The following is a 57,671-nucleotide window of genomic DNA, read 5'->3' on the forward strand; positions in this document are numbered from 1 at the left end:
GTCGCAATGCTATCGCCTAACTTAACGTCTGACATATCAAGCGTACCCGTTTCAACCGTGACGGTGATGTCTTCGCCCTTCGGCGTAATCGCAGCTAACTTGCCAACTGCTTCTACTATTCCTGTAAACATACTATTTCTTATCTAATTTCATTACGTTTTATGGTGGCGGTGATGCGAATGTCTACCCCAACCATACGAACGTCTGTAATGTTTAAATCTATGACGTCAGCCATAGCGCTTAACCCTAAAGCACCGATAAGCCCCCGACCATCGCTGCCCATGAGTTTTGGCGCAAGGTAAACAATGAGCTCATCTACAAGATTAGCCTTCATCATCGCACTCGCTAGCGTAGCTCCAGCTTCAACCCATAAGTGATTGATGTGGTGCTCATCCGAGATACGTTTTAATGTCGTTGATAAGTCAATTTGGTCAGCGCTGTCCAATAGAGGGATACAGTCTCCATCAGAGCGAACAATAACTCGCTCTCCATCGGTATGGAACAGCTTGAGCGCATCAGTTAAATGGTTCTGACGATCTAAGATTACACGTACTGGTTGACGAAGCTCTTCTTGTAAGTACTGCGCTTGAACACTATCAGGTAAGTCATCCCAGCGCACGTTGAGTGATGCATTATCATCAATCACCGTTTTGCTAGTAGAAAGAATGCCACCACTCATTGCTCGATAACGCTGCACATCTTGGCGGGCCGCTGGGGAGGTGATCCATTGGCTCTGACCATTATTGAGTGCGCTTTGCCCATCCAAACTGGCTGCCATTTTTAATTGAACAAACGGCATGCCTGTACGCATGTACTTTATAAAACCAGGGTTAAGGGCAAGGGCATCTTGCTCTAACAAGCCGATTTGTACTTCAACTCCGGCATCACGCAACATCTGGATGCCGCGACCTGCAACTTTCGGGTTTGGGTCTACCATGGCGCAAACCACACGTGCCACTTTGGCTTTAATCAGCCCTTCGGCACATGGCGGTGTACGGCCGTAATGAGAGCAAGGTTCTAGCGTCACATAAGCGGTTGCACCAACTGCTTTTTCACCCGCCATGCGCATCGCGTGCACTTCGGCATGCGGCTCACCAGCACGATGGTGATAGCCTTCACCGACAATTTCTTCATCACGAACGATGACACACCCTACATTTGGATTAGGGGCGGTGGTATAAATGCCACGTTTCGCTAACTTAATAGCTCGTGACATCATGGCGAAATCTAAATCAGAAAACGCTCTTTCAGGAGAGTGTTGAGTCATGAGCTACTCAGTCTTCTAGGCGGGCAATCTCTTCGCCAAACTCGCGAATATCTTCAAAGCTGCGGTAAACGGAAGCGAAACGAATGTAAGCCACCTTATCGAGCTCTTTGAGCTGGTCCATGACTAAATTACCAATCATTTCACTCGGAACCTCTCGCTCACCCGTCGCACGCAGTTGTGATTTGATCATACTGATCGCTAACTCTATAGAATCGGCACTCACTGGGCGTTTCTCTAAAGCGCGTTGAATACCGCCAACCATTTTATCTTCATCAAATGGTTCACGGTTGCCATTCGATTTGATCACTTTAGGCATCACTAACTCTGCGCTTTCAAACGTAGTGAAACGCTCGCTACACGCCAAGCACTGACGGCGACGTCGAACTTGATGGCCATCAGCCACTAAGCGGGAATCAATAACTTTGGTATCGTTCTCGGAACAAAAAGGACAATGCATATCACCTCCATATCTATACCAAAATAACCTCATGAGCAATCACGGATAACCACGCGTTCATGGTTATACGGACTCTATTAAAGCTATTTGGGTATAACGCTTTCAAACCGAAATAAAAGCTCATGTAGTGTAGCGGAATTGGTATGTTAGACAAAACAAAAAGGGGCGCAAAGGCCCCTTTTTCACTCAAGATCTCGTCGAATGTGTTAACTGCGTGCTAAGTAGTTCGCTTTACCAACCCACTTGTAGCTAGTTAGCTCTTCTAAGCCCATCGGACCGCGTGCATGTAGCTTTTGTGTAGATACTGCGACTTCTGCGCCAAGGCCAAATTGCGCACCGTCTGTAAAGCGCGTTGAAGCATTCACATAAACCGCCGCCGAACCGACAGAATTGATGAACAGTTCTGAGTTTTCCAAACTATTGGTCATGATCGCATCTGAGTGGCTCGCGTTATGGACACGCATATGATCAATGGCATCTTTCACATCAGACACAACTTTTACACCAAGAGTGTAGCTCAACCATTCCGTATCAAAGTCACCTTCAACAGCATCGCGAATTTGTGTTGCTTGAGCCATCAGTGCTTTTGCCTTAGGCTCTGTCACGAAGGTCACTTTATCGTTCATGCGCTCTACGATCATTGGTAGGAGTTGCGCTGCAATTTTTTCATGCACGAGCAGCGTATCTAATGAGTTACACGCAGATGGACGTTGAACTTTAGAGTTCTCAACCACATTCAGGGATTTCTCTAGATCAGCGGATTCGTCGACAAAGATATGGCTGATACCAAAGCCACCAATAATCACCGGAATCGTGCTGTTTTCTTTACACATTTTGTGTAGGCCAGCACCACCGCGTGGAATGATCATGTCGACGTAATCGTCCAACTTAAGCAATTGAGAAACAAGCTCACGATCTGGTTTTTCAATGTACTGCACAGAAGCGGCAGGAAGGTTCGCCTTTGCGAGCGCAGACTGAATAACCTTCACTAATTCCATATTCGAGAAAAAGGTCTCTTTGCCACCACGTAAAATGCTTGCGTTGCCGGTTTTCAAGCACAACGCTGCGATATCAATGGTTACGTTTGGACGCGCTTCATAAATTACGCCCACGACACCAAGCGGCACGCGACGACGAGACAGTGACATCCCATTTTCCAGTACCTTACTGTCTATTTCGCTGCCTACAGGATCGTTCAGGCTAATGACGTTGCGAACATCATTCGCAATTGCAGTCAATCGTTCTTCGTTAAGCAAAAGGCGATCGAGCAGCGCATCGGTTAAACCCGCTTCACGGCCAAGTTCGATGTCTTTAGCGTTTGCCGCCAAAATAGCAGCAGAGTTTGCTTCTAGCTCATCAGCAATGATGGCTAATGCTTGGTTTTTTTGCGCAGTTGACGCTGTCGCTAATTCGAAAGCTGCATCTTTAGCAGCTTTACCCATATTCGTTAAATCCACTTTGCTTCCCTCTAATTCTATTCCTGAATGACGACCAAATCATCGCGGTGAATCACCTCAGAGCCATAATCATGACCCAAAATAGAGATGATATCTTTACTGTGCTTACCCGTAATTTTAGTTAGGTCATCACTTGAGTAGGCGCTGATGCCACGAGCCACCAACTTACCGTGAGCGTTTGTTACACGCGCTACTTCGCCTCGTGCGAAGTCACCACTAACTTTGATGACCCCTTTAGCAAGTAGGCTACTGCCCTTGCCGACCACAGCATTGACTGCACCATCATCAATAACGATGTCGCCCGATGCCGCAGGTCCCGCTAGAATCCAGCGTTTACGATTCTCTAAGGCTTCAGCGCAAGGTAGGAAGCGCGTGCCCTGAGGTTCAGCACTTAAAGAGTCAAAGATAACATTCGGCGCACTACCAGCAGCAATAATAACCTCTATACCTGCGCGGCGAGCGATGTCTGCGGCTTGCAGCTTCGTTGCCATACCACCAGTACCCAATGTTGTACCGCTTCCACCTGCGATTTTACGCAGCGTATCGTCGATGGTTTTTACTTCCTTGATAAGCTCTGCGTTCGGATCTTTACGAGGGTCAGCAGTAAACAGACCTTTTTGGTCAGTTAAAAGCAAGAGCTTATCTGCACCACATAAAATGCCTACCAAAGCGGAAAGGTTGTCGTTATCGCCAACTTTAATCTCGCTAGTCGCAACGGCATCATTTTCGTTTACGATAGGAACAATATCGTTCGCAACGAGCGCATTAATAGTGTCGCGCGCGTTAAGGAATCGCTCACGATCTTCTAAATCGGCACGGGTTAGTAGCATTTGGCCGATCTTGATACCATAAATACCAAACAAAGACTCCCATGTTTGAATCAAGCGACTCTGCCCCACCGCGGCAAGTAACTGCTTACTCGCCATCTCGTTGGGCAATGCGGGGTAACCAAGATGCTCACGGCCTGCTGCAATCGCACCAGACGAAACCATTACGATTGAATGGCCTTGTTTTTTAAGCTCAGCACACTGGCGTGCTAACTCAACCATGTGTGCACGGTCGAGTGCCAGAGTGCCGCCTGTCAGCACACTTGTACCCAGTTTCACAACGACAGTTTGTGGTTGTGAAACAACTGCATTTTGTTGATTCGTTGTCATGATGTCTTCTGAAGTGAAAAACAAATAAAGAGAGGATGTTTTAACAATCAAATAGGGAATTAACAAGAGAAAAGGTGCGTTTTCGCACCTTTTTGTTTGGTATTAAATGAAAACAACCAAATTAAGCGAAATCGAAAGACTCCGTGTGATATTCGACTTCTAATTTGAAGTGTTCTTCTAAAGTATCAACCAGCTTTTGATGGAATGTGCTCTGCGTGAGATACACTTCCTCTACTACTTTTTTGGGAAGGGCTTCAGATACCCATTGCCCTTCTTTGTTGTACTTGCCAATATGATATTTAGCAGTAAAGCCTCCCTCGATGGATTCCAAATCCATCCACCAGCCCCAAAATTCACGCTTCTCAGGCGATTTTTTGTCGTCTACACATACAGATAAACAATCAAAATAATAGCGCCCTTCTTGCGATTGTGGTTCGCGCAGGTAAGGCCCTATCGCCTTCAACTTTGACATCAAGCGAAAGTGAGTCGGGCCCTGAGTCGTCTCTGACATATGAATCTCCGTTTTCATAGTTAAAAGTAAACACCCAAGAATGATTATTATTTTTAATTATCATGAGCTTATTTTTTGCTCAGATATATCACTCTTAACTAATTTAGGAGAATTGTCACCCTAATAATTCATCTTCTAGCCACTTTATGGCTAAATCGAGGGATTGCTCATATCCTTTTGTAATTGTTTTGGAACTGATTTTTTTCGCTCTACCATACTGGCTAAATAGAGCAACAAGTTGATTATCACTGTGTGGCGACACTGGATCGCCCTCAAGACTCAAAGCCAAAATAGGCACTTTGGTTTTTCGACTGCTCAGGAAGCCCTGAACCTTCAATGACCACGCCATCATCTGACCAGCCATGCTATTAATATCAACCGCATTTTTCCCCAAACGGGAAGCCAAAAGGTCTAAATACATCTTCGGCATTTTTTGTAACTTCTGAGGGGAAGTAAAAATATCATGTACGGGTGCGCCTAGAGCGACACAAGCTTTGATCTTTTCCTGCTCGACAAAAGAGAGTCTGATCATTGCATTACCACCAAAACGAAACCCAACTAACCCCACTTTGTGATGATCAACCCAAGGTAGCGAGTAAAGCTCATTCAATACCGCTTGATGTAGGCAACTTGAATTCTCGGTCAAGGGCCAATGAGAGCTATGCCCTACCGAAGGCATGTCTACGGTTAACATCGCAATATCTCGCGGTGCAAGACGATTACGGAACAAACGCCACATGTCGGTTTGTAGAGTATCCAAACCAGCGCTCACCATGACCACAGGCAACTGTTTATCCGTTCTTGGTAAATGGAGGTTCGCGATGATTTTGCGATTTTGGTAAGGCACTTCAATTTGCTTTATGGTGTACTTAGTTTTTTCTGCGCCGTCAGAATACGCTTTGTTTGCCAGTACTTGAGCCTGCGATGCCAAGTTGTCATTTTTTAAATGTGGGTAGCCGGCAATACTAAAACACAAAGAAGCAGTGAAGAGTTCATCCGCTGCCTCTTCTCCTTGCATTTCATTTGCTCGCTTCTGATGATCCATACCAAGCTTGATCCACTCAAATGTCCAGTTACCACTGTGATAACCCATTACAGTGTCTAACCAATCATCATTGGTTCGCGAGTGAGATGATGAAGCAATTTTGGACAGTACGCCTTCCATTTCGATCGGAGACAATCCTTGCCAAGCCCATTGCAAGCGACGCAAATGACGATACCAAGCACGATCACCCTGCGCTTCTCGTTCATCAAGTATTTTTTTACTGGTCGGCATGTACTGGGTAAGCGCGGAGGTTTCTTTTGCTTGCTTATGTTTCACGAACAAAGTTTCGGAAAGATTTTTACTGACGTCTTCAGACATAGGAAGAACCCTAGGCTATTAGCATGATTTAATATCATAATAAAAAAAATGCCCCTATAAAGGGGCATTTCTCAATATTCTTTAACCGCGCTTATTTTTGCTTGCGGTTTACTGGCTCAGCATACTGGATTGACATATCCCAAGGCTGCTCGATCCAAGTGTCTTGAGCAATATCTACAACGTAATCATCCAGCAGCTCTTTGCCTGATGGTTTCGCACACACAGCGATCATTTTCGCTTTTGGATACATCTCACGTAGTTTGCGCGCTGTATCACCACTGTCTACTAGGTCTTCAACGATTAGGTAACCTTCGCCATCACCTTCAGGTGCTTTTAGTACCGTCATATCGCGCTGATGATCATGGTCGTAGCTTGAAATACAGATTGTATCAACGTAACGAATACCCAGTTCACGAGCCAAAATAGCGCCAGGAACCAAACCGCCGCGGCTTACCGCCCAAATTCCTTTCCATTGCTCAGCTGGCATTTGTTTCTCAGCCAGTTCACGGCAGTAAGTCTGCATTGCATCCCAAGTGATAATGAATTTTTTACTCATTGTAATAACCTAATAATTTGAAAATATGCATCCTCAAAATCTAGCGAAGTCACTCAAAAGCGGAATGCTCACTAACTTCTCCAAAATGTTTGGAGACGAGGATTTCAAGCTGCGCAAACGATTATTCTACCGAAACACACCGCTAATACCAACGGTGATATCAAAATTCTCTGCCTATTCCGCAGAAAAACCGTCTTCTGTGAACAACGTAAAAAAAGAAAAAGCCAGCGTGAATAAATCCACACTGGCTTTTTGCTCGAGAAATTAACCGACGAGGTATTTAACGATGAAGATGGCTGACATCACCCATACACTCATCGACACTTCACGGCCCTTACCGCTGAATAACTTGATCGCCGCGTATGCGATAAAGCCTAACGTGATACCTTCTGCAATCGAGAATGTTAGCGGCATAACTAAACAAGTCACAACAACTGGGGACGCTTCAGTTAGGTCACGCCAATCAATGCTTACTAGCCCAGACAGCATCAAGATCGCCACATAGAATAGCGCACCTGACGTTGCATAAGCAGGGATCATACCCGCAAGTGGTGAGAACAATAGAGCAAGTAGGAAGAGTACACCAACAACCACGGCTGTTAGACCAGTACGCCCACCCGCAGCTACACCAGAAACGCTTTCAATATAAGATGTCGTGTTGGAGGTACCAAGTAATGCACCTACTGACGTTGCTGTTGAGTCTGCAAGTAACGCTTTGTTTAAACGAGGGATGTTGCCATTCTCATCAGTTAGGCCTGCTTTTTGAGAAACGCCAACGAGCGTACCTGCGGTGTCAAATAAATCGACAAATAGGAAAGCAAATACGACGGAAATCATGCCTACTTCAAACAAACCAGAGAAATCCAGTTGCATGAAAGTTGGCGCAATGCTTGGTGGCGTTGACATAATACCGCCCCACTGCACATCACCAAATAGAAGACCAAGCGCTGTAACGCCAAGAATGGCGATCATCACCGCACCTTTCACACCACGGTGAACCAATGCAATCGTAAGAAAGAAACCAATCGCGGCCAATACAGATGGCAATGATGTGATCTCTCCCATAGAAACTAATGTCGCTGGGTTATCAACGACGATACCTGCATTTTTTAATGCGATAAACGCTAAGAAAAGACCAATACCAGCTGAAATACCTGTTCGTAGAGAATGCGGGATCGAGTTAATAATCCACTCACGGATCTTAAATACGCTTAAAAGAATGAACAGAAGGCCAGAAACAAATACAGCCGCTAACGCAACTTGCCACGTATAACCCATTCCCAATACAACAGAGTAAGTGAAAAATGCGTTCAGGCCCATTCCTGGTGCCTGTGCGATTGGGTAATTGGCAACAAATCCCATAATAAAACAGCCGATTGCGGCAGCAAGACAAGTCGCAACAAAAATGGCGCCACGGTCCATACCGGTATCCGACAGGATCGCTGGGTTTACAAAAATAATGTAAGCCATAGTTAGGAAGGTCGTAACACCTGCAATGATCTCAGTGCGCACATTTGTGCCATTTTCACTGAGTTTAAAAAGCCTCTCGAGCATGATCGAATCCTGTAAAGGTAAAAAGTAAACGGTTGCGTAATCGATTGGCGGGAATTATAAAGTTATCAAATAGCAAATTCTAGATAGAATCTTCACTCTAATGCGTTTTTTTTCTTTGGATATGAAACACATTCTCTAATCTATCAAAGCAAGCAAAGAAATATATTCTTATAAAACAATAGGTAACCCAGATAACACAGTTCTCTAAAAGAGAATAAAAACTGAGCAATGTACTAAACTTTCAGATGAAAAAGGCCCATTTTAAACATGGTATCTAACAGATTTGATGGAAAAGTCGATAAAACCGAAGAATGGGGAATAGAAGAAGGCTTTGATGGCAATAAGTGAGTCAGGAAGAGAAAATAGAGATAAAAAAACGCCACCCAATTTGGGTGGCGGTGAATCATGTCAGCACTATCACTGAAAAAAAATTCCAATTTATAGGGGTGAACAAACTGTTCGAGTCACATGCGTTGACTTCACTTAGTAGCCAAAGCTTGTTGGGTATACAAAGTTACCGGTGTAAACAGACTTGCTATTCCAGAACATTGTACTTGGTAAACCTTTCATAACTATCACCTTTTAAATCAATTAAACATTCGTTGATTTCTCGGTTCCTTGGAGGCGATAAAACGGACTCATCCTTTGAGCATTTCATTCTTCTCTCAGAAGCTGGTTACAAATATACCACCAAGAAATTTAATTACAAGCATTTTAGTGATTGAAATCACAAAAAATGCATAAATTGACCTTTATCAAAGTTTATGTGTAATTAAATTACAATTTTATGAATTAAAAAATAAAGCCACTTTCAGAATGTATGATAGAGAACACATAGTGCTTGTTATTGTATTCACAAACTGTGACAGTTCTGAGAGAAATCCTTGTGATCGCGACTACTCGTACTCCTTATCTGGTGGTATGCTAACGGCAATTTGAAGGCCAAATCGTCTAGCATTTAATGCTACCTTGACAATATTTTTACGGTATATATTTGGCAAAGCACATCAAAAGGAGTCCTCCGTGTCTGAGTTCCATTCTGAGATCAGTACCTTATCACCTGCTCCACTTTGGCAGTTTTTCGATAAGATTTGTTCAATCCCTCATCCATCGAAACATGAAGAAGCATTAGCACAGTACATTATCAACTGGGCAACAGAGCAAGGCTTTGACGTTCGCCGTGATCCAACCGGTAACGTGTTCATCAAAAAGCCCGCGACACCAGGAATGGAAAATAAGAAGGCTGTTGTACTTCAAGCACACATCGACATGGTGCCGCAGAAAAACGAAGACACTGAACACGACTTCACCAAAGATCCAATCCAACCTTACATCGATGGCGAATGGGTAACTGCGAAAGGCACGACGCTTGGTGCAGATAACGGTATTGGTATGGCTTCTTGCCTTGCTGTATTGGCATCTAAAGATATTAAGCACGGTCCACTCGAAGTTCTGCTGACGATTGATGAAGAAGCAGGCATGACTGGCGCATTTGGCCTTGAAGCTGGTTGGTTAGAGGGTGAGATTCTTCTAAATACAGACTCTGAGCAAGAAGGCGAAGTCTACATGGGTTGTGCAGGTGGCGTTGATGGCACCATGACTTTCGATATTTCTCGAGAATCAACGCCTGCAGGTTTTGTAACACGCCAACTGACGCTGAAAGGCCTAAAAGGTGGTCACTCAGGTTGTGACATTCACACAGGTCGCGGTAATGCCAACAAATTACTTGGTCGTTTCCTTGCCGGTCATGCTCAAGAGCTTGATTTACGTTTAGTCGAATTCCGTGGTGGTAGCTTACGTAATGCAATCCCTCGCGAAGCGTTTGTTACTGTCGCGCTTCCTGTCGAAAACCAAGACAAACTTGCTGAGCTGTTCAACCACTACACTGAGCTGCTTAAAACTGAATTGGGTAAAATCGAAACAGGTATCGTAACCTTTAATGAAGCGATCACGACTGACGCGCAAGTATTTTCAATCGCCGATCAGCAACGATTCATTGCGGCACTTAACGCTTGTCCAAACGGCGTAATCCGTATGAGTGATGAGGTGGAAGGCGTTGTTGAAACTTCTCTAAACGTTGGTGTGATCAGCACAGAAGAAAATAAAGTCACCGTGCTTTGCTTGATTCGTTCTCTCATTGACTCTGGCCGTAGCCAAGTGGAAAGCATGCTGCGCTCGATTACTGAGCTAGCAGGCGCACAAATTCAGTTCTCAGGCGCTTACCCTGGCTGGAAGCCAGATGCAGATTCCGAGATCATGGCAATTTTCCGTGATATGTATGAAGGCATTTACGGTCATAAGCCGAACATCATGGTCATCCATGCTGGTCTTGAGTGTGGCCTATTTAAAGAACCATACCCACACATGGATATGGTTTCTTTCGGTCCAACAATAAAATTCCCTCACTCTCCAGATGAGAAAGTGAAGATTGATACTGTTCAGTTGTACTGGGATCAGATGGTCGCGCTTTTAGAAGCGATTCCAGAGAAAGCATAATTCAATCACGAAAAACGACAAAGGGTGCCATACGGCACCCTTTTTTTGGTTTAGTTGAACCCAACTACACACGGTTTTGCGCCGCGTAAGCGGCTAATTCATCCATTGAGGTTTGTGCAACAACTTCACCATCAATGTAGTAAGTAACAAACTCACCATCGCGTACACCCAAGAGTGTCGCCTTTTCACCGTTACTGTAAGTAATATCCATTTGAACAGTGTTCTCATCGATTTGCTGCATTCGCCCCTGCTCAATGACACGGTTATCCGCTAATGGTGCAATTGGTGCCGTCGTTAACGATTTATCTAACTGGTGATTGACATCAATGTAAGTATCTACCTTTGTATCGAAGATATGTGGCTTACCATTTAACGGGTTCTTACCCGTCCAAAATTCTAGAGAGTTAAACACGATATAATCCGCTGCGATCGCGACACCATAAACAGGCGCTAAAAGCATATTCAGGCCACCTCGAGCGTAACGGTTGTCAACAGCTTTCAGGTTAAACCCCATGACATAACCTGTCACGGCATTACTACCTACGCAACCTGAAAGTGAAACTGCTACCGCAGTCAATGCACCAATTTTAGCAATTGCCTTTTTCATCAAAACCTCTAGTTAGAAAGTGTGAAACCTCAAATTCGGCGCGGATATTATCGGATAAAAAGTAGGGTTAAAAGTCCGTTTTTTTGTCCTCCATGAACAGTATTATTTTTAATACAGTCACATTTTTTAAGGCTATTATTGCGCTCTCTTCTCTATGGCTTGTTATGTATTAAACTGATAGAAAAGATCATATTGAAAACAAAAACTTCACACATACCAAAATTTCACGCATGACGATTAAAGTAATTTGTCGTGTCCTTAATGAGAATGATTAGTGCGATTTTGCAGCAATTGTTACATTGCTGATGACGCATTTGACAGAGATGGTTTATGGCCAGAAGTAAAAAAAGCAAAGTGTTTGAGCTCTTAGGACATCAAATACAACCAGGACAACGATTAGAGATCGAATTTGAAGCAGCGAAGCTATATACACATTCGCCTTTATCTATTCCTGTGGAAATCATCCATGGGAAACAAGAAGGACCAGTGTTAATGGTGAATGCCGCTATCCATGGTGATGAGCTTAATGGCGTAGAAATCGTTCGTCAGATCATTAACCAACTGGAACCACAAAAACTGAAAGGCACTGTCATTGCAGTACCTATCGTTAACGTTTTTGGTTTCATCCATAAATCTCGTTACTTGCCCGACCGACGAGATCTCAACCGTTGCTTTCCTGGCAGTGAAAAAGGCGCACTTGCATCTCGTATGGCACACGGGTTCTTTAACAACATTGCCAAGCGTTGTGACTACATTTTGGATCTACACACAGGGGCAATTCATCGCACGAACTTACCACAGATCCGCGCAAACTTAAGCAACCCAGAAACTCTGCGTATTGCTCAAGCATTTGCAACGCCAGTGATTGTTGATTCAGCATTGCGTGATGGCTCTTTACGCAGTGAAGCAGAAAAATGTGATATTCCAGTGCTCACCTACGAGGCTGGCGAAGCATTGCGCTTTGATCCACTTTCGATAAGCGCTGGTGTACTCGGGGTTCGGCGCGTAATGCAAGCCATTGGTATGTTGCGTGCGAGCAGGAAAAAGCTGCCTGAGCCTATCATAGCGAAGTCCACCAGCTGGGTTCGCGCGTCAGGTAACGGCATTTTGCGTACTGTCGTTAATCTGGGAGACAAAGTAGAACAGGGGGAAACGCTCGCTTATATTAGCTCTCCTCTTGGTCATGATGAGATAGAACTAAAAGCCCCGAAGCGTGGTTTGGTTATCGGTCAACAAACATTACCATTGGTGAACGAAGGCGATGCAATTTTCCACCTTGCCTATTTTAACCAAGGTGATAATGCTTTAGAGCAAGCAGTCGAAAGCTATATTGAAGGCCTCACTGAATTCGATGCCGAGCCGCTGACCACCGGACAGATACCGTTAGAAACTCAGTAATTCCTACCAAGTAGGCGCCTGATTAGCTCAAAAGGAGCAACAGTGCTCGCACTATCTTGTTTAAAAGCCAATAAGCTCAGCATCCATGATGCTGGGCTTTTTGTTTTATGTAAGCTAACGATACTTATCGTAGTTTCCACGAATGGATAAAAAACTTTACAATCCGTCGTAAAAACACATTTGATAATTAATCTCATTATCATTTATTAATCGTAATAATGTTCTTATAATCCCAGCTTCATAAAAACACTATAAATCATCAATATGAAACGATTAAAAAGTCATCCACTCAAAGTAAATCTCATTTCACTGGCTTTGCTCTTCCCTCTTTATTCATATGCCGAGACAGCGCCAAATGAAGAGCTTGAAGTCATAGGCGTTCGTTATGCCAAACCTATTACCATTGCTGAGCCTGCGCAAACCACCATTAATTGGTCAGAGATTGAAGAGCAACAGTACTCTAATTTTGCCTCAATGATCGATGCCGTTCCCGGTGCATCAATAGATGGTGGCGGTCGTTCTGGTGGCGAACGTATTAACATTCGTGGTTTTGATGATCCAAGCGATATCGCCGTCTTTGTCGATGGCGCTCCAATTGGCTTTCAACAATACCGCTACGGTACCTTCTTTTTTGATCCGTTCTTAATTGGCGAAGCAGAAATTATCAAGGGCGCGCACGACTATCGAGCACTCAACGGGAAGTTTGGTGGCTCCATTCGCATTAAAACCAAAAGTGTCGATGATCTCCTGTACGGCGAAAGAAACTTTGGTGCTCGCATCTCAAGTGCATACAACACCAACGGCGATGAGAACGCCTACACGCTAACACTCTATGGTAAAAACGATACTGGTTTTTATTTTCTAGCGAATGGCTCGGTAAAAGATTCTGATGACATTAAAGTCGGAGGTGGTGAAACGCTAGATTACTCAGGTTATGAGCAAGAAAACATGCTCGTAAAGGTCGGTTATGAAAATAACGATCACGAGTTTGAAATTAGCCATACTCGCTACAAAGATGAAGGTCGTAAACCTTGGGCTAACCGCCGCGGAAAAATGCCTAACATCACCGAATACAATATCAAGAAATACGGCTCATTAGAAAAAGCCCAATACGCTTACACCGTCGATAACAAATACACGGACAACACCACAACCATCTCTTACCACTACATGCCGACTAACCCGTATATTGATTTCAATATCAAAATGGCACGTTCCGAAAACGATCGTCATTGGGTTCGCCCTGACGTAGCATTCGAGAAAATGTTCGTTTCTGTTGGCAGTTACGGTCATGAGTCATGGCTGAGTTACGAGCGTGATTACGTTGATGTGTTTAACCAAGCGCAATTCGGAGACCACACTCTAGTCACTGGGCTTCAATATCAAAAAACCGATAGAGACTCGTTAGTATTCAACGCATCATACGACAGTAATGAAGCGAAAAACTACGGTTGGTACACCCCTTACTACGAACCATCTGGCACGCAGTCAATTTATGCCGCTTACATTGCTGATCACTATCAAGCAACAGACCGCCTAACAATCACACCTTCTCTGCGTTACGAATACATCAAGAGTGAAGGAAAAGGGAACGCAGCGCCGGATTATAATGATCCAGCTGCCGGACATAACTACGGTGAAACGACGCATAAAGGCTTTAGCCCACGTTTGGATATCGACTTTGATGCGAGCAATAATACGCGTTTAAACGCCTCCTACGCCTACGCTTTAAAAGCACCAACCGTTGATAACATCTACTCAGTGCAATATGCGCGAGCTACCGCTACGGCTACTGCTTTGAATCTGGACGTGTCTCGTATCCATGCTTATCAAGCAAGCGTTATCAACTTAACGGAAGGGCTGGTGAACTCTCGCGATAACCTCGCAACAGAGTTAACTATGTTCTATAACGATGTTAGCGACACAGTTGATATACGAACGGGCGAAAACCTCGACAAAAATACTACTGAGTTACAAAGCTGGAATACAAACCTAGATGGCTTTAAAAACTATGGCTTTGAGCTAATTTCACAATACCGGATTGAAGATTTCTACAGTAATTTCTCAGCAAGTTACATTCGCGGCAAAAACAAAGGTAGCCTATCTGACTCTACAGGTTCAGATGATGATCATCCTGATGTACCGCCATTAAACATTAATCTGGGTTTAGGTTACGAATGGATTCCTGGTTTACGTGCGGGCTGGGAAGTCCGTTGGTATGATGCGCAAACCAAAACCAAGGCAAGCGGTAACAATTTAAAAGTGAAATCGCCAAGTGAGCAATACACGCTACAAAACGCTTACGTGGTTTGGGAAATACAACAAGTCGAAGGCTTGAGCGTTGGCGCGGTTGTGAAAAACTTAACCGATCGTTACTACGAAGCATACCTATCTAATGGCGTGCCTTCGCCTGGTCGCGAAGTCAAACTGCACCTCACTTATCAATACTAACCATACCTAAAAGATGCAGGGCAGACATTAACTGCCCTGTTATATCGTATCCAATGGCCTTAATTGCACGCCGTTTTATTTATCAGTATTATCATTTCCTTTTGCTTGTATACACATTATGAACAATCTAAAAACACGGCTTCTTCTGATTTGCTTCTTCCCTGTAGGTAGCCTAGCGCAAGCTTCTGAGAACATTGCAGACTACTTACAAGAACAAAGCAAGCACCAAGTTTCAGAAGATTTTTACGCACAGCCAACAGCAAATAACCTGAATCTAGATGCAAAAACTAACTCTTTAACTTGGCACGAAGATGGTAAGCCGGATCACTGTCGTTACGCCAAGCAGCCCAAAGACGTCGCAACACATTTCGACTACGGTGAAGCAAACGATCTATCTGACGGCTTACAACACTTTGATTTACCGGAAAGACATTCTGCAAAGGTCAAATCGACACATCGCACTTATGCTAATAACCCTCACCTTCTTCCTGGCAATAAACAATTTGCAGCCCCTGAAGACGGCACGTTTAGCTTGTCCGTATCGTCGGATTGTTTTTAGCCGATATAAATAAAAAATGCCCTGAGACAAAACTCAGGGCATTTTCACTATTTGTTTGATGGGTAACGTCACCATCTCACCGATTTAAACTTATTCTTCGTCAGTGTCTACTTCGGTTTCACGTGCTTTGCGGGCTTCTTCTTTACGAACTTTTGCCGCTAGTTGTTCTGCTTCACGCTCTTGACGTTGCGCTGCTTTACGCTCGTTACGAACCACTTGGTTTTGGATAAACCCAGCCAGTTCTTGTTCAGCCCAAGCTTGTGCTTTCTCTTCGCTGTCAAAGCCTGTTTCACGCTTTGATACTACAGTCTTACGAGATGTTACTTGGCGAGTGATTTCTGCGCTCCAGCCGTTACGTTTTTCAGTGACGCGGATAGCAAATTTTGGATTCTTAGACATTTCTTTCATTTCCTAAGGGATTTAGGGATCAATCAGGGATTCGGTCAACTTGATAACTCCATCTAAGCTGAGCTGTTTAACACCATCCCTTGGTAAGCGCGGTATTAGAGCATAAAAGTAATCTAAACGCTGCAAGTTTTTTACGCTAGATAATAGATGACAAAGAAGAGGCAGAACAAAGCAACGTTTCGCCAAGTCACTAGAAAGAGCGACGAAGAAAAAAGAGTGATAAGAAAAAAGAAAGCGCTGGTCTCTCAACCAACGCTTTACTTAAGCTAGATTAACCTTTGGTTAATTAACCGATATTCTTACGGGCATTTTGGAACATACGCATCCAAGCGCCATTTTCACCCCAACCTTCCGGAGCCCAAGAATTTGCAACTGTGCGGAATACGCGCTCTGGGTGAGGCATCATGATAGTTACGCGACCGTCTGCTGTTGTTAAACCGGTAATCGCGTTTGGCGAACCATTCGGGTTGTTCGGGTATTGTTGTGTTGGGTTACCGAGGTTATCCACGTAACGAACCGCAACCGTACCTGATGCTTCAATCGCTGCTAGGTGCTCTGCATCACGTACTTCTACACGCCCTTCTCCGTGGGAAACCGCGATTGGCATACGCGAACCAGCCATGCCGTCGAAGAATACAGAATCAGATTTCTGAACTTCAACTAGACTAAAGCGCGCTTCAAAACGCTCAGATTCGTTGCGCACAAAACGTGGCCACAAGTCTGCACCTGGGATCAGCTCTTTCAGGTTTGATAGCATCTGACAACCGTTACATACACCTAAAGAGAACGTCTCTTCACGGTTGAAGAAGGCTTGGAACTGTTCACGAGCTTGTGCGTTAAACAGGATAGACTTAGCCCAACCTTCACCCGCACCTAGTACGTCGCCGTAAGAGAAGCCACCACAAGCTACTAGGCCATGGTATTCATCCAGTACCGCTTGGCCTGTTAGGATATCGCTCATATGGATGTCGGTTGCTTCAAAACCAGCTCGGTCAAACGCTGCTGCCATTTCGACGTGGGAGTTAACGCCCTGCTCACGTAGAATTGCCATCTTAGGTTTAGCACCTTTCGCAATGTACGGTGCTGCAACGTCTTCATTTACGTCGAAGCTGAGCTTAACGTTTAGACCCGGGTCAGAGTTGTCTTTCTTAGCTTCGTGCTCTTGGTCTGCACACGCTGGGTTATCACGTAGGCTTTGCATCTTATGCGTTGTTTCAGCCCAGATAACGCGTAGTTCGGTACGTGAACGTTCAAGCACAACTGCATCACCAGAAGTGATAACAAAGTCGTCTGAAGCTTCAACAGAACCAATCACATGTGAGCATGCCTCTAAGCCGTTTGCCGCCAGAGTAGATAGAACTGAATCTAGATCATCATTCTTAACTTGAACAACCGCACCTAGCTCTTCGTTAAATAGAACGGCTAGCGCATCATCACCCAGCTCTGCGATGTTCGCTTTTACGCCACAGTGGCCCGCGAATGCCATCTCAGCCAGTGTAACAAACAGACCGCCGTCGCCTTTATCGTGGTAAGCCACTAGCTTGTCATCACGTACTAACGCTTGCATTGCATCAAAGAAGCCTTTTAGCTGCTCTGCATTATCTACGTCAGCAGGTTTGTCACCCAGCTGTTTGTATACTTGTGCCAATGCTGTCGCACCTAAGCGGTTTTTGCCGTTACCCAAGTCAACAAGAACTAGAGAAGTATTTCCTTTGTCAGTGCGTAGTTGTGGAGTCACGGTCTTACGTACGTCTTCCACACGACCAAATGCCGTGATAACTAGCGACAGTGGAGATGTGACTTCTTTGCTCTCGCCGTTTTCTTCCCACTTGGTTTTCATCGACATGGAGTCTTTACCAACTGGGATAGTCAAACCTAACGCAGGACACAATTCTTCACCAACCGCTTTCACTGCTTCGTAAAGACCCGCATCTTCACCTGGGTGACCCGCTGGAGACATCCAGTTCGCAGACAGTTTAATGTGTTTAATATCACCGATGTCTGTTGCCGCAATGTTCGTTAGTGACTCACCAACGGCTAGGCGAGCCGATGCTCCAAAGTCTAGTAATGCCACTGGCGTGCGCTCACCCATCGACATTGCTTCGCCATGGTAAGTGTCGTAGCTTGCCGCTGTTACTGCGCAGTTTGCTACTGGTACCTGCCAAGGACCAACCATTTGATCACGAGCAACCAGACCCGTTACTGTTCGGTCACCGATAGTAATTAGGAATGTTTTTTCTGCAACAGCAGGAAGACGAAGTACGCGATCCACCGCTTCATTAAGCTCAATACCATCACGAACAATGGCAGGGCTTTCCACTTTTAGTGTGGTTGCGTCACGGTGCATCTTCGGTGGCTTACCAAGCAGGATATCCATTGGCATATCGATTGGCGTATTGTCGAAGTTAGAATCTTCTAACGTTAGATGACGCTCTTCTGTCGCCACACCCACCACTGCATACGGTGCGCGTTCACGCTTACAGATGGCGTCGAATGCTTCCATGTTTTCTGGCGCTACCGCTAGAACGTAACGTTCCTGTGATTCGTTACACCAGATTTCCAGTGGGCTCATGCCCGGCTCATCGTTTGGTACATCGCGTAATTGGAACTTACCGCCACGCTCACCGTCGTCGACAAGTTCAGGCAATGCGTTAGAGATACCGCCTGCACCCACATCGTGGATAAATGCGATTGGGTTGTCGTCGCCTAACTGCCAACAACGGTCGATAACTTCCTGACAGCGACGTTCCATCTCTGGGTTTTCACGCTGTACCGAAGCGAAGTCCAGATCTTCTGCTGACTGACCAGATGCCATGGAAGATGCCGCACCACCACCAAGACCGATGTTCATTGCCGGACCACCAAGTACGATTAGGCTCGCACCTACAGGGATCTCTTTCTTCTGTACGTGTTCATCGCGGATGTTACCCATACCACCAGCAATCATGATTGGTTTGTGGTAACCACGAATTTCTTCACCCGCATGAGAAGTGACTTTTTCTTCGTAAGTACGGAAGTAACCCAATAGATTTGGACGACCAAATTCGTTGTTGAATGCCGCGCCGCCAAGAGGGCCTTCAAGCATGATGTCTAACGCATTCACAATACGACCCGGCTTGCCGAAGTCGGTTTCCCATGGCTGTTCAAAACCAGGAATACGTAAGTTAGAGGTTGTAAAACCAACCAGACCCGCTTTTGGCTTACCGCCGATACCCGTCGCGCCTTCGTCACGAATTTCACCGCCTGAGCCAGTCGATGCGCCCGGCCACGGAGAGATTGCCGTTGGGTGGTTGTGCGTTTCTACCTTCATCAAGATGTGCGTATCTTCATGGTGGTACGTGTATTGACGAGATTTAGGGTCAGGGAAGAAACGCCCCGCTTTAGAACCTGTCATAACGGCTGCGTTGTCTTTGTATGCAGACAGCACATAGTCAGGTGTCGTTTCAAAAGTGTTTTTGATCATTTTGAACAAAGACTTAGGTTGATCTACCCCGTCGATAGTCCAATCTGCGTTAAAAATTTTGTGGCGACAATGCTCTGAGTTCGCCTGAGCAAACATCATCAATTCAATGTCGTTTGGGTTACGCCCAAGCTTAGTAAAGTTCTCTACCAAGTAATCAATTTCATCTTCTGCGAGTGCCAAGCCAAGGGAAACGTTTGCCTCTTCAAGCGCAAGACGACCGCCAGCTAAGATATCAACATGTGCGACAGGCTTAGGCTCTGCAACAGTAAATAATGCTGATGCGGCTTCAAATTCTGTGAATACTGTTTCCATCATGCGGTCGTGAATTAACGCTTTAACAGCGTCAGCTTGAGCTTCTGATAGAACAACTGAAGATTCGACATAATAAGCCGTACCACGCTCTAGACGTTTCACTTTATCCAGACCACAGTTAACAGCGATATCGGTAGATTTAGAAGACCAAGGCGAGATAGTGCCAGGACGAGGCGTGACAAGAAGTAGAAGACCTTCAGGCTCATGCTCTTCGATGGTTGGGCCGTAAGTTAGTAACTTTTCAAGTTTTTCTAACTCTTGGTCATCAAGGTCTGACTTTAGATCGGCAAAGTGCATAAACTCGGCATAAATGCTAGTTACAGGCAGATCTTGTTCACGACAAAGTTCCAGTAGTTTATTAACACGAAACTCAGAAAGAGCTGGGGAGCCACGCAAAATTCTCATGTGCTTAGGTCTCTTATGCAATTGATTAAGGTGATATTGGAATAAATTCAGACACTTAAAATAAGCCCTGTCGAACCTATGCCGATTCCACCTCGTCATTGCGAGCGCATTATATAGTAATTGTTTTTGTGATGTAACACCAAAAGCAACCGTTTGCGTCATTTTTTTTGTCAAATTTGAATTACAACTAAAATGTCGATAAAACACACAATGTCACGTTATAAGTGTGTGATTCACTTTGCCCCATGAGCTCGCTTTGATATAAAGGCAAATAGAAATTTTCCAAGATGTACCTATTAATGCAAATAAGTCACTTCAACCGGCTCAAGCGCAGTGCTCTAATTTTAGTTTCTGTTCTTTTACTCTCTGCTTGCCAGATTGAGTCGGAGCCCAAAAGTGAATTTGAAAAAATTCAAGAACGTGGTGTGCTTCGTGTTGGCACGCTAAACAATCAGCTTTCCTACTACATAGGTCCCGATGGTCCCGCAGGGTTGGATTACGAATTGGCGCGTCAGTTTGCGGAGCAGCTCGGCGTCAAACTCGAGATTAAACCAGCCTTTCGCCAAGCTGAGCTTTTTCCTGCTCTTAAGAAAGGAGATATCGATATCATCGCTACGGGTTTAAATCAAACGTCACAAGCAGTCAAACGATTTAGACCAGGCCCTGCCTATTATTATGTAAGCCAACAAGTGGTATATAAAAAAGGGCAACTTCGACCACGTGATATCGAACAACTCATTGAATACCAAGCCTCGAAAGACGACGAGTCCGACGAAGATACAAATGCAGGCGCTCAAACATTAAAGATCGTTGAACAATCGCAATATGTTCCGACCCTAACAGCGTTAAAGAAGCAGTATCCAGAACTTCAGTTTGAAATTGTTGGTGATGCTGACACGAGAGACTTACTCAAATACGTATCGACGGGTGAGTTACGTTTTACTGTGACTGATTCGGTGGAACTTTCCCTTGCTCAACGCCTTTACCCCGATCTTGCGCTCGCGTTCGAACTTACAGAAGATCAACCAGTATCTTGGTTTACTCGACGTTCTGAAGACGAAAGTTTGTATGCGATGCTGATAGAGTTTTTCGGTAACATCAAACAATCAGGAGAACTGTCCACCCTCGAAGAAAAGTACATTGGTCATATTGAAGCATTTGACTACGTTGATACTCGCGCATTCATTCGAGCTCTGGATGACAAATTGCCTAAATGGGCACCTTTATTCCAAAAATACAGCGAAGAGTTCGACTGGCGCTTAATTGCAGCATTGGCTTATCAAGAGTCACACTGGAAACCAACAGCAAAATCGCCAACAGGTGTTAGGGGGATGATGATGCTGACTCTGCCAACAGCGAAAAGCGTCGGGGTAACAAACCGTTTAGACCCTGAGCAATCTGTTCGTGGTGGTGTCGAGTACTTACGTCGTATTGTAAGTCGCGTGCCTGATAGCATTAACGAGCATGAAAAAATATGGTTTGCGTTAGCTTCATACAATATTGGTTACGGCCACATGATGGACGCACGACGACTCACCAAAGCACAAGGTGGCGATCCGAACGCTTGGGCCGATGTAAAAGACAGGCTGCCTTTACTTCGTCAGAAGCGCTATTACAGCCAAACTCGCTATGGGTACGCCAGAGGCGATGAAGCGCGTAATTACGTAGAAAATATTCGACGTTACTACCAATCCATCATTGGTCATGTCAGCCAACAGCCAGCGATTGATGAGAATAGCGATGACTTGCAAGTGATTCCGCCGCTCAACCCCGACATTTTGATATCGGGCGCAGTAGAGACCGTCGTAGAACAAGTCTCTGGCGCTTCTGACGTCACGGTTGAAGAAGACACCGAACAAGAAAGCATTGAAGAATAAACCCGCGGTAAACTAAAAAATGACGAGCCTATGAAGCTCGTCATTTTTGTTGAGTCCTAACGAAAACTTATCTAGACTCCAATATTCTGAGTGACACCAACCACACTCAACCATTCCTTTGGTTGGTCGCCTTTTCTTCATCGTTAGTAAAACTGATTGCTTTGTAACAGATTACTTGACAACCACATGGTTTAGCTCACTTGATGAAGCGGCGCTTTCGGCTACACTCTGCCGAAATAACGTCACTCCTATTATTAAGCATCGTATTGAAATTGTTTGCTGGCTCTGTGCAATGCAGAAGTCAAATGAAGAACGTTTAAACCATACAATGTTTAGTGCGATTATCGAGCCTATTGCCAAGCATCGATGAGCCGCACTTTACTGGTAAAAGTCTTGTCTGCAGGAGGTTTTGAATATGAGAAGACGTAGAGTGCAGTCAAAGCGTTTAAATAACACAGTAGCTGCTATCCGACGTAAACGTAAACTGACATGTATGAAAAAGAAAGTAAGTTCACGTAATCGTGTTTTTGTACATTTAGTCAATCACTAGTGCGTCCAAGCAAACATCTACCACGTTGTAGGTGTTTGCTAGCCCTCACTACTCCTACTACCTTGTTCGCTCTCTCCATTTTCTAATGCTTTTTGTGCTTGCTTCTTCGCTTTAATTTCCTTTCGGCGGCGCTTAAAAAACGCTTGTAGCTGAGTGCGGCACTCATCTTCTAGCAGCCCCTTTTCAACTAAGGCGTAATGGTAAGCGGCTTGACTTTCAAACAAATTAAGCACTGTTCCTGCTGCTCCAGCTTTTAAATCTGGCGCTCCAAAAACAACCCGCTTAACGCGGCTATGCAATAAGGCTCCGGCACACATTGGGCATGGCTCAAGTGTTACATATAACGTCGTATCCAGAAGGCGGTAATTTTCTAGCTTTTGGCCTGCTTTACGCAGCGTTTGGATCTCAGCATGTGCGGTAGCGTCATTAGTACCAATAGAGCGATTCCACCCCTCAGCGATAATTTCACCATCTTTGACAAGCACTGCGCCAACAGGTACTTCCCCCTCAGCTTCTGCTTGCTCAGCAAGCTCCATCGCTCTGCGCATAAACAATTCATCTTGAGGGGAAAACGGATGGTTAGACAAAGGAGGCTCCAAAGAAACAAAAAACGATTGAAGTCAGGAATTTTATCACCAACTTCGGTTTCACTACAGCAACACATCACGGGACAAAGTCTGCAACTCCAAAAAACTAGTTACAAGGCCTATCGATGTTCGTTTTACGAGAACAAAAAAACGCAGATCGAAGACCTGCGCTTTTTGGCTGCCAATTAGCGGCTTTCACACCCTACACGTTTTTACATTGTGTAAGTGTAAGGAGCTTGAATGCCTAGCGGGATACCTACCATCCAATAAGCAACTAGGAAGATAGACCAACCGATCAGCATTGCGATCGAGAATGGCATCATTAGTGACGCAAGCGTACCGATACCAGCCGACTTCACATAACGCTGACAGTAAACCACTACAAGAGGGAAAAATACCATTAGAGGCGAAACGATGTTCGATACAGAGTCCCCCACACGGTAAGCCGCCTGAGACAGCTCAGGCGAGATACCAACCGCCATTAGCATTGGCACTAGGATTGGACCAATTAAAGCCCATTTTGCAGATGCCGAACCAATAAGTAGGTTTACAGACGCGGTTAGAAGTATCATACCGATGATGGTCACTTCACCTGGTAGGTTCATCGCTTTTAAGCCTTCTGCGCCATACAACGCTAGCATCGTACCGATGTTTGACTGAGCAAATGCAGATAGGAACTGAGCACAGAAGAACGACATAACAATGTATGCGCCCATGGTTGACATAGTATCAGCCATCGCTTTGATAATGTCGTTGCTGGTCTTGAACGTTCCAGACACTTTACCGTAAACGTAACCAGGAATGATAAACAGAATAAAGATCAACGGCACGATAGACTTCATTATCGGTGCTGAGAAGGCAGTAATTTCACCTTCAGGCGAGCGAAGTGCTGATGTTTCTGGAATTAACGCTGCAACAAGTAAAGCAATACCCGCCATCATTGCCCAACCTGCATAACGGAATGCTTTTGATTCCAGTTCAGTAAATGAACCTAGGTTTGGCGCGGTTTCCGCATCATCATCAATTGGCATTTTTGATAAACGAGGCTCGATGATTTTCTCTGTCACGTACCAACCAATCCCCACAATAATGATAGAGGATAGGCCAGTGAAGAAGATGTTCGCTAATGGGTTAACCACATATTCAGGATCAAGAACCTGCGCCGCAGTTTGCGTAAAGCCAGCCAATAGCGGATCGATACCTGAAGGGATAAAGTTTGCAGAGAAGCCACCAGATACACCTGCAAATGCTGCCGCAATACCTGCTAAAGGGTGACGACCTGCCGCATGGAAGATAATACCGCCAAGAGGAATAACCAGAACATAGCCTGCATCTGCCGCAGTATGCGATACAATGGCAACCAAAATAAGCATTGGAGTAAGAAGCTTAGCTGGCGTGAAGTTCAGCATCTTCTTAAGACCCGTCGTAATAAAACCCGAAGAATCTGCAACACCCACACCTAGCATTGCGACAAGTACGATACCCAGTGGCGCAAAGCCAGTAAACGTCGTCACCATGTTAGCAAGGAAACTTGCTAGCGCTTCGCCCGTAAGTAAGTTGGTGATAGTAAGAGCTTCGCCCGTTCGAGGGTTTGGAAGATCGAATGATACATTCGACAAAAGTGCTGACGCCGCCCAAGTAATGATCAATGCCCAGAAGAACAAAATCGCAGGATCAGGAATTTTGTTACCTGTCCTCTCGATAAAGTTTAAAAAGCGCTCCATCCCGCTCGGCTTCGATGATGGTGCCTTATTTACAGCTTGGTTACTCATGGTAACTCCATAGTGAATGATGTTGGTGCCAAGGCCTATTTGAATAATTATAACGACCTACTATCCAACGAGTATTCTAGTAAACACTAATGGAGAAAGCACAAGGTTCTAGATTTTTTTTCATAATTGGAGACATATTTTGCAAAAACACCACTTCAATTAAACATAATAAAAACAGTAGCACATCAACTCAATTAACAGTTCAAAAACCATTTATTAACCGTGAAAAATCCGGTATCAAACAGAAATTACACCCGCATTTGTCTCAGCCCATGTATGCAATTGAACTTAGTTTTCGAATTCACTGTACTGTGAAATCATAGTTTTCAGCTGAACGGATTGCGTCTGCCCCATTCTATCTTCCCAACTTGTTGTGATGATGATCGTCTTTAGTGAACCTGATACAGTAGCAGGTGGCACATCCCACTCCACCGTGTACGCTCCAGTGGCGGAAGATCCTGTCACGATAGAGGCAAAACTGGCAGTAGAAATCGTAGAAAGCGCATCCGAAGCACCACGCGTTCGGAACCATTCAAGCTGGTTCTCTGTTAGACGCAGTGCTTCAATACTTTTTATGGCATATTCGGATTCGCGTTCTAGATATACGTTTAGCTTAGTTAAACCTAGAGCCCCAACACCGATAAGCAGAAAAGAAATTAGAACTTCAAGAAGGTTAAAACCTTTTTGTTTAGAGATCATTCCAGGAGCCTTTTTTCCATCTAGGAATTGCATGCGCATTCCTTGAATTGTCTATCACATCTTTATTGTATCTAAAGTCCAAAGAATCGAAGAAAACCGCTGCCTGATCTTCACTATCAAAATATTGACCACCAGATACCGTAAAAGAACCATGCTGATAATAAGAAGCTATTGTCCTGTATGAGTCTTCTACAACACTTGGCACATGATTTAGGTGAGCATTGGCTTCGAACCCAACCCAATCCGCTGTTGTCGGGGTATAATCATGATTGAAATGAAACAAGACCCCTTTAAACTTATTTGATGTAGCGCCGGAGCTCGGTGGTCCCATCACGGAGAAAAGACCATCATGAATGAGCACTGTTACGCCATTGGTCGATGATGTAGCATTCACTAAATCATTGTATTCCGATTGCTTGATTTCACAGCTCCCTTCCACCCATAAATGATGCTTCCCTGACTGAATTTCTGCTGTTAAAGCAGCACCACAATTAGGTATACCATCAGCCACTGAGCCCGTCATAACATGAAATACACCATTATCTCGGACATCGTTATGCTCTTCAGCCTTTACTCCAAAGAAGGATTCAAATGGCTTTAAATCTGTATCTTGAGTAAAATCATCACCAGCACCAACCCCGCCAACACTAGATGAGAGATGACGGTTTGCCGTCGTGTTTGCACAATCTTTATTTGTAGGGTTGTTAAAATCGGCATAGGGAGACTCTCCATGAATTACGCCTTTATTATCAACTGAAGAGGAGTAAAAGCGCTTTTTATACCTTAACGCAATACACTCCCACCCATCGCTGCTCAATTCCCCTGGGTCTGGAGTAGAGAACGTTGCACTAGAATGAAAATAAATGTCGGCACTAGACTGCATTGCACCATAACTCAAGTTACCTCCCAAAACAATCTCCTTACTAATGCTTGTAAATCCAACATTAGAAGTAACCAAATACCCATTGGAAGTACTCGTAAAATTCGGAATAGTCCAAAGCCCTGAGCCACAATCTGTTATTACGGCAGGTACAATATTATTAACTCTAAATTGCGCCCATGCACATTCAACACCTCCTTCCGCTAACCAATGTGCTTGTCGAGATTTTATTTCGTTTTGCGCAACTTTTATTTGAAAAAATACACCTTTGGATGATGCTAATGATGCAATTAAAGCAAGTAATAAAAGTATAGAAGTCACAAGCAAAGTGGTATAACCGGAATAGCTATATTTAGATGTCATTGCCAATTCCTTTGTTTGATAGAAAACTCCGCAACTTCACTAAAGGCTCCATCAATCGTTTTCAAACCTAACTTAACGCTCGTGACCGAACTTACATTTCCTCCATTAGTCACTGTTTCTGAACTAACGGTGAATTGGGTAACTTGGAAAATATCATCATCAAATAGAGAACGACAAAAATCTACACCATCAAAAGATAATATTTGTGTTTGAGACACAACGCCTTTTTCACATATAAAAAACCGAGTATCTCTCTTCTCATACTTAATATTTCGATAGTCTTCATTGGCAGCTGAGTCCTCTTTAAAATACACAAGCCCTACAGAAGAGGCGCCGCTCAGCATTATGGTTCCTGTAGCTCCGGATAATTTGAGTGAACTACCGTTCCCACCATCATAACCTGCTCTTTGAATATCTTCTTTCATAACAGATAAAGTGATATTCAGACCTTGCAATAAATTTAGCTCTAAGCTTTTTTCCTTTGCTGTTTTTTGTAAACTCAAGAATATAGAGCCCACTACACTAAGGACAATTAATCCAATTAAAGAACTAACCATCAATTCGATTAAAGAGCTACCTATTTGATAACGTTTGTTAGCACTGACGGTAATCATATAACTTAGCTCCAGAGTTACTACAAATTTTAATCCTTCCGGGAGGGTTGGAGAGCTTTGCTTGTAGTTTTATGTTTTGAGCATTGGTTGGGAAAAACTCTATATTTCCTCCTTGGGGTCGTCCACGGACCTCATCGAAGCTTATTTTTTGATTATCGTAGCTGTGCTTCAAAGATAATTCAGAGTAGGCAGAGCCGGAAAGGTTTAAGATTACTCCCCCTGAGCCGCTAGATGAGTCAGTTAACTGTAGAGACCATGCCCCTTGACTGACAACAACGTTTTTAGCCATGGAGAAATGTATATATAACTTTTGATTTCTCATTACCGCCTCGGACTTACTTTGGCTTAGAAAACCAGCTAATTCAGTTGCCAATCGCTGCATTTGCACAGTTTGTGAAACACGGCTAAAGCTTGGAGCTGCAAACGCCAATATAATACTCAGTACAGCAACAGTAATAAGAAGCTCCAACAACGTAAACCCGCGAGGCATTTCCCAAATTCCTATGTAAACGGCAAAAGGGCCGTAATTCATCTTGCACAGATGCTATCACCTGCCAAAAATAGGCGGAAAAGTGAAAAGGAAACTACTCGTGATGATTCGAATTTCTCGTTGTAACGGCTACAAAAAAGGATTGAGAGGGATGACATTGATCGAATTACTGGTAGCTGTAGTGATTGTCGGGATCATTGCTGCAGTCGCATACCCCTCTTACACTAATCATGTAATCAAGTCTCATAGGACGGTTGCCTTGAGCGATCTTAGTCGAATTCAGCTAGAGCTAGAGACATCTTATGATGGTGGGTACGACTGGAGTCATATTCTCTCTGGAGACACATGCACTCTATGTGACTCAGACACAAATAGATTTTCTTTCGATATTGCGAGCTCTGCAAGTACGGCCTATACCATTACAGCAACAGCAAAATCGGCTCTGGGACAAGACGACGACGAGTGCTTGACTGGTTCTAAAACGATTACTTTAACGTCAACAAATGTCGAAGAACCAAGTGATTGCTGGAATTAGGAAGAACACCGAGATGCAAAAAGGCCTGCATTTTAGCAGGCCTTTGTATTTGTGCTTTTCACTAACGTCTTAGCTGGTTAAATCATCAAAGAACTTTTTCACACCGTTGAAAAAGCCTTCTGATTTAGGCTTGTGCTTTGTCGCCGCTTCACCACCACAAGACTCTTCAAACTCTTTGAGCAGTTCTTTTTGGCGTGAGCTTAGGTTTACTGGTGTTTCAACAACCAACTTAACAATAAGATCACCAACACCGCCACCGCGAACGCCTTTCACACCTTTACCACGCATACGGAACATACGGCCTGTTTGCGTTTCTGAAGGCACTTTTAGGCTTACGCGACCATCTAGGGTTGGTACTTCAACTTCACCACCTAGAGCTGCCATCGCAAAGCTTACTGGCACTTCACAGTATAGGTTGTTGCCATCACGCTCGAAGATATGGTGCTCTTTCACGTGCACTTGTACATACAAGTCACCCGCTGGTGCTCCCATTTCTCCCGCTTCACCTTCGCCAGATAGACGAATACGGTCGCCAGTATCAACACCTGCTGGGATCTTAACGTTAAGTGTTTTTGTTTTCTGCTTACGACCTTGACCATGACACTCATTACAAGGGTCTTTAATGATTTTACCTTTGCCGTGACAGGTAGGACAGGTTTGTTGCACTGCGAAGAAGCCTTGTCGCATCTGTACTTGACCATGACCATGACAGGTACCACATGTTTCAGCAGATGAACCTTTCTTCGCGCCACTACCATCACAGGTATCACAGTGTACTAGTGTCGGTACTTCGATCTCTTTCGTTACACCACGAACTGCTTCTTCTAGCGTTAATTCCATGTTGTAACGTAGGTCAGCACCTCGCTGGGCACGGTGGCCACCACCGCCACGACGACCACCACCAAAGATGTCACCGAATACATCGCCAAAGATGTCGCCGAAATCAGCACCGCCGCCGCCAAAGCCGCCGCCACCGAAACCACCGCCGCCTTGTTCAAAAGCAGCATGACCGTATTGGTCGTACGCCGCTTTCTTTTGAGGGTCGGTCAGAACTTCGTACGCTTCTTTTACTTCTTTAAACTTGTCCGCCGCAGAATCATCACCCTGGTTTCGGTCTGGGTGGAATTTCATCGCTAGACGCTTATACGCCTTTTTGATATCGCGCTCTGAGGCATCACGGCTTACGCCTAATACTTCGTAAAAATCACGTTTTGACATGTTCTTCGTCACCAGTTAATTACTACAAACGGCATCGATTCACCGCTTGGTGTTTGTATCGTTCTAGGTAAGTGCACTTGTCTGCAACATACTTAACTAGAAAGACAGCGTTTACAAACAGACGGGCGTAAGAGTTGCCCCAAACGCCCGCACACGAAGTCTTATCGACCCCAGATGGCTAAGTAGCCATCTGGTTAAGAAATATTATTTCTTGTCGTCTTTAACTTCTTCGAACTCAGCATCTACAACGTCGTCTTCTTTAGACTGTGCACCTGCGTCAGCACCTTGTGCTTGCTGCGCTTGAGCTTGTTGTTGAGCGATTTCCATCAGCTTTTGAGAAGCAGTCATTAGTGCTTGAACTTTAGCATCGATAGCTTCTTTGTCTTCGCCTTTACGTGCTGTTTCTAGCTCAGAAATTGCTGCTTCAATCTTCTCTTTCTCTTCCGCAGGTAGCGCTTCACCAGCTTCTTCTACTTGCTTACGAGTACCGTGAATCATTTGGTCAGCTTGGTTACGTGCAGTTGCTAGCTCTTCGAACTTCTTGTCCGCTTCTTTGTTAGCTTCTGCTTCTTGAACCATTTTCTCGATGTCTTCATCGCTTAGACCGCCAGAAGCTTGGATAGTGATCTTCTGCTCTTTACCAGTCTGCTTGTCTTTCGCAGATACGTGTAGGATACCATCCGCATCAAGGTCAAAAGTAACCTCGATTTGTGGCATACCACGTGGTGCAGGCTGGATGCCTTCTAGGTTAAATTGGCCTAGAGACTTGTTGTACATCGCTTGCTTACGCTCACCTTGTAGAACGTGGATAGTTACCGCGCTCTGGTTGTCTTCCGCTGTAGAGAAAACTTGGTTCGCTTTAGTTGGGATAGTTGTGTTCTTCTCAACTAACTTAGTCATCACGCCACCCATTGTCTCGATACCTAGAGACAGTGGAGTTACGTCTAGTAGTAGTACGTCTTTAACGTCACCAGCAAGTACACCACCTTGAACTGCAGCACCCATTGCTACTGCTTCGTCAGGGTTTACGTCACGGCGCGCTTCTTTACCAAAGAACTCAGCAACTTTCGCTTGAACCATTGGCATACGAGTCTGACCACCAACTAGGATTACGTCAGTGATGTCGTTTACTGATAGGTCAGCGTCAGCTAGAGCTACTTTTAATGGCTCAAGAGAGCGTTGTACTAGGTCTTCAACTAGAGATTCTAGTTTTGCACGAGTCACTTTAATGTTCATGTGCTTAGGACCAGTTGCATCTGCAGTAACGTAAGGTAGGTTTACGTCTGTTTGAGAAGTAGAAGAAAGCTCGATTTTCGCTTTCTCTGCTGCTTCTTTAACACGCTGCATTGCTAGTGGGTCGTTCTTAAGGTTGATGCCTTGCTCTTTGTTGAACTCATCAACCAAGTAGTTGATTAGACGGTTATCAAAGTCTTCACCACCTAGGTGAGTATCACCGTTAGTTGCTAGAACTTCGAATGTTTTCTCGCCTTCAACTTCATCAATTTCGATGATTGAAATATCGAATGTACCACCACCAAGGTCGTATACCGCGATAGTGCGATCGCCGCCTTTCTTATCTAGACCGTAAGCTAGTGCAGCTGCCGTTGGTTCGTTGATGATACGTTTAACTTCTAGACCTGCGATACGGCCAGCATCTTTTGTCGCTTGACGCTGAGCATCGTTAAAGTAAGCAGGTACTGTGATAACTGCGCCAGTTACTTCCTCACCAAGGAAGTCTTCAGCAGTTTTCTTCATTTTCTTAAGAACTTCAGCAGAAACCTGAGGAGCTGCCATTTTTTGGCCTTTCGCTTCTACCCAAGCATCACCGTTGTCAGCCTTAACGATTTTGTAAGGCATGATTTCGATGTCACGCTGAACTTCTTCGTCTTCAAAACGACGACCGATTAGACGCTTAATTGCAAATAGCGTGTTTTCTGGGTTAGTTACTGCTTGACGTTTCGCTGGTTGACCTACTAGCGTCTCACCGTCAGTGTAAGCAATAACCGATGCAGTAGTACGTTCGCCCTCTGCGTTTTCAATTACACGTGGTTTGTCGCCGTCTAATACAGCAACACATGAGTTAGTAGTACCTAAGTCAATACCAATGATTTTACCCATCTGGCTATCTCCGAATAAATTCTATTTTCGTTTGGTTATAACCCCAATGTTGGGGGAGGAGAATCGGGTTTCAACCCTTGCTCACAAACAAAAATAATCAATGTTTGCTTCTCTATGCCACATAGATAAGGGCGGCAAAATGCTTTTCAAGGGCAGAATTAAAAAAAAGCGTCTTTTTTCGAAATTTATGTGTTTCTTTCTGATTAGTTGGGAACTCGTCACACTGCTGTAGCGCAACAAAACGTCATTTCCCAGATAAATTTATTTATGCCCGACTCTTCCTAAATAAAAAACGAGCTCATAAGAGCTCGCTTCAATATTAGGGTTAAAATAAATTATTCAAGGTATTAGGCGTTCGCTTGAGCAGGCTCAGCATCAACACCTTCTTCTTTACCTATCTCACCTTCTGTTTTTGCAACAATGGTGTTCACTGCCGTATCGCCGACAACGTTAGATGATGTACAGAACATATCATTGATACGGTCGACCGCTGCAATGATTGCTAAACCTTCAGGTGGTAAACCTAGTTGGTGAAGCAAAACGCCTACCATTACCACGCCGCCCCCAGGAACGCCGCCAGCACCAATAGATAACAGAAGAATAGTTAAGCCAAGTGTGAAGATGTCTGCGGTGTTAATTGGCTGGCCAAAAGCGTTCGCAACAAACATCGTTGCTAGAGCAATATAGATAGACACACCAGACATATTCATCGTTGCGCCCAGTGGTACACCGAAGCCAGCAACCGATTTAGAGACCTGAAGCTTTTCTGTCAGTGTGCGCATCGTTACCGGGATAGTCGCATTTGAGCTCGCGGTAGATAGAGAGAAAAGAATCTGCTCACGAGTTGCACGTAGGAAAGTCTTTGGAGAAGTTCCTGTCGCAATACTCACTGCCATTGGGTAGAAGAAGAAGATCCAGAACACCAACATCGCAACCACCAAAGCCACGTAACCGGCAACGGACATTAATGTATTGGCATTTAGCGTTGCACCTAGTTGAATCATTAGTGCGAACACACCATATGGTGCAAGACTCATCACTAATCCAACCAATTTCATCATGATCTCATTTGCCATTTTGAATGTGCGAATAGCTGGGCCACCACGAGAATCCAAAGCTTGAATTGCAAGCCCCGTCAAAATTGCCATAAAGATGATTTGCAGCATGTCACCGCTAGCAAACGCTTGTACAGGGTTGCTAGGAACAATGTTAACAACTAAAGAGAAAATGTCCGGCGTATCTGTCGTTGTCAACTGTACAGCCTCAGATACCGTTCCTGCTAGATTAGCGCCCGCTCCTGGCTGGAAGATCAAGCCGACAGTCAAAGCCGCCGTAATCGCAATGATGGTGTTAAGAATGTAAAGGGTAAAAGTTTTTCCACCAAGACGACCAAATGCACTGATATCTTTCAAGTCAACAATGCCGCATACGATTGAAACGTAAACTAAAGGAACAACAAGCAATTTGATCAGTGAGACGAACATGCCGCCAACACCTTCTGCTGCTCCAAGTAGGTATGTATCAAAAATCGCAATACCGCTAAATAAGTACTGAATTGCTGTCCCCAGCACAAGGCCGGCAAACAAGCCTATAAAAATCTTACTAGAAAGCGATTTATCCATTATAAATCTCCGATATGTTGTGTTTACTATTTACATTTTTGTAGTTATATATGCTTACTTTTAAAGCATTAGTCGCAAATCATACACACCGAAGTTACAAAATAAAGTGATAATTTACATTTTTGTTAACGAAATTGTTTTAGAAAAAATGACTATATTTACATTCCTATGCAGAACAAACATTCACACAGCGAATGATTACAATCACTTATAGCCCTTTCCGTTAATAAACACGCAGCGAGATGAGAGAAAATCTCCTATAGGAAAATAATTAACCAATAGGAAAAAATATGAAGGGGATCAAATTTTCATTTATCGATATACAACGAAGTTCGATGCAGTCATTTATGTTTAAAACAAAAAAGCGCCCATCAAAAATGATGGGCGCTTTTATATTAAAAAAAAACAGGGAGTTAAAGTTACTTAGCAACCATTACCATTGCCGGACGAATCACACGACCGTTTAGTTCGTAACCTTTTTGCATAACAAACATAACAGTGTTTGATTCATGATCAGGGCTCTCCTGAATCGACATCGCTTGATGGAACTCTGGATTGAATGCTTCACCTTCAGGGTTGATTGCTTTCAAGCCAAATTTCGCGACAACGTCTACAAACGTTTTATGGGTTAGTTCAACGCCTTCTAGGAACGGCTTCACAGTTTCATTCTCTGTATCTGCCGCTTGAATTGCACGCTCTAGGTTATCAATAACAGGAAGCAGCTCTTCTGCAAACTTGTTCAACGCAAACTTACGTGCTTTATCGATCTCTTGCTCAGTGCGACGACGCATGTTTTCTACTTCAGCTTTAGAACGCAACACCGCATCTTGTTGCTCTTTTACTTTTGCCTCGCTAGACAATAGTGCCGCTTCTAGTTGAGCAATCTTAGCGTCTGTCTCATCACCAAGCTCTTCAAGCTCAGCTTCAACTTCTTGTGCTTCAGCTTCTACTTTTTCAGCCTCTTCGATGATTTGATCAAGCTCTTCTTCTGTAACTTTGTTTTCTTCGTTGCTCATGATATCTCCAGAATTCAACATAATGCCCTTAAAGCCATGCGCGTTTTTGCGGGCTTTAACCACATAAAAATTCGCATATTTAGGTGACTTGCCATTATTATGGGGATGAAGATTCCTGATTCAAGCCTCTTTAATGCGGAAATGCTATGAAAAATCCATGTAACGTGATCGCGATTATCGGAAAACCAAGAGATCAACAAGCAATTCAAACTCATAAAGAGTTGTACCAATGGTTGACCTCTGAGGGCTATAAAGTATTCATTGACGATCGCCTTGCCGCAATACTGGATGATATCCCACAGAGTCAGTTTGCTAGCTTAGTTGAACTAGGAAAAAATGCCGATCTAGCCATTGTGGTTGGTGGCGATGGCAACATGCTAGGTGCAGCAAGAATTTTATCCCGATTTGATGTACCAGTTATAGGCGTGAACCGCGGAAATTTGGGCTTCTTAACTGACTTGAACCCAGACGACTTCCAAGCGTCTCTGCAAGCGGTACTCGACGGTGAGTACATTGAAGAGGAGCGTTTTCTTTTAGAGGCGGAAGTACACCGCCACGGACAAATAAAGAGCCATAACGCTGCGCTAAACGAAGCCGTACTTCACCCAGGGCAAATTGCTCATATGATTGAATTTGAAGTGTATATTGATGAAAGCTTCGCCTTCTCTTTACGGGCCGACGGTTTGATTGTCTCCACTCCGACTGGCTCGACGGCATATTCACTTTCTGGCGGCGGCCCAATTCTTTCTCCTAGCTTGAATGCCATTTCACTCGTGCCAATGTTCCCTCATACATTGTCGAGTCGACCTTTGGTGGTTGATGGAAAACGTCGAATTAAATTGGTGGTATCACCAGAAAACCGTGGAACACAAGAAGTTAGCTGTGATGGACAAGTCTCACTTCCAGTTACCCCTGGCGACGAAATTCACATCTATCAAAGTCCAAATGTACTAAAGCTCATCCATCCAAAAGACTACAGCTACTATCACGTCTTACGGAATAAGCTTGGCTGGTCTAGTAAATTGTTCTAACACTTGTTACTCAGGGTAATAACTTCAATAAAAAAGCCAGCAGCTCAATTGCTACTGGCTTTTGGCTTTCTTAGACAAGAAATAGACACAAAGTAGTGAGGCGACACGATATTTGTCATCATTAAAGAGAAGCTTATAAATTTTGATCCTGTGGGCAAACTTTACACAAAAGATAGAAAAGCAAATTCAATGATCTATGTCCGGTGATATTCTCACCATGAATAGAGTATTAACTCTATTTCATACAATCAATAAAGGACATATTATGAAGAAAACCATCATTCTGTCTGTTCTCAGTACATTAGCACTTATTGGCTGCCAATCAGAGGAAACGCAAGTCAACAGTGTATCCAACGCAAAAGCGGAAGATATCACTAAGACGAAGCGTGCCCTAGCTCAACAATTGAGTGAGAACTATGCTGCCATTGAACCCATGTTGAGAAGAGATATTACTCCGCAACAGACTAACGTGTCTGTATCAGCATTTGTTAAGCAAAACCCTAACTCAGAGTTCAGCCGCCAGCTTGTACAAGCTGACACTCAAATTCGTAGCTGGAAAGGTATTTCTGAATACTCAGATCAGTTGTTAGAAGTTCGCTTGGCAAATGAAGCCATGATAACAGCATGGCAAAGTGGCGAGGTCGAGCCATTATTTGCATTTGAACCAAGTGGTGATGATGAGAATTGGCAATACATCGAAGCATTTGATGTTTATGGCAACATCCATCAACTCGATGTTTACCAGCTCCCTGAGGTACCTGTACTTGTCGTTGATAACAATAGCTCTGCAGAGTTAAAAGCAGGCTTGCAAGCTATGCAAGCTGAGATGAAAAAACTCGGTCAACCAGCTTTAGTTCAACCATATATTGCTGATGAACAACGCCAAAATACACCGTTATTGTCAAGTAGCGCAGTGGGCGAAGCGGCTCCAATTCAAACCACGCAGTTGAAAAAGATCCGTCTAGCCGATGACAAAGAACCTTGGATCTCTGGCAAGGCAGAAATCTACGCTATCGTAACGGGCGTCAATCCAAGTCGTGATGAACCTACTCTCGATTTGGTGGAGCTTCCATACTTAGACTACGATAACCAAGATTACTATCCAAATCAGATCATTATTCACTGGTCTCGTTACCGCTGGGGTGCGGCAGACATTGTGCTCATGGAGCAAGATGACGGCACAGACTATAAACAATTGGCAAAACTCCTTGTTCAAGTTGCCGAAGAAGTATTGAAAGCGATTCCAGATCCAGAAGTTCAGGCTTACGCGATTATTCCGCAAATCACGAACAAGATCATCGACACTATCCCCGATGGTGTACTCACGAATGATGATGACTTCGTCGACGTATACTACACTCTAATGCAAGACACTTCATACGTGGATCACCCAGGTGCGGGTGTGAATGCAGTCGTCACGCTAGAACCACTAACGATTAACCCAACTCGTCCGTAACCTGTTCAATTTTAATGAGTCGTTGTAATCACATCGGCTCATTTTTCCCACTTCATCACAAAAAACAGCCTACAAAGAAAATTTTCCTCACCTGACTTTACTGTATAAAGAAACAGTATATACTGTTCTCTTATACAGTATTATTCAGTTATACAGGTAAATAAAATGCTGGCTCATCTAAGTGTTAATAATTTTGCGATTGTTAAGTCTTTACAACTCGAGCTTTCTAAGGGCATGACCACCATTACAGGTGAAACAGGCGCGGGTAAATCCATTGCTATCGATGCTTTAGGGCTCTGCTTAGGCGGACGAGCCGATGCCGGCATGGTGCGACAAGGTGAAGAGAAAACCGAAGTTAGCGCCGCTTTTTTATTGGACAACAACTTACATGCAACACGTTGGTTAGAAGATAACGATCTGCTAGATGGCAGTGAGTGTATTTTGCGTCGTATTATCACAAAAGAAGGCCGCTCAAGAGCCTTCATTAATGGCAGCCCTGTTCCACTATCACAACTCAAATCTCTAGGGCAGCTACTTATCAATATCCATGGGCAGCACGCTCATCATCAATTGATGAAAAGTGAGCACCAAATGGCCATGCTCGACCAATATGCTGGGCATTTAAACCTACTAAAAAGCACACGAAGTGCTTACCAGCATTGGCGTCAGGCAGACAATAACCTCAAGCAACTAAAAGAAAATAGCCAGCAAAACCAGGCGCAAAAACAATTGCTTGAATACCAAATCAAAGAACTAAATGAGTTATCGCTAGGTGAAGAAGAATTTGCAGAGCTCGAGCAAGAGCACAAACGACTATCCAACAGTGGTGAACTCGCCACTACCTGTCAGCAAGCCATCGAACTTATTTACGAAGGTGAAGAAGTCAATGCGCTTGGTATTTTGCAATCGGCCAATCACTCCCTAATTCAATTAGCCGAATTAGATGAAAAGCTATCTGAGCTACCTAACATGCTGTCAGAAGCAATGATTCAACTTGAAGAAACGAAGAATGAATTACGCAGCTACTTAGATGGCATCGATGTTGATCCAGCTCGTATGGCTTATGTAGAAGAACGTTTTTCTAAAGTGATGTCTGTAGCTCGTAAACACCACGTAATGCCAGAAGAACTCTACCAGCATCATCAAGATCTTCTGGCCCAAGTAGAAGCGTTAGATTGCTCCGATGAACGTTTAGATGAACTTGCTCAAGAAGTAGAACACAAGTACCAAAGCTTTCTAACACAAGCAGAAAAACTGCACAAATCACGCAGCCGTTACGCAAAAGAACTGAACAAACTGATCACACAAAGCATGCACGAATTGAGCATGGAGAAAGCAGTATTCAGTATCGAAGTTAGCAATGACAACACACACCCATCGCCGCTTGGCATGGACAGCGTGTGCTTCTTAGTATCGACCAACCCGGGACAACCATTACAACCTATAGCAAAAGTTGCGTCAGGCGGTGAGCTATCACGCATCTCTCTAGCGATCCAAGTGATCACCGCTCAGAAAGTAGATACACCAAGTTTAATCTTCGATGAAGTGGACGTAGGTATTAGTGGCCCAACAGCTGCCGTAGTGGGCAAAATGCTACGCAAGCTTGGCGAATCTACTCAGGTATTGTGTGTCACTCACCTCCCTCAAGTTGCCGGATGCGGCCATCAACAAATGTTTGTAGCTAAGCAAACCAAAGCAGGCCAAACCGAAACCCAAATGCACGCATTAGATGAACAACAACGTGTGGCAGAATTAGCTCGCTTACTTGGGGGTAGTCAAATAACCGACTCAACGTTGGCGAACGCAAAAGAACTGCTTATCGCCGCTTAATAAATCGACAAGGGATGAGAAATGGATATCAGAGCAATACACAAAACCAACTGCTTAGATCTCATCCCTATTTTTATTGAGTTAGAACATTACTACTTCAAAGAAAAAGCTTCATCAAAACACGATCTGGTCCATTATCTAAAGAACCAAGTTTTCTCTGAACATTCTGGCGTTCATATCATTGCGGTTTACGATAATGATGACGTCGTAGGCTTTGCATCTTATACCGTCATGTTCCCTGCCCCAAAGCTCTCAGGGCAGATGTACTTAAAAGATCTGTTCGTATCTTCGAAGGTTCGAGGAAAAGAGGTTGGTCTCAAGTTAATGAAGTATCTGGCATCTTTGGCGATCAAGTGTGGATGCCAAAGGTTGGACTGGACAGCTGAAAGTAGTAACCCTACCGCAGGTCAGTTTTACCGCTCAATTGGTGCAACACTAATTCATGAAAAAGAGTATTATCGTTTTTCAGGTGATGCATTACGCGAATTCGCCAAAACCGACTAACGAGTCACTAGGCTTGGCTCACCGCTGAAAGCGTCCATCACCCTACTTCCGATTGAAATTTGCTCTTCGTCACCTAACTAATACGTCATGTGGTGACATTTACCGTCTAATATCGGTGAATAAATGCAACTCAACTCAAAATTCGTTGTCAGATTGTCTACCATACGACGCATAGCTTTTTACATCTGCGTCGAGCTTGTTTATTATCAGCGCAGTATTTTAAAGGTTACTAAGAAATTATTATGCAATTAAAGAAGTGGTTAGTTGCCGTACCATTAGCAATGACATTGCTGACAGGATGTTCGGTATTGGAAAGACTGGTTTATCGTATTGATATCAACCAAGGCAACTATGTAGAACAAAGTGCGGTTGATAAATTAAAGTTTGGGATGACTAAAGCACAGGTTCGCTTCGTATTAGGGTCGCCAATGCTTATTGAAAACGGCTATCCAAACACTTGGTATTACATCTATCATCATACTCCTGGCCATGGCGAACCAGTACAGAAAGATCTGATTGTAAACTTTAATGACCAAGGCACGCTCGCAGACATCAGTGGTGACTTTCCAAAAAGTGACGCATTTTACGAGCAAATTCAGTAAACTGACTTTTGCAAAAAAACCTCCCGTTTGGGAGGTTTTTTATTATATAGAAATCATGTTAGTCAAACTTTGAGTAACTCACATGAGCTATTGGGTTAATATTAATCCTGCTTATTTTTACGTACAGAACTAGGCTTGCCACCGGTGACTGGGTCTGCACTCCCCTCGGTTTTAGCCTGCTCCGCCCGCTTACGGCGAATCTCTTTCGGATCGGCAAGTAACGGACGATAAATCTCTATTCGATCTCGATCTCGAACGGTCGCATCCAACTTCACGTTACGACTAAACACACCCACTTTGTTCTTGGACAAATCAATTTCAGGGTACAACTCCAATACACCGGATTGTCGAATGATCTCTTCTACCGTTGCGTGATTATTTACCACTAAGTTAAATACACGCTGTTCATGAGGAAGAGCATAGACAACCTCAACGTGAATCATATCTGACTCAATACTCATAACACTCGTAGACCTGTTTTGCGCGTTTAGTAAATGCATTTACCATATTACTAGTAAGCTCGTTAAAAATCTTACCGAAGGCCATCTCAATCATTTTACTTGAGAATTCAAACTCAAGCTTTAGTTCAACCTTGCAAGCTTGTTCATCTAGCGCGGTAAAAATCCAACCACCACGCAACGTCTTAAACGGGCCATCCACCAAGTTCATCATAATTGCCTGACCGGGGATCAACTCATTTGAAGTCGTAAACGTTTTGCTGATTCCAGCCTTCGCCACATCGACAGAAGCCACCATACCATTCCCCGAAGACTCAATGATTCTAGAGCCCGAGCAACCAGGCAGAAATTCAGGGTATTTAGCAACATCATTAACCAGATTGAACATCTGTTCGGCGCTAAAAGACACAAGCGCAGAACGGCTGACTTGCTTCATACATACTCCTATCGATACATGTACAGATTTAAAGCTACTCGCCAATTTTACTTTTATTCCACGATTGCGCAAATAAAAGGATTTCCTATCCGATATCCAACCCGTATAATGACGCTATTATGGCAAAGAAAAAAACGAAACAAAAAGCGGGTAGCAATACTATCGCGCTGAATAAAAAAGCTCGCCACGAGTATTTCATCGATGATGAAATCGAAGCTGGCTTGGAGCTCCAAGGTTGGGAAGTGAAAGCCCTTCGCCAAGGTAAAGCCAATATTTCTGAAAGTTACGTATTTATGCGTGACGGTGAAGCCTTTGTGAGTGGCATGACAATCACTCCTTTAAATCAGGCATCGACACACGTTGTGGCGAACCCTACACGTGTGCGTAAACTACTAATGAGTCGTCGTGAGCTGGATAACCTATTCGGACGTGTAAACCGTGAAGGTATGACATTAACGGCCCTCTCACTGTACTGGTCTCGCTCTTGGGTGAAACTAAAAATTGGCGTAGCAAAAGGTAAAAAGCTGCACGATAAACGTACGGATCTAAAAGAAAAAGACTGGGCAAGAGAAAAAGCACGCGTAATGAAGAGCGCGCTGCGTTAATCTTGACCACTTAAACGCATAGTACTGGACAGCCAATGCTTTTCTGTTACTATGCGAATATTACCTGGGGCTGATTTAGGATTCGACGGGAATTCAGAAGTCTGAGGTGCATGCCGAGGTGCGGTAGGCCTCGTTAACAAACCGCAAAAAAATAGTCGCAAACGACGAAAACTACGCACTAGCAGCTTAATAACCTGCTAAGAGCTCTCTCGCCCTAGCTTCCGCACGTAAGACGGGGAATAACGAGGGATCAAACCCAAACGCGCTAGCCCGGATTCTCCCGCCTGAGAGATGAACGGCGAATTTTAATTCAGGCTAGTCATTCATTAGCGTGTCGGTTCGCAGGTGGATGGCGAAATTAAAGATCGACTAAGCATGTAGTACCAATGATGAACGGTTTTCGGACGCGGGTTCAACTCCCGCCAGCTCCACCAATTCTACATTTAAAGACGTCCTAGGGCGTCTTTTTTTGTACCTGCAACAAAGAAAAATCAATGACTTACCATCTTATTACGTCTAATGACGTCCTACAGCTTCTTTGATTTTTAGGTACATCGAAAGGTACACTGCTCTGGTGTACCTATTTTGATGGACCAATCATGGCTAAAGTAACGACGAGATTAAGTGATAAAGAGATCAAATCAGCTAAACCCAAAGAGAAAGAGTACATTCTTTCTGATGGCGATGGTTTACGTCTACGGGTGAAACCAAATGGCTCAAAGCTTTGGTTGCTAAACTATACACACCCCATCAAAAGAAAACGCACTAACCTAAGTCTTGGTAAATACCCAGACCTCTCCCTTGCTAACGCTCGCAAGTCCTCGCAGGAAGCAAGAGAACTACTCGCTCAAGGGATAGATCCTCAAGAAGATAGGAAGCGACAGCAGCAAGAGCACAAAGCCATCCACCAGCACACGTTTATCAATGTGGCTAAAGAGTGGTTTGAGATCAAAAAGGACGACGTCACTACAGGTTACGCCGTTGATATCTGGCGTTCTCTTGAACTGCATATCTTTCCGACTCTATCCAATACACCAGTCAAAGAAATCAGTGCTCCCCATGTTATCGAGCTATTAAAGCCTATCGAGGCCAAAGGCAGCCTAGAAACCGTAAAACGCCTAGCACAACGTCTCAATGAGATAATGAACTTCGCAACAAATTGTGGCTTGGTTCAGGCTAACCCATTAACTGGTATCAAGGCCGCTTTCAAGAAACCCAAAAAAGAGAACATGGCAGCTCTCAAACCAGCTGAGCTACCAGAGCTTATGGGTGCCATAGCTAACGCCAGCATTAAGCGCACGACGCGATGCTTAATCGAATGGCAGCTTCATACCATGGCAAGGCCAAGTGAAGCATCTGGTGCTAAATGGGAAGAAGTTGATTGGGATGAGAAGGTGTGGACTATCCCTGCTGAACGAATGAAAAAAAGAAGAGAGCATCGTATTCCACTAACAGAACAGGCGCTGGAGTTACTTCTGGTAATAAAGCCGATTAGTGGCCATCGTGAATTTATTTTCCCCTCTGACCGAGATCCTAAAAAGCCATGCAACAGCCAAACGGCAAATATGGCGCTTAAACGTATGGGATTTGCAGGACGCTTAGTCAGCCACGGCCTACGCTCGCTGGCTAGTACAACACTCAATGAACAAGGTTTTGAAAAAGATTTAATTGAAGCAGCTCTAGCGCATGTGGATGATAACCAAGTTCGCAGTGCCTACAACCGCACCGATTACTTGGAACGCCGCCGGCCAATGATGAGCTGGTGGAGTGGGCATATAGAAGAGGCCGCCAAAGGCAGCCTCTCTGTGACAGGGACTAAGCAACTTAGAAGAGTTTACTAAATTCGTAGGAAATTTATTTCATCCCCTATCAAGTCATAGCTTTCCGGTAGCTCATCTCATGTAACATGAATTTGAGCATTTCTGTGATAACATCGAATTGAGCTGTTGGAAACCAAATTGGAGTAATTCCTATGTTCAGCAGCTCTTGATTCCTAGTCGTTAGCAAGTTCTCATCAAACTCGTCCTGCTCACAAAAAGGAACCTGTTCAATAGAAAAGTGTTTGGGTAGAGTAATACCATCTTCTCTGGCCCGCTGCTTAATTCGCCGAAAAACCTCAACTGTTCTATCATTATTTAGGCTACAGCCTAAAAACAATAAGCTTGAGTTAGAGAATGTTGATTTAAGGAACTTGGGAATAGGCAACGTCAGGTCAATTTGACCAATGCCATATGCTGCATTGTAGTGATTTTGACTCATAATACAGTGTTGAGGAGTATTGATATCACCATGAAGTTTAATCACTGATACTTTGTCCACATCACGTAATTTATCTGGTTCTCTGTTATCAATCACCTCTACAGGTTTACCCATTTCATTTTCGTAGGCACATTCAAGCAACCTGTCATAATTCGTCGTAATCACCGTATCCGTAAAGAGCTTGGCTATTATCTGTGTAGTTTCAGGAACCTGTTTTACGTGACAGAAAGCATCTTCCAACTCTTGTTCAAATGCCTCAAAATAACCTTGCTCCTCAATTTTATGGATTACCTTTTCGTATTCCCCGTTAGTGATTAGTTGATCGACTTCCTCCCCATTTAAGCCTGCTGTCCTACCCTGTGCTTTTAAGTGTTCCTTCCACGTTGGAAAACCACCATCTTTAGATAAGCCTGCACCAATAAATGGTACAACCTCTTCTTTTTCAATGAGGTTAAGCAATTGTAGGAGACGGTTCTCGTTTCTTTCATACCAATGTTTGGAGTCACAAAGCCCAGTTAGCCATTCTGAACTTAAAGCTTGTTGCATAAATTGCTGTCGATATTCGTTTAAAACAGCAAAATATGCATTTTTGTCACCTGCAAAAAGCGCCTTGCTAGGTGAAGCAAACTGATCAATTTGCAAATCCTCTCGTTTAGCTTCCGCTAAAGCGTCTTCGCCTTCAAGCCAATCATTGAAGTCTGTTAAATAATCAAACTGGCTATGGCCGCCTTGATGGCACCAAGAACTATTCATCGCCCAAGTCCTCAGTCCACGTGTAACGCTATGATAGCATCAGCAAGTTGACGCTGGACTCGCTGGCTATCACGAAGACGCTGTTTTAATTGTTCGCAGATTAATGTCAATTCATCCACCTGTTCGACAATACGTTTCTGCTCCGAATAAGGTGGAAGAGGGAAAGCGAAACTACGTACTTTTTTTCCGTTCAGTGCAGGTTGCGCACCACCATGTCCATCTTGTCGATGGGAGCTATACTTACTCTTAGCCCATACCCAAACATATTCTGGGATAACGTATTCTTCGTTAAATACAAACGCTGCAACGTTTTGATTTGTGCATGCATCTATCCCTAAGATTGCTGTTTGTCCGCGAGTTTTCCCTTGTCCAATAATTGCCATTAATAGGCTTCTCTTGGGAATAATTGACGTACTGGAATGGTTAAAGCCTTCCTCTGTTATTTTTTCTGCTGTATCTTGAATAACATTGTTTGCAACTTCTCCAGAAGAAACCCAAGGTATATTACCATTCCAAAATTTAGCCTCATGCCTTGATGGGGTGCTACCTAACCGGATGTCGGCAAAATCTTGTACTACTATCCGTTCCCAACTATTCGGAATGTCACCAACATCACCAATAGGTGTTACTTTTGGGTGATTCTTAATTTGCTTTTCTTTGACAAGCTGCGCTTTTTCTTCAACGATACGTCCTAGCAATACCGATGCTGGTTCATCATTCGGATCTTGTGGGACAAGCTTACCCATTACCGCCAATTGCAGAATGGTTTGTTTAAGTTGCTCGATGCTCTCTTCGGTGGTGAACAGAGTATCGAAATGTTCGCTGATACGCGCCCAATTTTGCATTAACTCATCAGCGTCGGCTGAGTTGGTTAGCGTATCCAACAACGTGCTCACCAATACCTGATGCGCTTCAATACTTGCTTCGGTTTGTTGCTCTAGTTGGTCGCAGAGAGTCATGAGTTCATCAACTTTAGAGACAATGCGGTGTTGTTCATTCAATGGTGGAAAAGGTAGAGGGTTACCTGCAAAGAAGTCCTTTGGAACACGCTTTTGCCCTGCTGAACCTGTCATTTTAGTTTCACCAACTTTCAGAAACATTGGCGCTTTCAAATACAGCAACACGAATAATGGGTCAATAGTTCCCTGCACAGGTCGAGCGACATGAAGCTCTGTTGTCCCAGAACCAATACTATTTTTCAATCCAGAAAAAACGGCGGCTTTACTATTTTCAAAACAGGGGGTTATCTTTGCAAGCGCAATATCGCCATCACGGAAGTGTGTATAACCTTTCTTTATGTCTTTCCACTTCCTAACTTCAGCACTGTGTTCACCTTTATAACTAGTAGTGATCATAGGCATGGGAACAAATGATGCTTCAGACTCATCATCAACGTCATTATTTCTCGGCCCAATCTCTGCTAACTCAGATAGCCTTGTCCATTCCCATCCGACAGGCAAATCAAATAAGACTTCATCATCACTAACTTTTCCAAGTGATTTCTGTTTCTTAATCTTTTTATCTTTCACCAACTGCGCTTTTTCAACCGCAATTCGCTCAAGCAAAACCGAAGCTGGCTCATCATCTGGATCTTGTGATACCAACTTACCGCGTACCGCCAATTCCAAGATCAACTCACGCAGTTTCTTCACACCGTACAGTTCTAATTTTTTGCTGCTACCACGACCGGAGGCAGACTTGGTTTTAACCGCTGACGTCCACGTATCAATGTGCTGGGTAATCATCGTTTCAATAGAAGAATGGTCAACTGACATGATTACGCCTCGCTGCCTGTTGATAATTCCAGTGCTTCACCCAAGATGATTTTGAGCTGATTTCGAAGCTGCGAAATCTCTTGCTGCTGCTGTTGGTAGTTTTCTAGTAGTTCTTGAGGATCATGCGTGACCACTTCACCTTGGTGTGGATTTTTAATATCTAGGTTGAAGTTGCGTTCGATAATCTCTTCAATCGATACCTTCCACGCATATTCATTTTCAACACGTGCCGCAAAACCGTCTGACTCTTCGCCCCACCAATCCATTTCTTGTTGGAACTCTTCAAACTTCATCGGTTTGGTTTTGCTGTAGTTCTTTACACCTTCTGGGTAAGGGTGTTCATAGAACCATACTTCTTTAGTCTGTTTGCCTTTAGTAAAGAATAGAATGTTGGTTTTAATGCCCGTGTACGGGTTAAACACACCATTAGGTAAGCGCACGATGGTGTGCAAGTTACACTCTCTAGTAAGCTCTTCTTTTAGCCTAGTTTTCATTCCTTCACCGAACAGAAAGCCATCTGGCAAAACTACGGCAGCACGACCTTCTTTTTTCAGGAGGCGCACTATTAAGGCCATAAACAAGTCGGCGGTTTCACGAGTGCGAAACTTTGTTGGAAAGTTATTTTCTATACCATCTTCTTCCATCCCCCCAAAAGGTGGGTTGGTAACTATGATATTGACACGATCTTTTTCTGTATAGTCCTTATACGGTCGCCCTAATGTATTATCGTGCTTGATTTGATGAGGCGTATCTATACCATGCAAGATCATATTGGTCATACACAACATATGTGGCATGGACTTTTTCTCAACTCCAAAGATGGAATCGGCCAAAGTTTTCTCATCGGATGTTGTGCTTACGTAGTTATCTCTTTTATGATCGATAGAACAGCTTAAAAAACCACCAGTCCCACACGCTGGATCCAGCACTGTTTCTTCTAATTTAGGGTCGATACGGTTAACAATAAATTTTGTAACAGCGCGGGGGGTGTAAAACTCCCCCGAGTTACCTGCACTTTGTAAGTCTTTAAGTATTTGTTCATACATATCACCGAACGTATGACGGTCATCGGTATTATTGAAGTCTATATCATTAATCTTATTCACCACCTGGCGTAATAACGTCCCAGATTTCATAAAGTTAATGGCATCTTCAAATACCATTGCAATTACTCTCGCGTGAGCACCTTCATTATTTTGAAGGTGAACGTTGAGGTTAGTTTTTAATGTGGGAAATAACTTTTCATTAACAAACTTGAGGAGAGTGTCTCCTGTCATCCCTTCTGGGTCTTCAGCCCATTTACGCCAACGCAGCTCATCAGGAATTGGGGATTTAAAATCTTCATCAAAAAACTCCTTTTCTTTTTCACGATCATCGTAGATTTTGAGAAAGAACATCCATACGAGTTGGCTGATCCTCTGAGCATCACCATCAACGCCAATATCTTTGCGCATGATGTCTTGAATAGATTTAATAATGCCAGAAATGTTACTCATTTATGCTGATTCCCGTTTGTAGATCTGTTGTTCTAACTCTGCAATTGCAGCGTCATAATGTTGCTTGCCACCAAAGACATCATTAACAATTTCAATCGGTGTTCCTAGCTGGTCAAATGGTTTGAGCCTCAAAACTTGACCGGACTCTATACTTGTGATGTCTTCGTCGCAGTATTTTTCAAGGAGAGCTTCTAGTACCTGCTTTGCTTGTTCGCTGTATTTAGAAAAGTAATTTCGTTTAACAACATTTTGCGCTCGCTCTCTCCTAGTTAGTGGAGGCTGATCATACGCAATGTGGCATATCAAGTCGAAGATACTGAAGTCTTTACCTACTTCCTCAGCCAACTGTTCTGCTTTGATGCCTTTTTTCTCTAGTTCATCAAGAATGACCTTTTTCTTTTTGCTGTCATTCCACTTTTTAAGGAAGTCATCTAAAGAACTGAATTCATTAGTAATCGTCTTTTTACTGAAGTCCCGATAAGATTCTGTTGTAAAGCCCCCACCGTCTTTTCTCACCATCTCCCGCTCTGCAATAATTTTTGCAGAAACATTGCTGGCGTACTGTTTAAAAACTGGCGTACTTTCCTCACCATCTTCACCACCATCATAGTCTTCATCACCAGGTTCTGGCTCAGGATCCGGCGGAAGAGGGTCATCATCATCAGATGGTTCATAAATGATGACTGGTTCACCATCAAAATGCTCATCATGAAATAGTTCAGTTGCTTTTTTGAAGTCCATAATCGTGAAGTAATACTTGTTATGTTCTTCATCTATTCGTGTGCCACGACCAACAATCTGCTTAAAGGTACTCATGGCGAGTACCGATTTGTCCAATACAATGAGCTTACAAGTCTTAGCATCAACGCCTGTCGTTAACAGTTCCGAGGTGGTAGCTATAACCGGATACCTGCTTTCAGGATCAATGAAGTTATCGAGTTCTGCTTTTCCTTCATTACTATCGCCAGTAATGCGCATAACATACCGACTGTCCTCTTTTACAAACTCCTTTGCCTCGTTGGTTATAGCCTTTCTCATCCTCTCAGCATGCTCGATGTCTTCACAGAAAATTATCGTTTTCGCATAAGGGTCGTAGGCTCTTAGGTATTTCATTACTCGCTTAGCAATGAGCTTAGTTCTTTGATTGAGCACCAAAATTCTATCAAAATCTTTTTGGTTATAGGTTCTCTGCTCTATCTCTGAACCTAAGTCATCTGTAGCACCAGGCGGAGGCGTCCAGCCTTCAATATCTCTATCGATGTCAATTTTAATGACCTTGTACGGTGCTAGAAAACCATCATCAATACCTTGTTTTAACGTGTATTTATAGACAGGTTCTCCAAAATACTTAATGTTGAATTCTGGATTAACAATTTCTCCATCTACAGGCCTTTTTTCTTTGGGCGTTGCGGTTAAACCTATCTGAGTAGCACTATCAAAATAACTAAGAATTTCTCGCCAATTCGAGTCTTCTTTCGCACTACCTCTATGACATTCATCAATGACAATTAGATCAAAGAAATCAGGGGAAACTGATTTGAATATTTTGTCACTTTCATCTGGTCCTGTAAGTGCTTGATATAGACCGAGATAAATTTCATATGACGGATCTATCTTACGGTTTTTTATTTTGCACATCGCCGAACCAAAGGGTTTAAAGTCGTTCATCAAGGTTTGATCGACTAAAATATTTCGGTCAGCTAAGAAAAGTACCTTTTTGGCCTTACCGGCCTCTCGCAGACGATGGATAATCTGAAAAGCGGTGTAAGTTTTGCCCGTACCAGTAGCCATAACCAATAATATTTTAGGTTGCCCTTTGGCTACCGCCTCTACTGTTCGGTTAATCGCCTCCATTTGATAATAACGCGGCTCTTTACCCGAAGAATCGACATGATAAGGCTGTAGAACTACGTCCTCCATACCATCTTCTAAGTTGTGGTATTTTTTATATCTTTGCCACAGAACACTTGGCACAGGGAACTGTTCCAATGGAAACTCAGTCTCCATATCTTCGTGTTCTCCAGCTACTTTATTGTGAGAGGCAAAAGCGTCTCCATTAGAGCTAAACGCACTAGGCACCTCAATAATATCGGCGTATCCTAACGCCTGCTGCATGCCATGGCTCGGAGTGAATTGATTACGCTTTGCTTCAACTATCCCAATTGGAACACCAGGCTCCCAAAACAAAGCATAGTCAGCATATTTACGTTTATTGGTCTTTCTAAAAGAAGCGTTACCTCGGACGGCAATAGGCCCCGGCGTCAATGGAAATTCACGACGAACTTGTTTGAGCTGATCCCATCCTGCATTTTTGATTGCAGGCGTGATGAACAAGTCACATATGTCCTGCTCACTTAAATTTAGTTTTTCTTTTTTGTCCATTTTCCACCTTCTGACTAACAATCCACGCTTCAAGGTCTTCACGTTTAAAGTGCCATGAGTCACCAACCAGCTTTCCTTCACTGGCAAGCCGATAGGCAGCTTTTTCGGTAAGCTTCAGATTCGCCATCACCTATTTCAATGTAAAAATTTGATCTTTCATTTCATGGCGTTAGCGTTCAATGATTACTGTTGCCTAATTTAATAGTGAGAGAATATGGAAAAATTCGAGAATGGGCAATGTTCCGGGGGGAGTTATGAGACTGAATGCCTTTGTCAAAGACAAATTTGAAAGTAATTCTGAGCTACCAGAACACCATTATCTAGTACGCTTTGCGGCATAGAGACAAAAGTGAGCAATATAAAACAAATCACACTGCAAAGTAGCGTCAATCTATAGTCTTCTGATTCAGTTTGTTCCAGTGCCTTTTCACTGTGGCAATACCTATGCCTAATTCTTCTGCAGTTTTAGATTGAGATAGCCCCTCTGCTTTCTTTGCTTGTACCGAAAGAGTGGTCTTATAGGCTTCTGGTCTACCAAGCTTTTTGCCTTGAGCCTTGGCTCGCTCAATCCCTTCCTTTGTGCGTTCTCTGATCCGGTTTCGCTCGAACTCCGCAAAGGCCGAGAACATTTGGAGCATTAATTTACCCTCAGCACTTGATAGGTCAGCTACAGGTAAATCTAAGCAAACAACCTTCACACCTTTGCCTGTAAGCAGATTGATGGTGTTTTGGACGTCAATGTTATCTCGTCCTAATCGGTCTAGCTTCAAGACCACCAGCATATCTCCGTTTTCCATCTGATGGTTGACTAGCATCTTAAATTTTTCTCGCTTCATTGCTTCAACGGAACCAGAAACCGTTTCACTGATGACACGAGAATCACTCACCTCATACCCTTTTTGGCGAATAGCAATAATTTGATTCTCTGTGGATTGCTCTGTTGTAGAAACACGGCAGTAGGAAAAGACTCGCATTGGTCACTCGCTCCAGTTAAAGGTATCAAATATAGGGGTATCATATACTTTTGGTATCATAAAATCTAACCCCTACTTTTTTGATTCCATGTTTTGTTGTGGCAAGCTGGCATCAACATACGAATGTTTTTTGATACCAGCTTGGTCAGAACAATTTGATGGGTATTACTTGTTTCCCATCATTTGTTGAAACTGCATAAATTGCTTGAACTGCTCTTCCATATCTGGAGCAGTGTTTTCAGCTGGCTTAGCTAGCTTTCGCAATAACTCTGCTTGCTTGTAATCAGGCACATCACCATAGCTGTAAAAACTAGTCAGCACACTTTCATGCCCTAAGTTTTGGCTCCATGCCTTGAACTCTTCAGGTGTTCGGCAAAGCCGCTCGCCCAATCGCACCAAAGTGTTCCGGAAACTGTGAGGATTAAAGTAAGGCAACCCAGCAGCTTCAAAGGCTTGTGCAAAAGATTTGCGGATTGGGTTCGCGTTGCTCCAATGCTCTTCAAGTAAACCAATAACCTCAAACTGCTGGTTAGCGTTATGTGCCAACTTAGTTTTAGGAAACAACGGCGAGTTTTGCTTGAAACCTAGCTCCTGAACCAAATAATCAATCCATTCACTCAAAATCTTTAGTGGCAGCTCGCCGACAGGAAAAAAGTATGTTGTGAATGTTTTGCTGAACTTTGTATTCACATCCCTTGCGTCCTGATAAAAGCTTTGTTCAACAAGGTCAATATGTTTTATCTTTGCTGAAGCAACCGCTCCGTCCCTTGCTCCTGTTAAGATAACGAATGCCATTAAAGCTCTATCACGCATTTCAATGACCGTCGAGCAAGGCATAAGCTCCAAGGTTTGCTTGATCTGTTCTATCGTGGCCACATTTCTCTTACGCTTTGCGTTAGCGATACGCGTATCTTTTTCCGATAAGTTGAAATATTCAATATCACTGTAATTGATTTTTGATCTATACCCTTTTTGCGTAACCAGATATTGGAAGAACGACTTCAAGTGACGAGTTGCTGTCAGCACAGTTGCTTTACTTAATGTCTCACCTGTAGAAATGGACTTTTTGCTGAGAAGGTGCTTCTTAAACCCAATAGCGTGCTTCGCCCTAAACTTCTTAAAATCAACATAACCAGTATATTCCTCAAAGCGATTAACTGACTTAAGAACGCCATCAATAGTTGAGTCATCTAAGCGCTTAGCTTCCTTTAAATACTTGGTAAATTCATAGATAATTCGTGCATTATTTGTACTATTACTTTTCATCACTAAAAACTCCATTGAAAGGACAATTTAAGAGGTTTTGTCCTCTTAGGATTAAGTGTTTTTCAGCTATCGGTAATTTACCCTCAAGTTCGAGCCAAATATCATTCACTTTTCGCCACGAAACATACTTGTTCATTCGACATCCACACTCTTCACACAAGCCTGTCATGTGAGCCATTCCTGCGGGTTTAGCAATGAAAAACACTGACTCAATGCTTGGTTTCATTGGTTGTTTACATCGAAAACAGCACATCTCATGCTCTTCGCAGTCGAACATAATTGCTTTGCGCTTTTGTTTAAAGTGAACCTTCAAATCGGCACCATTTATTAATAGTGGGCGTTTTTTATCGACTACAGGTAAACCAACACGAATCCAATTACGCACTGTTTTAGGGTGAACCCCTAACGTTTCACTGATATCAATAACGGTATAGTTGCGATTGCTTTTTATGCAATTAGGTGAATTTCGTTTAGTCATTATCAACCGCCTTAGATGCAGAAACGCAAGCATCGAGCCATTTTTCAATATCGACTTTTAGCCATCCAACTGCACGTTCTCCTAGTGAAATAGATAGCGGAAAACTTCCCTGAGACATGCGCAAATAGATAGTACTGCGAGATAGACCTGTCATATCGATAACTTCAGGTAAACGAATGATTTTATGAGACATAAAAAACCTCTTGGTTGTTCATAGGACAGCCGAGAGGTTATTGAAATGAAGCTTGGTAAATCCGAATTCGGAAAACAAAATTCCTAATTAGAGTATGCTCATTAGGTCATTTTTGTCTTTTTTCTATCGCTTCATCTACTTGGTTCAATATGTTACGAATAGAGTCATCAGAAACAGGGGCACCTATCTGTTCTGTCATAAGTTTCACAGACGAAGTAACTCCTCGAGCTCCGGGATCAATTTTCAACTGCTTACAAAGTGCCCCGATGAGAACAAGCAATGTATTACGCTCTCTCGAGTGAAGTGTTTTTTCCACTTTAGGCTTCTTTGACTTGTCTTCTGTTTGTTTCCCTAAACCCTCTTCACTTTGTGATTCAACAAACCTCAAAAGCTCAGTTTTTTTGATAACCAGTTGATGCTCATACTCACCAAGCTCATGGCTATCCTCAAAAACATAATCAAGACTTGGCTGACTTTTAAACCTTTCCAGTGCTGCCGCTGACTCAGCTTTCTCAGCCTTACAAATCATTTCTTTTATCTCATGATCTCTACTAAAGATTAGATCCATGAGAGTAATACCTTCGTAGCACAAGGGCGGAAATATCATAGCTAAGAAAGAATGTTTCTTCTTATCGCCGGGAAGTGGTTTTAACACTGTTTGAAGCTTATATACTTGATCACCTTGAGCTAAAAAGACCCCATTGGTGTCCCCTCCGTCAAATGCAGGTTGACTTGAGGAGTTTTGGAATTGCTTCAAAACAGATGATGACTCCATGCCTATCATGGGCAAATCCCAAACACCACCAATGACCTGAACCTTCTCATCAAAAGCTATCCATTTACTTGTATCAGTTTTAGATGAGATATCAGAACTTCGCTCATTGCCCATAAGAGTACATCGCCCCGCGAGGGCATAAGCTTGGTTTATCAATCGAACCGATATAGTTAAATGCCCATCTAGAGCTAACTGACATATATCCGTCAAGACAACAGACTCCCCTAGCAAATCTGTTACGAATTTTGCTGACTCTTCTAGTGTGAAGAGTTCTCTTAGATTTAATAACTTGCTCATTTGACGCTTGTTTCGACCTTGCATAGCCCCTACATAAAGGGATGGATGATACAACATTGTCTTATGCTAAGTAGAACTAACGTAAATAGGAGGAAATATACGGAAATTGAAACAATTTTTAGGGGATGGTCAAGAAATGGGTACACCACAAGGTACACCAACAAAAATCAAACCAACCAATACCATTAAAAATCAGATACTAAAGATGCAGATTCAAATTACGCCAGCCCACCAAACGTTTGGAAAAGGCCACCTTCGGGTGGCCTTTTTTGTATCAACTAAAATAGTCTCTTTTTTCAAACATTCATGCTTTCTGAAATCTTACTACATAGATTACCGCATACCTTTGGCCCATGTAGGTTTACAAACTCGTTGAGTATTAATCAGTAAACAAGAAGTTCATAAGTACTAATCAAAAAGGCAGAGAGCATGGTACTAAAAGCCCTGCAACTTAAAAGTTTTCTGCTTACCTATCCTTTCTAAGAGATAACTAGATCTAAGTCTAAAGCCTATACTCATCTCCCTCGATGAATTGATTGATGCATTCATTGTTAGTCCCTACTCGCTTGTTTCATTACAACTCTATCGATGTAATGACTACAAATAGTAGTTACAAAAAATAATGTAACTCTAATTACAAAATTAACCTTAGATATTGAATAGAAACACAACATATATAGATTTTTAAATTTCAAAATGAAAGTATTGTTGTGAAAAATTAAATTGCTGGAATTATTACCGTCATATTAGTGAGCATTGTAATGAATTTTGAAGAAAGTAAATTGAATGACGAACACGTTAATCAATACACACCGAAAATCAATGGTGTGTTAACAAAGAAAGGAAAACCACTTAGTAGCCTGAAGGTTAGCCTTAGTATTGGTTTAAGCACCTCAGGGAAATCAATAGACTTATCAACATTCACAGACAGTACTGGTCGCTTTGAATTTTCTCCAGTCTATGAAAATAAAAACATCATAAGCACTCCTCTTATTGAGCACTATGTAACTATTGTTTTAGTCGCAGAACTCAGTAATGATGAAAGTACTATTATTTGGGAAGGAAGCTTTGATGGTTATAAAATAGAGGATTACGTAAAAAATAACATGGCTAACCTTTCTTGTGACACTGAGAACCCTCTTAAGTACTTTGCTTTTTCAATTGATGATGAAGAAAACGATGACTACTACGTGAACAGTCAATGTAACTTATTTGGTTATATAGACTCTGACTTGTATGGAAATTAAATAATGCACTCATGATGCAACTCCAGTTCCTATGTCTCCTCTTTGGCCATTTACTCACGGTGGTATTGAGTATCGGCTAGATGGAAGTTCTGGCATCTACTTCTGCGCTCATGGACTAGGAAAAAAATCTGTTCCGGGTTATGTCAATACCGCTACAAGTAATGAGTGGTCGGCACTACAACCCAAATCTCAAGCTTACCTAGAACGCAACGTATTTCTTGACTTCAACAATAGATATAATGCTCGGATGACTGATGGTTGGGTAAGTAAAATAGTCTCTTCAATTTTGACCTTACTAAGAATTTCAGGTCTGGGTCATATAATACAACAAATAGCAACTGTAGGCCTTACTGCTTGGGTTCAATTAGCTAATTTCAGAGCTAAAAAATGAATGTAACGAACACGTTCGCGGTATTATAAGCCACATGAATGTAATGTCAGGCAATGAGGAAGTTAACCTATCTAATATTACTTTTAGAGCAATAAATCTTTGTTTTTCAAGGTTAGTAAAAGGCTAGACAGTCATGCTAGTAACGTATTAAATACCCTGGAGTAACAACAAAATAAATTAGCCATCGTTTTATATATACGCTTCATCGGTCTTAAATTATTTGAATCATAAATAATAAAAGTGCGAAGCTATTTTGCTTCGCACTTTTATTGAGTTCAGCACGGCTAACTATATTAGAAGCGATACTCTACACCTAGTGATGCTTGGTTAAAGTCTGTTTCCGTGTTTGCACCGTTTGCGACATTCTCCGCATTGAGTTCTACGTCGTACCACATATATTCTGCGTTAACTAAGAAGTTATCAGTAACTTTAAAACCAACACCGGCACCAGCGAATACACCTTCATCATCTTTGTTGCCTTGGAAGCCAGCAACGTTGTAATCCGTCGAGTACCACATTTGACCGCCTTTTGCGTAAAGGTCGACACGATCAGCAATGGGAGCGGTAACTTTTAGAGCTGCTGTATAGCCGTCCGTTTCGGCATTTGCTAGGTTATTACCATAGCTACCGAAATCAATGTAACCACCTTCCAACGCTAAGTAAGGATTAAAACGGTAACCAACTAAACCTTGAATAACATCGCTGTCATCATCAAAGTCATCTTGTCCATCAACTTTTAAGTAACCGTAGTTGGCGCCAACATATACACCATGATCGTTGGAGTCCGCAGCATGTGATAAAGTACTAAACGTTGCTAAAGAAAAAAGGCTAATCAAAGTAACAACATTGCTTTTCATTTCGTTCTCCTAATATAAGTTCCATTGAAGGTTCGAATAGTAAAGAGCAAATGCAATGCCAACTTTAAATTAATGAAAAATATATTTAATTTTATAGAATACTGACAATACTCTAAAGATCGCCGAACAAAAATAGAAAAAAAGAGCTGTCTGTTTACTTTATATAAACAATACTAAATTGAGGTTAATCGCTGATGTGAAAAAGATTCTTGTTAATTTGTAGATTTTTCAAAGAAATTAAATAAACATCTAAAATACTCTTGTAGATTAATCAGTCAAAAAAATGCTTAGCTAGTTTTTATAAGAAAGGAAGCTAATCACACATACGTTGCATCTTACTTTGCTTCAAGCCGTGAATATTCTACTCTTTGCCTAAGCAGAGTTTAATGGAACTGAAGTATGTTAAAAGGCAGTGAATACCCTTCTATTCGAGCATTAAGGACGTTTGTCGCGGTCTCTAATTACCTCAGTTTCTCTAAAGCAGCGGATGCCCTATGTATTACGCAAAGCGCAGTAAGCAAACAAATCGCATCGCTGGAGCAATTGGTGGGTTTACCTTTAATACAAAGAGGGGCGAGTGGTATTGAGTTAACCGAAGAAGGCAAGCGTTATCTGCCGCAAGTCACAGAAGCTTTGGAGCTTATTCAGCATGCAACTGCCAACTTAATCCAGTCAGATTCAAAGCAAGAATTACTCACCGTGGACGTAACCCCTTCTTTTGCCAGTCTTTGGTTGATACCTAATATTGATGACTTCCACCAGCAACATCCTAACATCCGAGTAAGAGTCTGTACTGGGGATGGGAACGTCAAAGATTCGAGCAACGAAAGTGACTTACATATTC

The 57,671-nt window shown here is 43.2% G+C and carries 51 protein-coding genes and 1 other RNA gene (2 of these 52 running past the window's edge); 17 read left to right on the forward strand and 35 right to left on the reverse strand.

Annotated elements, in window-relative coordinates:
* The 9 genes from R7Q48_RS11855 to R7Q48_RS11895 all read right to left on the reverse strand — a co-directional run.
* A protein-coding gene (locus tag R7Q48_RS11855) for a riboflavin synthase (protein WP_005381574.1) crosses the window boundary here: on the reverse strand, positions 1-131 show its 5' portion. Its footprint begins 523 nt before the window's first position; only the first 131 of its 654 coding nucleotides appear in the window; it begins with the start codon at positions 129-131; the stop codon falls past the left edge of the window.
* 8 nt (positions 132-139) lie between these two features.
* Positions 140-1,267 (reverse strand): bifunctional diaminohydroxyphosphoribosylaminopyrimidine deaminase/5-amino-6-(5-phosphoribosylamino)uracil reductase RibD, encoded by a 1,128-nt coding sequence (gene ribD / locus R7Q48_RS11860; RefSeq protein WP_318132295.1) that lies wholly within the window; start codon positions 1,265-1,267, stop codon positions 140-142.
* Positions 1,268-1,274: 7 nt separating this feature from the next.
* Complete coding sequence (gene nrdR, locus R7Q48_RS11865; RefSeq protein ID WP_005381578.1) at positions 1,275-1,724, reverse strand: transcriptional regulator NrdR; 450 nt, start codon at positions 1,722-1,724, stop codon at positions 1,275-1,277.
* A 206-nt stretch (positions 1,725-1,930) separates the two neighbouring features.
* On the reverse strand, positions 1,931-3,181 hold the full coding sequence (locus R7Q48_RS11870) for a glutamate-5-semialdehyde dehydrogenase (RefSeq protein WP_031780851.1): 1,251 nt from the start codon (positions 3,179-3,181) through the stop codon (positions 1,931-1,933).
* Positions 3,182-3,198: 17 nt separating this feature from the next.
* Positions 3,199-4,338, reverse strand: a complete 1,140-nt coding sequence (gene proB, locus R7Q48_RS11875) for a glutamate 5-kinase (RefSeq protein WP_005383771.1) — start codon at positions 4,336-4,338, stop codon at positions 3,199-3,201.
* 121 nt (positions 4,339-4,459) lie between these two features.
* Positions 4,460-4,849: a sigma factor-binding protein Crl gene (gene crl / locus R7Q48_RS11880; protein ID WP_005381584.1), complete on the reverse strand. Its 390-nt coding sequence runs from the start codon at positions 4,847-4,849 to the stop codon at positions 4,460-4,462.
* A 115-nt stretch (positions 4,850-4,964) separates the two neighbouring features.
* Positions 4,965-6,212 (reverse strand): esterase FrsA, encoded by a 1,248-nt coding sequence (frsA, locus tag R7Q48_RS11885; protein ID WP_005381586.1) that lies wholly within the window; start codon positions 6,210-6,212, stop codon positions 4,965-4,967.
* Between the two features lie 91 nt (positions 6,213-6,303).
* Positions 6,304-6,768 (reverse strand): oxytetracycline resistance phosphoribosyltransferase domain-containing protein Tet(34), encoded by a 465-nt coding sequence (tet(34), locus tag R7Q48_RS11890; protein ID WP_005381590.1) that lies wholly within the window; start codon positions 6,766-6,768, stop codon positions 6,304-6,306.
* Between the two features lie 264 nt (positions 6,769-7,032).
* Entirely contained in the window at positions 7,033-8,322 is a 1,290-nt protein-coding gene (locus tag R7Q48_RS11895; RefSeq protein ID WP_005381592.1) for an NCS2 family permease, read from the reverse strand.
* Between the two features lie 1,023 nt (positions 8,323-9,345).
* Between R7Q48_RS11895 and R7Q48_RS11900 the strand changes: the two genes are divergently transcribed.
* A complete protein-coding gene (locus tag R7Q48_RS11900) occupies positions 9,346-10,818 on the forward strand; it encodes an aminoacyl-histidine dipeptidase (protein WP_005381594.1) in 1,473 nt (490 codons plus the stop codon).
* A gap of 64 nt (positions 10,819-10,882) precedes the next feature.
* Here the strand turns inward: R7Q48_RS11900 and R7Q48_RS11905 are convergent, their stop codons facing one another.
* Entirely contained in the window at positions 10,883-11,425 is a 543-nt protein-coding gene (locus tag R7Q48_RS11905; protein ID WP_318132296.1) for a DUF3332 domain-containing protein, read from the reverse strand.
* Positions 11,426-11,755: 330 nt separating this feature from the next.
* Here R7Q48_RS11905 and R7Q48_RS11910 point away from each other — a divergent pair, with 330 nt between their 5' ends.
* From R7Q48_RS11910 to R7Q48_RS11920, 3 genes are all read left to right on the forward strand, one after another.
* Positions 11,756-12,823: a succinylglutamate desuccinylase/aspartoacylase family protein gene (locus R7Q48_RS11910; protein WP_222712424.1), complete on the forward strand. Its 1,068-nt coding sequence runs from the start codon at positions 11,756-11,758 to the stop codon at positions 12,821-12,823.
* Positions 12,824-13,087: 264 nt separating this feature from the next.
* Positions 13,088-15,274: a TonB-dependent receptor domain-containing protein gene (locus tag R7Q48_RS11915; RefSeq protein ID WP_318132297.1), complete on the forward strand. Its 2,187-nt coding sequence runs from the start codon at positions 13,088-13,090 to the stop codon at positions 15,272-15,274.
* Positions 15,275-15,392: 118 nt separating this feature from the next.
* The gene (locus tag R7Q48_RS11920) at positions 15,393-15,833 is read left to right on the forward strand and encodes a hypothetical protein (RefSeq protein ID WP_005381599.1); all 441 of its coding nucleotides are present in this window, start codon (positions 15,393-15,395) and stop codon (positions 15,831-15,833) included.
* A gap of 90 nt (positions 15,834-15,923) precedes the next feature.
* On the opposite strand, the gene R7Q48_RS11925 is transcribed toward R7Q48_RS11920, so the two are convergent.
* Both R7Q48_RS11925 and purL read right to left on the reverse strand, forming a co-directional pair.
* Positions 15,924-16,232, reverse strand: a complete 309-nt coding sequence (locus R7Q48_RS11925) for a DUF3622 domain-containing protein (RefSeq protein ID WP_025998700.1) — start codon at positions 16,230-16,232, stop codon at positions 15,924-15,926.
* A 295-nt stretch (positions 16,233-16,527) separates the two neighbouring features.
* Positions 16,528-20,421 (reverse strand): phosphoribosylformylglycinamidine synthase, encoded by a 3,894-nt coding sequence (gene purL / locus R7Q48_RS11930; RefSeq protein WP_318132298.1) that lies wholly within the window; start codon positions 20,419-20,421, stop codon positions 16,528-16,530.
* A gap of 299 nt (positions 20,422-20,720) precedes the next feature.
* Between purL and mltF the strand changes: the two genes are divergently transcribed.
* Positions 20,721-22,298, forward strand: coding sequence for a membrane-bound lytic murein transglycosylase MltF (gene mltF / locus R7Q48_RS11935; RefSeq protein ID WP_031779069.1), 1,578 nt, complete (start codon positions 20,721-20,723; stop codon positions 22,296-22,298).
* 588 nt (positions 22,299-22,886) lie between these two features.
* On the opposite strand, the gene tadA is transcribed toward mltF, so the two are convergent.
* The 6 genes from tadA to R7Q48_RS11965 all read right to left on the reverse strand — a co-directional run bounded on the left by tadA (position 22,887) and on the right by R7Q48_RS11965 (position 28,253).
* Positions 22,887-23,435, reverse strand: a complete 549-nt coding sequence (gene tadA, locus R7Q48_RS11940) for a tRNA adenosine(34) deaminase TadA (protein WP_031780849.1) — start codon at positions 23,433-23,435, stop codon at positions 22,887-22,889.
* 212 nt (positions 23,436-23,647) lie between these two features.
* Positions 23,648-25,207, reverse strand: coding sequence for an AbgT family transporter (locus tag R7Q48_RS11945; RefSeq protein WP_064376797.1), 1,560 nt, complete (start codon positions 25,205-25,207; stop codon positions 23,648-23,650).
* A 288-nt stretch (positions 25,208-25,495) separates the two neighbouring features.
* Positions 25,496-25,906 carry a prepilin-type N-terminal cleavage/methylation domain-containing protein gene (locus R7Q48_RS11950; RefSeq protein WP_031780848.1) on the reverse strand — a complete coding sequence of 137 codons (411 nt, stop codon included), beginning with the start codon at positions 25,904-25,906 and terminating at the stop codon, positions 25,496-25,498.
* Positions 25,896-27,149, reverse strand: coding sequence for a hypothetical protein (locus R7Q48_RS11955; RefSeq protein ID WP_318132299.1), 1,254 nt, complete (start codon positions 27,147-27,149; stop codon positions 25,896-25,898). Before R7Q48_RS11955 ends, R7Q48_RS11950 begins: the two co-directional genes overlap by 11 nt.
* Positions 27,146-27,763: a pilus assembly protein PilW gene (locus R7Q48_RS11960; protein ID WP_318132300.1), complete on the reverse strand. Its 618-nt coding sequence runs from the start codon at positions 27,761-27,763 to the stop codon at positions 27,146-27,148. The genes R7Q48_RS11955 and R7Q48_RS11960 overlap by 4 nt, the downstream gene beginning before the upstream one ends.
* Positions 27,744-28,253, reverse strand: a complete 510-nt coding sequence (locus R7Q48_RS11965; RefSeq protein WP_318132315.1) for a GspH/FimT family pseudopilin — start codon at positions 28,251-28,253, stop codon at positions 27,744-27,746. Before R7Q48_RS11965 ends, R7Q48_RS11960 begins: the two co-directional genes overlap by 20 nt.
* Positions 28,254-28,356: 103 nt before the next feature.
* Between R7Q48_RS11965 and R7Q48_RS11970 the strand changes: the two genes are divergently transcribed.
* Positions 28,357-28,788, forward strand: a complete 432-nt coding sequence (locus R7Q48_RS11970) for a type IV pilin protein (protein ID WP_318132316.1) — start codon at positions 28,357-28,359, stop codon at positions 28,786-28,788.
* 69 nt (positions 28,789-28,857) lie between these two features.
* Here R7Q48_RS11970 and dnaJ read toward each other — a convergent pair whose 3' ends face one another.
* From dnaJ to grpE, 4 genes are all read right to left on the reverse strand, one after another.
* Positions 28,858-30,006 carry a molecular chaperone DnaJ gene (gene dnaJ / locus R7Q48_RS11975; RefSeq protein ID WP_005381620.1) on the reverse strand — a complete coding sequence of 383 codons (1,149 nt, stop codon included), beginning with the start codon at positions 30,004-30,006 and terminating at the stop codon, positions 28,858-28,860.
* A gap of 204 nt (positions 30,007-30,210) precedes the next feature.
* Positions 30,211-32,124 carry a molecular chaperone DnaK gene (gene dnaK / locus R7Q48_RS11980; protein ID WP_005381623.1) on the reverse strand — a complete coding sequence of 638 codons (1,914 nt, stop codon included), beginning with the start codon at positions 32,122-32,124 and terminating at the stop codon, positions 30,211-30,213.
* Positions 32,125-32,471: 347 nt separating this feature from the next.
* Positions 32,472-33,746, reverse strand: coding sequence for a dicarboxylate/amino acid:cation symporter (locus R7Q48_RS11985; protein WP_053302985.1), 1,275 nt, complete (start codon positions 33,744-33,746; stop codon positions 32,472-32,474).
* A 419-nt stretch (positions 33,747-34,165) separates the two neighbouring features.
* Positions 34,166-34,762, reverse strand: a complete 597-nt coding sequence (gene grpE, locus R7Q48_RS11990) for a nucleotide exchange factor GrpE (RefSeq protein ID WP_021034134.1) — start codon at positions 34,760-34,762, stop codon at positions 34,166-34,168.
* A gap of 146 nt (positions 34,763-34,908) precedes the next feature.
* On the opposite strand from grpE, the gene nadK reads away from it, so the two are divergent.
* From nadK to bamE, 5 genes are all read left to right on the forward strand, one after another.
* On the forward strand, positions 34,909-35,793 hold the full coding sequence (nadK, locus tag R7Q48_RS11995) for an NAD(+) kinase (RefSeq protein ID WP_005381631.1): 885 nt from the start codon (positions 34,909-34,911) through the stop codon (positions 35,791-35,793).
* A gap of 265 nt (positions 35,794-36,058) precedes the next feature.
* Positions 36,059-37,249 carry a DUF3103 domain-containing protein gene (locus tag R7Q48_RS12000; RefSeq protein WP_005383752.1) on the forward strand — a complete coding sequence of 397 codons (1,191 nt, stop codon included), beginning with the start codon at positions 36,059-36,061 and terminating at the stop codon, positions 37,247-37,249.
* A gap of 165 nt (positions 37,250-37,414) precedes the next feature.
* Positions 37,415-39,079: a DNA repair protein RecN gene (gene recN, locus R7Q48_RS12005; RefSeq protein WP_005383750.1), complete on the forward strand. Its 1,665-nt coding sequence runs from the start codon at positions 37,415-37,417 to the stop codon at positions 39,077-39,079.
* Between the two features lie 21 nt (positions 39,080-39,100).
* Positions 39,101-39,583 (forward strand): GNAT family N-acetyltransferase, encoded by a 483-nt coding sequence (locus R7Q48_RS12010; RefSeq protein ID WP_318132301.1) that lies wholly within the window; start codon positions 39,101-39,103, stop codon positions 39,581-39,583.
* Positions 39,584-39,825: 242 nt separating this feature from the next.
* Positions 39,826-40,185, forward strand: coding sequence for an outer membrane protein assembly factor BamE (gene bamE / locus R7Q48_RS12015; RefSeq protein WP_017820585.1), 360 nt, complete (start codon positions 39,826-39,828; stop codon positions 40,183-40,185).
* 101 nt (positions 40,186-40,286) lie between these two features.
* Here the strand turns inward: bamE and R7Q48_RS12020 are convergent, their stop codons facing one another.
* Positions 40,287-40,646, reverse strand: coding sequence for an RnfH family protein (locus tag R7Q48_RS12020; protein ID WP_025768875.1), 360 nt, complete (start codon positions 40,644-40,646; stop codon positions 40,287-40,289).
* Entirely contained in the window at positions 40,636-41,079 is a 444-nt protein-coding gene (locus tag R7Q48_RS12025) for an SRPBCC family protein (protein ID WP_005381641.1), read from the reverse strand. Before R7Q48_RS12025 ends, R7Q48_RS12020 begins: the two co-directional genes overlap by 11 nt.
* Positions 41,080-41,198: 119 nt before the next feature.
* Between R7Q48_RS12025 and smpB the strand changes: the two genes are divergently transcribed.
* From smpB to R7Q48_RS12040, 3 genes are all read left to right on the forward strand, one after another.
* Positions 41,199-41,684 (forward strand): SsrA-binding protein SmpB, encoded by a 486-nt coding sequence (gene smpB, locus R7Q48_RS12030; protein WP_005381642.1) that lies wholly within the window; start codon positions 41,199-41,201, stop codon positions 41,682-41,684.
* Positions 41,685-41,750: 66 nt separating this feature from the next.
* Positions 41,751-42,118: a transfer-messenger RNA gene (gene ssrA / locus R7Q48_RS12035) on the forward strand.
* A 165-nt stretch (positions 42,119-42,283) separates the two neighbouring features.
* Positions 42,284-43,525, forward strand: a complete 1,242-nt coding sequence (locus R7Q48_RS12040) for an integrase domain-containing protein (protein ID WP_318132302.1) — start codon at positions 42,284-42,286, stop codon at positions 43,523-43,525.
* Between the two features lie 28 nt (positions 43,526-43,553).
* On the opposite strand, the gene R7Q48_RS12045 is transcribed toward R7Q48_RS12040, so the two are convergent.
* The 10 genes from R7Q48_RS12045 to R7Q48_RS12090 all read right to left on the reverse strand — a co-directional run bounded on the left by R7Q48_RS12045 (position 43,554) and on the right by R7Q48_RS12090 (position 54,332).
* Positions 43,554-44,696: an SIR2 family protein gene (locus tag R7Q48_RS12045; RefSeq protein WP_318132303.1), complete on the reverse strand. Its 1,143-nt coding sequence runs from the start codon at positions 44,694-44,696 to the stop codon at positions 43,554-43,556.
* 11 nt (positions 44,697-44,707) lie between these two features.
* Complete coding sequence (locus tag R7Q48_RS12050) at positions 44,708-46,471, reverse strand: restriction endonuclease subunit S (RefSeq protein WP_318132304.1); 1,764 nt, start codon at positions 46,469-46,471, stop codon at positions 44,708-44,710.
* 2 nt (positions 46,472-46,473) lie between these two features.
* The gene (locus R7Q48_RS12055) at positions 46,474-47,967 is read right to left on the reverse strand and encodes a type I restriction-modification system subunit M (protein WP_318132305.1); all 1,494 of its coding nucleotides are present in this window, start codon (positions 47,965-47,967) and stop codon (positions 46,474-46,476) included.
* Positions 47,968-50,349, reverse strand: coding sequence for an EcoAI/FtnUII family type I restriction enzme subunit R (gene hsdR, locus R7Q48_RS12060; protein ID WP_318132306.1), 2,382 nt, complete (start codon positions 50,347-50,349; stop codon positions 47,968-47,970).
* Positions 50,318-50,476, reverse strand: a complete 159-nt coding sequence (locus R7Q48_RS12065; RefSeq protein ID WP_318132307.1) for a DNA-binding protein — start codon at positions 50,474-50,476, stop codon at positions 50,318-50,320. The genes hsdR and R7Q48_RS12065 overlap by 32 nt, the downstream gene beginning before the upstream one ends.
* A 259-nt stretch (positions 50,477-50,735) precedes the next feature.
* Entirely contained in the window at positions 50,736-51,323 is a 588-nt protein-coding gene (locus R7Q48_RS12070) for a recombinase family protein (protein ID WP_318132308.1), read from the reverse strand.
* 165 nt (positions 51,324-51,488) lie between these two features.
* Positions 51,489-52,589 (reverse strand): tyrosine-type recombinase/integrase, encoded by a 1,101-nt coding sequence (locus R7Q48_RS12075; protein WP_054700821.1) that lies wholly within the window; start codon positions 52,587-52,589, stop codon positions 51,489-51,491.
* Complete coding sequence (locus R7Q48_RS12080; protein WP_012842096.1) at positions 52,579-53,067, reverse strand: helix-turn-helix domain-containing protein; 489 nt, start codon at positions 53,065-53,067, stop codon at positions 52,579-52,581. Before R7Q48_RS12080 ends, R7Q48_RS12075 begins: the two co-directional genes overlap by 11 nt.
* Complete coding sequence (locus R7Q48_RS12085; RefSeq protein WP_012842097.1) at positions 53,060-53,260, reverse strand: helix-turn-helix transcriptional regulator; 201 nt, start codon at positions 53,258-53,260, stop codon at positions 53,060-53,062. Before R7Q48_RS12085 ends, R7Q48_RS12080 begins: the two co-directional genes overlap by 8 nt.
* A 106-nt stretch (positions 53,261-53,366) precedes the next feature.
* The gene (locus R7Q48_RS12090; RefSeq protein WP_318132309.1) at positions 53,367-54,332 is read right to left on the reverse strand and encodes a hypothetical protein; all 966 of its coding nucleotides are present in this window, start codon (positions 54,330-54,332) and stop codon (positions 53,367-53,369) included.
* A gap of 106 nt (positions 54,333-54,438) precedes the next feature.
* On the opposite strand from R7Q48_RS12090, the gene R7Q48_RS12095 reads away from it, so the two are divergent.
* On the forward strand, positions 54,439-54,708 hold the full coding sequence (locus tag R7Q48_RS12095) for a hypothetical protein (RefSeq protein WP_318132310.1): 270 nt from the start codon (positions 54,439-54,441) through the stop codon (positions 54,706-54,708).
* Between the two features lie 385 nt (positions 54,709-55,093).
* The gene (locus R7Q48_RS12100) at positions 55,094-55,579 is read left to right on the forward strand and encodes a DUF6795 domain-containing protein (RefSeq protein WP_047102125.1); all 486 of its coding nucleotides are present in this window, start codon (positions 55,094-55,096) and stop codon (positions 55,577-55,579) included.
* A 684-nt stretch (positions 55,580-56,263) separates the two neighbouring features.
* Here the strand turns inward: R7Q48_RS12100 and R7Q48_RS12105 are convergent.
* Positions 56,264-56,827, reverse strand: coding sequence for a porin family protein (locus R7Q48_RS12105; RefSeq protein ID WP_005381668.1), 564 nt, complete (start codon positions 56,825-56,827; stop codon positions 56,264-56,266).
* Positions 56,828-57,226: 399 nt separating this feature from the next.
* On the opposite strand from R7Q48_RS12105, the gene R7Q48_RS12110 reads away from it, so the two are divergent.
* Positions 57,227-57,671 carry the 5' portion of a LysR family transcriptional regulator gene (locus tag R7Q48_RS12110; protein ID WP_213967875.1) on the forward strand. Its footprint extends 434 nt past the window's final position, so the window shows 445 of its 879 coding nt (coding positions 1-445); it begins with the start codon at positions 57,227-57,229; the stop codon falls past the right edge of the window.

This window comes from Vibrio sp. 378, assembly GCF_033339435.1.

Bases quoted from the DNA above. Each gene is read 5' to 3' on its own strand.
- ribD (WP_318132295.1), bottom strand. From the start codon at position 1,267: ATGACTCAACACTCTCCTGAAAGAGCGTTTTCTGATTTAGATTTCGCC.
- nrdR (WP_005381578.1), bottom strand. From the start codon at position 1,724: ATGCATTGTCCTTTTTGTTCCGAGAACGATACCAAAGTTATTGATTCC.
- proB (WP_005383771.1), bottom strand. From the start codon at position 4,338: ATGACAACGAATCAACAAAATGCAGTTGTTTCACAACCACAAACTGTC.
- crl (WP_005381584.1), bottom strand. From the start codon at position 4,849: ATGTCAGAGACGACTCAGGGCCCGACTCACTTTCGCTTGATGTCAAAG.
- frsA (WP_005381586.1), bottom strand. From the start codon at position 6,212: ATGTCTGAAGACGTCAGTAAAAATCTTTCCGAAACTTTGTTCGTGAAA.
- R7Q48_RS11895 (WP_005381592.1), bottom strand. From the start codon at position 8,322: ATGCTCGAGAGGCTTTTTAAACTCAGTGAAAATGGCACAAATGTGCGC.
- R7Q48_RS11905 (WP_318132296.1), bottom strand. From the start codon at position 11,425: ATGAAAAAGGCAATTGCTAAAATTGGTGCATTGACTGCGGTAGCAGTT.
- R7Q48_RS11910 (WP_222712424.1), top strand. From the start codon at position 11,756: ATGGCCAGAAGTAAAAAAAGCAAAGTGTTTGAGCTCTTAGGACATCAA.
- R7Q48_RS11915 (WP_318132297.1), top strand. From the start codon at position 13,088: ATGAAACGATTAAAAAGTCATCCACTCAAAGTAAATCTCATTTCACTG.
- R7Q48_RS11920 (WP_005381599.1), top strand. From the start codon at position 15,393: ATGAACAATCTAAAAACACGGCTTCTTCTGATTTGCTTCTTCCCTGTA.
- R7Q48_RS11925 (WP_025998700.1), bottom strand. From the start codon at position 16,232: ATGTCTAAGAATCCAAAATTTGCTATCCGCGTCACTGAAAAACGTAAC.
- purL (WP_318132298.1), bottom strand. From the start codon at position 20,421: ATGAGAATTTTGCGTGGCTCCCCAGCTCTTTCTGAGTTTCGTGTTAAT.
- mltF (WP_031779069.1), top strand. From the start codon at position 20,721: ATGCAAATAAGTCACTTCAACCGGCTCAAGCGCAGTGCTCTAATTTTA.
- R7Q48_RS11945 (WP_064376797.1), bottom strand. From the start codon at position 25,207: ATGAGTAACCAAGCTGTAAATAAGGCACCATCATCGAAGCCGAGCGGG.
- R7Q48_RS11950 (WP_031780848.1), bottom strand. From the start codon at position 25,906: ATGATCTCTAAACAAAAAGGTTTTAACCTTCTTGAAGTTCTAATTTCT.
- R7Q48_RS11955 (WP_318132299.1), bottom strand. From the start codon at position 27,149: ATGACATCTAAATATAGCTATTCCGGTTATACCACTTTGCTTGTGACT.
- R7Q48_RS11960 (WP_318132300.1), bottom strand. From the start codon at position 27,763: ATGATTACCGTCAGTGCTAACAAACGTTATCAAATAGGTAGCTCTTTA.
- R7Q48_RS11965 (WP_318132315.1), bottom strand. From the start codon at position 28,253: ATGCCTCGCGGGTTTACGTTGTTGGAGCTTCTTATTACTGTTGCTGTA.
- R7Q48_RS11970 (WP_318132316.1), top strand. From the start codon at position 28,357: ATGATTCGAATTTCTCGTTGTAACGGCTACAAAAAAGGATTGAGAGGG.
- dnaJ (WP_005381620.1), bottom strand. From the start codon at position 30,006: ATGTCAAAACGTGATTTTTACGAAGTATTAGGCGTAAGCCGTGATGCC.
- dnaK (WP_005381623.1), bottom strand. From the start codon at position 32,124: ATGGGTAAAATCATTGGTATTGACTTAGGTACTACTAACTCATGTGTT.
- R7Q48_RS11985 (WP_053302985.1), bottom strand. From the start codon at position 33,746: ATGGATAAATCGCTTTCTAGTAAGATTTTTATAGGCTTGTTTGCCGGC.
- grpE (WP_021034134.1), bottom strand. From the start codon at position 34,762: ATGAGCAACGAAGAAAACAAAGTTACAGAAGAAGAGCTTGATCAAATC.
- nadK (WP_005381631.1), top strand. From the start codon at position 34,909: ATGAAAAATCCATGTAACGTGATCGCGATTATCGGAAAACCAAGAGAT.
- R7Q48_RS12000 (WP_005383752.1), top strand. From the start codon at position 36,059: ATGAAGAAAACCATCATTCTGTCTGTTCTCAGTACATTAGCACTTATT.
- recN (WP_005383750.1), top strand. From the start codon at position 37,415: ATGCTGGCTCATCTAAGTGTTAATAATTTTGCGATTGTTAAGTCTTTA.
- R7Q48_RS12010 (WP_318132301.1), top strand. From the start codon at position 39,101: ATGGATATCAGAGCAATACACAAAACCAACTGCTTAGATCTCATCCCT.
- bamE (WP_017820585.1), top strand. From the start codon at position 39,826: ATGCAATTAAAGAAGTGGTTAGTTGCCGTACCATTAGCAATGACATTG.
- R7Q48_RS12020 (WP_025768875.1), bottom strand. From the start codon at position 40,646: ATGAGTATTGAGTCAGATATGATTCACGTTGAGGTTGTCTATGCTCTT.
- R7Q48_RS12025 (WP_005381641.1), bottom strand. From the start codon at position 41,079: ATGAAGCAAGTCAGCCGTTCTGCGCTTGTGTCTTTTAGCGCCGAACAG.
- smpB (WP_005381642.1), top strand. From the start codon at position 41,199: ATGGCAAAGAAAAAAACGAAACAAAAAGCGGGTAGCAATACTATCGCG.
- R7Q48_RS12040 (WP_318132302.1), top strand. From the start codon at position 42,284: ATGGCTAAAGTAACGACGAGATTAAGTGATAAAGAGATCAAATCAGCT.
- R7Q48_RS12045 (WP_318132303.1), bottom strand. From the start codon at position 44,696: ATGAATAGTTCTTGGTGCCATCAAGGCGGCCATAGCCAGTTTGATTAT.
- R7Q48_RS12050 (WP_318132304.1), bottom strand. From the start codon at position 46,471: ATGTCAGTTGACCATTCTTCTATTGAAACGATGATTACCCAGCACATT.
- R7Q48_RS12055 (WP_318132305.1), bottom strand. From the start codon at position 47,967: ATGAGTAACATTTCTGGCATTATTAAATCTATTCAAGACATCATGCGC.
- hsdR (WP_318132306.1), bottom strand. From the start codon at position 50,349: ATGGACAAAAAAGAAAAACTAAATTTAAGTGAGCAGGACATATGTGAC.
- R7Q48_RS12065 (WP_318132307.1), bottom strand. From the start codon at position 50,476: ATGGCGAATCTGAAGCTTACCGAAAAAGCTGCCTATCGGCTTGCCAGT.
- R7Q48_RS12070 (WP_318132308.1), bottom strand. From the start codon at position 51,323: ATGCGAGTCTTTTCCTACTGCCGTGTTTCTACAACAGAGCAATCCACA.
- R7Q48_RS12075 (WP_054700821.1), bottom strand. From the start codon at position 52,589: ATGAAAAGTAATAGTACAAATAATGCACGAATTATCTATGAATTTACC.
- R7Q48_RS12080 (WP_012842096.1), bottom strand. From the start codon at position 53,067: ATGACTAAACGAAATTCACCTAATTGCATAAAAAGCAATCGCAACTAT.
- R7Q48_RS12085 (WP_012842097.1), bottom strand. From the start codon at position 53,260: ATGTCTCATAAAATCATTCGTTTACCTGAAGTTATCGATATGACAGGT.
- R7Q48_RS12090 (WP_318132309.1), bottom strand. From the start codon at position 54,332: ATGAGCAAGTTATTAAATCTAAGAGAACTCTTCACACTAGAAGAGTCA.
- R7Q48_RS12100 (WP_047102125.1), top strand. From the start codon at position 55,094: ATGAATTTTGAAGAAAGTAAATTGAATGACGAACACGTTAATCAATAC.
- R7Q48_RS12105 (WP_005381668.1), bottom strand. From the start codon at position 56,827: ATGAAAAGCAATGTTGTTACTTTGATTAGCCTTTTTTCTTTAGCAACG.